Here is a 56,251-nt window from a genome sequence, read left to right on the forward strand (position 1 = left end):
TCCATGAACTTGCTTTCAACGATCATAACATCGGCTGATGAGGAGTCCTGTACCCAAGGTTTTGGCGGGGAGGACTTGAGAAATTTTAAAGTCATTACATAGAATAGGGGTCTACGCAGAATATAGCTTCCATCGTAAAGATAGAGCCATTCAGGAAAATATTTTTGAACGATATACAGCTTGTAACCGGTAATTTTAAGTCTTTCTGCTAGTATACGTGCAGGGGCGATGGGGGAAATGAACGTATATGGTATCAGGATGCTTTTTATATTCAGTTCGCGGGCGCAACGAATTGCTAGTTCACCGAGGGTGCCTCCATTAACGTTATTGATTAGTAATGCATTAGGTGACTCTTTACTCAGAATTTTTTTCAAAAGCGATTTGATTATGAATGGGTGAAAAATGTAGTTAGGTGTGCGGATTTTATCAAAACGCAGTCTGACCAAATTAGAGGCGACTATATAGGAAAGCATAGGAATGGTTATTATGCTACTTTTCAATAATATTCCTAGTATATTGATTCTTCGGGCGGTATTCATTTTATGGGAGAGGTCATAGCACTTGCATCCGAGCGCCTCAGCTTCTTTCTTCAAATAACCATAACCATGTTTCTCCGCAGAAGTTTCGTTGATTATCACGATACGGTAATCATCCACGAGCAATTTAGCGGTAGTTAGAAAATCGGCGTATTCGCCGGGGCCGCGTACATATAGTGCTAGTGTTTTCTTTTTCATCTAATAGTCTATTTGTTCAGATAATCAAGTATGTGCATGCTCATACGCCTTGCTGCACTTCCATCGCCATAGGGGTTTTCAGCTGTAGATGGGGGGAGCGCTTGTATCTTGCGCACTTGAAAGAGCATTGCTTCACATTCTATTGGCGTGTTGAAGATATTATTGGTGACAAATCTTCCTGTCTGTCTGTCGCCAATATTGATGACATACTTGGGGAAATATGCAGCCTCGACAAAACCGCTTGAGGTGTTTCCTAGCATCATGGCGCAGTGTTTCATGCAGCTTAGATAACCAATGGTGCCAAAGTTCTCTACCGCAATGACATGGGCATGCGTCTCTGAAAGGTCACGTATGCCTCGTCGTATCATATCGCCCATAGTATCGGCATTAGGCATGGTCGTAACGATTTGGTAGTCGGTGAGTTGCTGGAGGCATTGGATAAGTTGTTGTAGATAATGTGAATTGTTTTTTAAGTTCACTGTTTCAGGATGAAATGTTACCAATATAGTAGGTTTTAGTAGGTCAATATCAAATTTCTGTTTGAACTCCTGTACTGTTAATAGTTCAAGTTTGCTCAGATTGTCGATGCTAAGGGATCCGGTATTGTAGACCCCTGAGTTGCTCCCGATTATTCCTGCTACTTTGTTTTTATAAACCTCGGCACTGGTGAAGTGAAGCTGTGAAAAAATGCTTAGGCTGTGGCGGAATTTTTCATCAATGGCCCCCATAGTAGTTTCGCCGCCTGCAATATGTGCTACCGGAAGATTGTAAGGTACCGATGCCAAGACAGCAGCATACATCTCGTAGCGGTCGCCAAGGCATATAATCAGATCATAAGTTTGTTGGGCCCAGAAGGACGAAAATATCCTAACTGTGCTACCGATGTTGCGTGAAATGACCGTTGGTTCTCCGCCAAGAATGGGGGTTTCGACACAAACTGGAGATAGCCCGTCTTTGCGGATGAGTTCGAGAGTATAACCATACTTTTTCGAGAGGTGTGAGCCGAAAGCGATAACATCCAATGTGACGTCCGATGACTGACTCAGTTCTTTAATCAGCGGGCAATAAAGGCTATAGTCGGCCCTAGAACTAGTAAGTAATGCAATCCTTTTCATGCCCCCTCCACGTCTTGGAGTTGCAGTTTTGTTCCTTCTGAAACAGGATGAGCGGCTCGTTTGCCGAGTATGCTTCCGATTTGCATCGGACTAATTCCATCGCCTGGTCGTTTCATAATCAGGCTGTCTTCGGTTATGATTTCACCTTCTTTCAATGGCTTAGCAGTGTGAATGCTGCGGCGAGCAGCAATAATATTTTGCATTTCGCTATTACTTGGGGCCTTGTTGCTGTTGCCGAGGGCTTTTTCGATATTGCGGACGCAGCTGATCATTTGGGCGAGCTCATCAGGTTCAAGAGAAGCCGAATGGTCGGGGCCCTCCATGTTGCGATCAAGGGTGAAGTGTTTTTCGATCACTGTTGCTCCCAGGGCTACCGCAGCAATGGGAACTTCTATGCCCAGAGTATGGTCAGAATAGCCTACACGTACACCAAATTTCTCTTGTATTGATTTCATGGCATTGAGATTTACTTCATCCAGCGGAGTTGGGTAGGCCGTAGTGCAATGTAGAATCACGAGCTTGTCTTTGTTTAGGCCTGCTGCAAGCATTACATCTATTGCTTCGTTGATTTCGTCAAGATCGGCCATACCAGTCGAGAGAATGGTTTCGGCATCGTAGGACGCTATTTTTTGCAGGTACGGTAAGTTGGTGATTTCCCCTGAAGGTACTTTAAAGCTTTTTTGTCCCAACTTCACGAGTAAATCCAGTGATGGCATGTCGAACGCTGTGGACATGAACATAATGCCAAGATCGTCGCAATAATTTTTCAATATCTGAAAATCATCTAGCGGTAGCAGAAGTTTCTTCAGCATAGTAAGTTGGCTTTCAGTAGCACCGGTGGTGTGTTTTTGATAGTCTGCCTTCGGGGCTTCTCCTGAAACAATCAACTCAGCAATGCCGGTCTGGAACTTGACAATATCCGCGCCCGCCTTTTTGGCAGCCATTACCATTTTTTTTGCAAGAGACAGGCTGCCATTATGGTTGACGCCAGCCTCTGCAATTATCAAAACGTTTTCCATTGGTATTTCCTCAGATGGTTGATGAATGAAGCAAGCTATCCACGTCGATGTAACTTGTGGTAAAATGAATAAGTAGTTTAGTTGTATTGAGTGGGCGGCTAGAGGCAGTGTTGTGGCGATATTGCGCAGAGGAGCAATATTACTCAAAGCGACGACGTTCCGTGCTGAGGGGCATCTACAGATGCTACCTTGGGAACTCTTCGTCAGTTGGGCAATTATAGTAAATCTTTCTGGTCGGGGAAAACTTTTCTGTTAAATTCATCTGAAAGTTGCAGGGCCATAGATCAACGGTATGGTTACAGCTTCGTTATATATTTCTGCTACTTTTCTTAAAGTTTGAGATGCTCTATTTGAGAGATAATTTACGAAAAGGCTTATGTACTGCATCTTTAGCTATATTTTCAATCACAACACTTCCAGCTCCTACAAAGGCGCCGTCGCCAATAGTAACGCCTGGGGTAACAATGCTACCCGCACCAATGAATGCATGCGCGCCGATGATCACATCGCCGCATAATACGCAACCTGGTGCAATCATTGCTCCGTTACCTATCTGACAATCATGATCAATACGGGCGCCAGTGTTTATGATGGCAGCGTCCCCGATTTGGACATTGGCTTGGACCACTGCGCCTGCTGCTACTAGCGTGCCACGACCGATAGAGGCCGAAGAGGAAATATGTGTGAACGGGTGAATGATATTCGGCACAGGTAAACCCGCCGCAGTGAGAGTGTTGAATTCCCGCCAACGGATGCTGCCATTACCGATACCCACAAAAAATGCATGACCCGTAAAATCTGAAAATGGTTCGGTGTTCTTTCCGTCGCCTAGTACTTCTATACCATTTAGTTGTGTGCCTTTGATGAGCGAGAGGTCTAAGAAACCTGATACATTCCAACCTGATTCGCAGGCTGTATCAGCTGCAACTCTGCCATGGCCGCCTGCCCCTATGATGATCAATGGTGCTGTGTTATCCATAATGAAGTTTGTTTTCCTCGGCCTTGGCGAATGAAGTGCCAATTATCCTATGTATTTTCTAACTTAATGACAAAATGCTTTTACTCGAAGCTTGATTGAAATTGCAGCGATTAGTTTGCCTTCGGCAATACTTTTCGAGTTTTAAGGTTCAATAACACCAATTGCCTGTCATCTGAGAGGGATATGGGACAGCTTTGTGGTGTTCGAGACTAGGAGAAATGGAGCAATGTTTGTGATTGACCTGTGACTTCTGGCACGATGCTTGATGGTGTTTTTTCTTTTAAGATATTGTTTGTAAGGGATTATAATCAAGTTTGGAGAGGGTATGATCCCATGGGGTGCCCCCTTGCTAAATTGCTTGGATAACCTAGATGATCGCGGTTATGTTGCCTTGAGTGATGTCTTTCTCAATTTTGTCGATTAAGAAAATTGAAGACAAGTCGATTTGACATTGCTGAGATATTTTTAATTTTGTTCTTAGCTTCCATCGGAAGAAATCCACAGTGATGATAAATTCCACACTCAAGCGTGTTCTCCTCATAGGCTGCGGTAATATTGGTATGCGCCACCTGCAAGCGGTGACATCTTTGGATAAGCCGCTTGATATTATGGTGATTGAGCCTGACGACGATAATCGGGCCAAGGCAGAAGCAAGCGTCGAGAAATTATCTTCGCACGTAAATTTGCGATTTTTCGCGGACTGGCGAAACGTACCTAAACAGGCTGATCTTGCTATTGTCGCGACACCTGCTCAACCTCGCCGCAAAGTTTTGGAGGTGCTGCTAACGCATACCGCACCCAAATGGCTGTTTTTAGAGAAGGTTGTATTTGTGACGCGCCGAGATTTTGATGAGATGATTGGTGTTTTTGCAGACCGTGACATTCGCACTGTGATTAATTGCTCTCGGCGAGGATGGCCAAGCTATGATGCTCTGCGTGAAAAGTTGAAAGGAAAGGCAAACCTCTCCCTTAAGGTGATAGGCTCTAACTGGAACCTGGCCTCGAACAGCATCCATTTCATCGATTTGGCTGTGCACTTGTTTGGTGGTTTACCGTTTAGTCTCAACGCGGATGCTCTTATTCCCGAAGATAGCAAACATCGGGGGTGCGTGGAATTCACCGGCAGTTTAATCGGCGCTTGTGCTGGAGGAGGCAACCTCACCATCACTAATCTTAAGGAGCCGGGGGTTCCACTGACGGTTGAAGTCGGGAATGCCGATGAACGATGGATTGTAGAGGAGGGCAACCATCGTCTCACCCATTTTAGAGGAAATAAAGCGATTGCGTCGGAAGAATTCTATACCCCGTTTGTCAGTCAAATGGGGTACCTGTATCAGGAAATGCTTTATGACAATGTCTCACGTATGACGCCCTTTAATCTCTCTGCGCAAGAGCATCGCCCGTTCATCGATGCTTTACGTAATCGTCTCGGTCAATCATTAGAAGAGGATGCTCCATGTCCGATCACTTAACCGCCCCTGTTTTGATTTTAGGTGTCGGTGCAATGGCTGATGCTTATGCTGCAGCATTACGTGACATGGGGCGACCTTTCATAGCGGCCGGGCGCGGCAGGGAGCGTGCCGAGGCTTTTGCTGCCAAATGGCAGGTGCAGGCAGGACATGGGGAGCTTGTCGATCAATGGCAAGCACTGGTACAAAAGCCTGTCACCGCTATTGTAGCTGTGAATGCCAACACGCTGGCGAGAACCAGTGCTTTTTTGATCGACCATGGGGTGAAACGTTTGCTAATCGAAAAACCCGCAGGTCTTGAACTTGCTGAAGTGCAAGAGTTGCAGGCTATAGCCAAAAAAAAAGACGTAGACGCCTATGTTGGTTATAATCGCCGTTTTTATGGTTCAGTGGAGATTGCGCGACGTATGATTGCCGAGGACGGTGGTGCACTCTCGGTAAAATTTGACTTCACCGAGGCCAGTAAGCGGCTGGAAGCTTTGGATAAGCCTGCTGACGAATTGGCAGGTTGGTTCTACGCCAACTCTACCCATGTGATCGACCTTGCATTCTTTCTGGGAGGAGAGCCAACTGAACTGAACGCATTGAGCATTGGTAAATTACCATGGCATCCTGAAGGTGCCATTTTCACGGGGATGGGGCGGCTGCAGAGTGGTGCAAGTTTTTGTTATCACGCAAACTGGATTTCTGCCGGGCGTTGGGGGGTGGAGGTAATGACTGCCAAGCGCCGATTGGTGCTGCAACCTATGGAGCAACTATCCTATCAGGATCATTTCAGCTTTACTCTCAAAGGGGTAGAGCTACCTGACGACAAAGATATCGTTTTCAAGCCCGGTATTTATCGTCAAACGGAGGCGTTTGTTGGAGCAAAGCCCGACTCCCGTTTGTTGGGGTTGAATGACCATGCACGCCTTTTTGGCATTTATGCCTGTATTCGTACTGGTGATAGTTATCGTCGTGACGTGTAGCGGATATGACGTGCTAGTATTCCGCAGACGATGGTCTACGAGGTGCTACCATTTTGGGTAGAAAATCTATGAACTTAAAATTTAAATTTTATATCGGGCTCAGTCAAGTCTATCTTTTCGTATGACGATCAAATACTAGTCTAGTTTTGGAGCCTAAATAACTTTCGCTTCGCCTTTTTTGTTTGGAAGTGTTCCTGCTGCTTGGTGAGAGTGGTTATTCGTCTGCTGTTCGTTTTCTTCCAAAATTTCCCGTTCAAGAGGCAGAGCTTTCGTCCAGTTCTCGATATTTTATTCATGGTTGTATATGTTTATCTTCGCCCTCCTAGGTCTGTTTAGTATGCATTCCGGTATCCTCAAGGGCGGTCTTTGCTGGCTCATGATGTGACTTAGTAATGTCAGGGGCTGCTTTCCCTCCCTGTTCTCTGGTTTCATTGTCATTCATTTCTAAAAATGTACTGGCAAGAATGTATTCAACCCCAAGGTATAGCTCCCTTGCTGCCTCCATATTGGTTACACGAAGTCAATAGAAAGTGGCGCACGGCGACGATAATAGTATGTATCCAAGCGATTATAGAGGCGAGTAGGGATACGTACAACTATGACCCTTATTGTGTCACAACTCAGAAAAGTTGACAGTGATTTATAAGGAAAACAATTGCCATAGGAAATGGCGGAGAGGGTGGGATTCGAACCCACGGTACTATTGCTAGTACAACGGTTTTCGAGACCGCCCCGTTCGACCACTCCGGCACCTCTCCGCATGTGTGGTCTGGCGTTCGAGGCGCTGTTTAACGATCCTTAAGCCAGAATGCAAGAGGGAAAACGTATTTTCCACGAACTCTTTTATCAATGTTCCCGGTTCCGTCGGCGGCCCTGGTTTGCGAGGGACGCGATCAAGCTTTGCCAATTTGGGATGCGCCCTGTTGCCGTTCCGGTCTGCGCCAAACCTCTGCCATGCGTCCCTACCATGGCCAAAGCCCGGAAACGGTGCGCTTTGCGGTTGACTCTGGCGGGCGAAAAAGGTATTTCACCCGTCTCTCGCAGCGGTTCGGTTTCAGTTAGCAGCGACACCGAAGCGCGCGTGTGCGTTTCCAGAATGATTTTTCAGGAACTATATCGATGTATGCAATCATCAAAACTGGCGGCAAACAGTATAAAGTTGCTGCCAACGACGTTATCAAAGTCGAAAAGATCGCTGCCCAGGCCGGTGACACCGTGAAACTTGAAGAAGTTCTCATGGTTGCTGGCGACGGTGCGCCGAAGGTTGGTGCTCCGTTGGTCAAAGGGGCTTTTGTGAATGCAGAAGTTCTCGAACAGACCAAGGGCGACAAGGTGATCGTTTTCAAGAAAAAGCGCCGGCACAACTACCGTCGTAAAAATGGTCATCGCCAGAACCTGACTGTTCTGCGCATCACGGACATCACGGCCTAATCGGCCGGGATGCAGTTTTAGGAGAGTTTCATGGCTCATAAGAAAGCTGGTGGTAGCTCCCGTAACGGTCGCGACTCCGAAGGTCGGCGCCTCGGCGTCAAGAAATTCGGCGGCCAGACGGTTGTTGCAGGTAACATTCTCGTTCGTCAGCGTGGCACCAAGTTCCATGCAGGCGACAATGTTGGCCTGGCCAAAGACCACACCCTGTTTGCGACGGCTGGCGGCAACGTCCAGTTCAAGTCGGGCTTCAAGGGTCGTACCTATGTATGTGTCGTTCCGGCCGAGGCGTAAGCCTCCCGTCGGCTGCGCTCATCCGTAGCAAAGATTTCGAGGGAGGAATGAGCAATCATTCCTCCCTTGTTTTATGTGTTATATGAAAATTTCCCGTGCCGTCGATGCGAGGCGATCTGTTTCGAAATCGCGATCCGGCCGGGCGGAATGATTGACGGGCATCGCCCAAAGGACCGGTTATGAAGTTTCTCGACGAAGCAAAAATCCACGTACGCAGTGGCCGCGGCGGTGCCGGTGCGGTCAGCTTCCGGCGCGAAAAATTCATCGAATATGGCGGGCCCGATGGCGGAGATGGCGGGCGAGGTGGTGACGTGATTGTCGAGGCGGTCGAAAACCTGAACACCCTGATCGATTTCCGTTATCAGCAGCATTTCAAGGCCGAAATCGGCATGCATGGCATGGGCCGCAACCGGACCGGTCGTTCGGGCAACTCGATCACGATCAAGGTCCCGGTCGGAACCCAGATCCTTGAGGAAGACCGGGAAACCCTGATTGTCGATATGCTTGAACCGGGTCAGACCTTTGTCCTGTGCCGGGGCGGTGACGGCGGTCGGGGCAACACCCATTTCAAATCCTCGACCAACCAGGCCCCGCGCCGCGCCGAAGAAGGCTGGCCGAACGAGGAAATGTCGGTCTGGCTGCGCCTTAAACTGATTGCCGATGCTGGTCTGGTTGGTCTGCCCAATGCGGGCAAGTCCACCTTTCTTGCCGCGTCATCCAGCGCACGTCCGAAAATCGCCGATTATCCCTTCACCACCCTGCATCCGCAGCTGGGCGTGGTTGAAATCGATGATCATGAATTCGTTCTGGCCGATATTCCGGGCCTGATCGAAGGTGCATCCGAGGGCAAGGGCATCGGGACCCGGTTCCTGGGGCATATCGAACGCTGCGAAGTCCTGCTGCATCTGATCGATTGCGCGGACGAAGACCCGGTCGGAACCTACCGCACGGTGCGCGAGGAGCTCGAAGGTTATGCCGATATCCTGATCGACAAACCCGAAGTCGTCGCCCTGTCGAAGGCCGATCAGCTTCTGCCGGAAATGGTCGAGGAACAGCGCGAAATCCTTGAAAAGGGGATCTGCAAAAAGGTGTTCATCGTATCGGGGGCCACCCAGCAGGGGGTCAAGGAAGTCCATCGCGAATTGCGTCGCCACATCACCGGTGAACGCGAACGCCGCGCGATGGAGGGCCGCGAAGACGAGGGCTTCCAACCGTGAGCCTTGCAGATGCAAAACGCCTGATCATCAAGGTCGGATCGGCCCTTCTGGTCGATGAAAATACCGGCAAGCTTCGCCGTGCCTGGCTCGAGGCCCTTGCCGATGACGTCGCCCTTCTGCGCGAACGCGGGGTCGAGGTCATTGTGGTTTCAAGTGGCGCGATCGCCATGGGGCGGCGTTTGCTGGGGCTTGATCATCGGACCATCAGTCTGGCCGATAAGCAGGCCGCCGCTGCCACCGGCCAGATCAGCCTGTCGCAGGTCTGGCAGGAAGCATTGGGCCGTAACGGCCTGATCATGGCGCAGGTTCTGGTGACGCTTGAGGATATGGAAAGCCGTCGCCGTTATCTTAACGCACGCGGGACGCTGAATGCACTTCTTGCACGCGGTGCGGTGCCGCTGATCAATGAAAACGATACGGTTGCGACCGAAGAAATCCGCTTTGGTGATAATGATCGCCTTGGTGCCAAGGTTGCCCACATGATTTCGGCCGATACGCTGGTACTGCTGTCGGATATTGATGGCCTGTATACCGCCGATCCGCGCAAGAACCCGGATGCCACCCTGATCCCGGTCGTGCGTGAACTGACACCTGAAATCATGGACATGGCCGGTGCCGCCCCGACGATGTACAGCTCCGGCGGTATGGTGACCAAGTTGCAGGCGGCCGAAATTGCGATGAAGGCCGGATGCCGCATGATGATCGCACGTGGCACCATTTATCATCCGCTGAAAGCTCAGCTTGAAGGCGGGCCGCATACCCTGTTTCTGCCAAGCGAAAGCCCGCTTGCTGCACGCCGCCACTGGATCGCGACGTCGCTTTCGGCACGCGGGGCCATCATCGTTGATGGCGGTGCGGCAAAGGCATTGCGGGCGGGTAAAAATCTGCTGGCGGCCGGGATTGCCAATGTCGAAGGCAGCTTCAAGCATGGTGACGCGGTACGCATTCTTGACGCCGATGGTGGTGAAATCGGGCGCGGCATCACGTCCTATTCGGCCGAGGAAACCCGCATGATCAAAGGTCATTCCTCGCAGGAAATCGAAACCGCATTGGGGTATAGCCGCGGTAACGCGGTCATTCATTCCGATGATCTGGTGATTGCCGATCAATAGAGTTCGCTTACAGGATTTGCGACAAAGGGGTAGCCATCGGCTGCCCCTATTTTTTTGCATCCGGATGATAGAAAGACTGCATGCGGACATTTTCCGGGGTGAGGGTCCCGTTTCCAGCAATCACCTGACCCGTTTCAAGGATAATCCCGCTTCCCTGTCCAACCCCCTTTAAAACCGCACCACGTTCATCGGCAATCGGGTGGCGAAATGATCCGCCGGCACCAAGCTGCACATCGCGGACGATGATATTACCAAGGATCTGGCTGCCATCACCCAGAGCGGATAAGCCGGAAATCTGGACGGATCCGTGATAACGGCCGTCTGAGCCGATAATGATCGCTGCACCGGGCTGGTTGGTGGAAACATGAACGCAACCCTCGCCAAATAGATTGCCATTGCCGATCGTGATCGGCCCTGTTTGGGCATCAATCACCGTGTTGCCGTAAAAAGTGTTTCGGCTGCCAATTTCAAGGATCGCAGGGGATGCCGCATCAAGCCGGACGGCAGGATAGAAAATATTGTCGCGCCCGATAGCGGCATGGATGCTGATCAGGGTTGAAAACGGATCAAGGATGACATTCCCAGCCTTTGTCATGGCCATAAGGGCCGATATCGACAGATAGCCAAGTTTGCTGCGTTGCTGGTCGATCAGATTGATCAGGCCGGATTGCGTGATATCGCCCGTCATGCGGTTTGCCCCTGTCTTGGTCTTGCCGCGACGCTATCACAAAAATCGTGCCTGTGATCAGCCACAAAAAAGGCTGCCATAGAAGGCAGCCTGATTTTTGCAGCAATGCTGAAGATCGCAGTGATCAGGCTTAGGCAGCCTGATCGGCCAGTGCGCGTGCCATCTGGCTCAGCGCTTCCTGGTGTTTTTCGTGCTTGATGCTCGCAAAGTTGCGCGCCAGTTCAAGGCACATGCGCTGACGCGCATTAAGTTCGGTTTCCTGGTTGCCGTCGAGACCTTCATAGAAGTAGCTGACAGGAACGCCCAGGACCTGGGAGATTTCGTAAAGGCGACCGGCAGAAATGCGGTTGATGCCGCGCTCGTATTTGTGAGCCTGCTGGTAGGTAACACCGATCAGATCGGCCATCTGCTGCTGGGACAGACCCAGCATGATGCGACGTTCGCGAATACGCTGACCGACATAACGGTCCGTATCTGTTGCGCGATTAGCGCGTTTCGGTTCTTCGTTTGATACAATCTCAGTCATTGCATATTTTTCCGTTATCAACCGCCAGTTATTGATTCCCACTCGGGACGCTGTCAGGCTTGTTAATTTCGCCTATTTATCACAAGCAAGTTGACCCGGTTTGAAGGCCGTCTGCTTGCAAGAAATATCTGAACTTTGGTCAGATAGAGGTCTCAGCGATCCGCCAGAAGCTAGCTATATAGGTCAATTCGCCTGTCGTTGTCTAGTGCGTTAGGCGAAAAAAAGACATGGCTTTCTGAGCCGTAAGGTGTGGAATGACGTGCATAGCTGGCATGCAATTCCTGAATGACCGCAGGTTGCAAAAGGTTTTCCTGAGGTAGGAGCTGCCCCAAAAGCTGCGCCCAAAATGCTGCACTGCCCCCAGGATCATGGGGCTCAAGCCATGCGCCACCGTTCTGCGCGATTTCCCGTACAGGCGAAACCAGTGCAGTGACATCCATCCCGATCCCGGCAGGGCCGTCTGTTCCACTACTCGCAGCGTCGGGCCTGCGGGCCGGGTGCAAGGGGATCGGCGTTATCGCTGTCATGTCATTTTGCGGTTTTGTGCGTTCAACCGGGGTATTTAACTGGCCTTATGCAAGGGACTCCGTTCAAAGGGGCGTAAACCCGGCAAAAATTGCCGCCTGCGACAGGTGCCGGGCGGTTAAAAATGGTTAATGAAAAATTTATGCAGGAATGATGCCGCGACACATGCGGGCAAAAACAAAAAAGCCCCGGAAAATCCGGAGCTTTCTGCGTGATGCTTTGAAATGAACGGGTTTGGGGCCGTTTACTTGCTAGCCTTATTGTTGACCAGACTGTTGAGCTGCGCCTGCATGGCTTCAAGCTGACTTTTCAGATCATCAAGGGATGCGTCATTTTTTGCCGGTTTGCCGTTTTTGGCTGCCTCGGCACTCGCATTGGCCTTGTCTGCCTCTTCCTGAAGGAAGGGCGAAAACATCTTCATGGTCTGTTCAAACAGCGCCATGTTCTGCTTGTTCATTTCCTCGAACTGGCCGAACGGGAAAATGCCCTGCATCGTGCCCTGCATATATTCGCGCATCTGTTCCTGATTATGCGCAAACGAACGCATCGCCTGTTCCAGATAGCTTGGCACCAGACCCTGAAGGCTGTCGCCATAGAATCCGATCAATTGGCGCAGGAAGCTGATCGGCAGCAGGTTCTGCCCCTTGTTCTCTTCCTCGACAATAATCTGTGTCAGGACCGGACGGGTGATATCCTCGCCGGTCTTGGCGTCATAAACGACGAAATCGGTATTGTCCTTGACCATCTGCGACAGGTGGTCGAGCGTCACATACGAACTGGTCGCAGTGTTATAAAGGCGGCGGTTCGCGTATTTCTTGATAACGACGCGATCCTGATCATCTGATTTTTTCGTGGTCATGACGTTATTCCCTGCTTCCCTGTTTCCCGGACGTTTGGCTTGGGCAGTGCGGTATGAAATACCTTGTTTGCGTTTGCACAAATTTGAATGTTGCGCAGCATTTTGAATTTTGCGCCTGCTCAAGCGTGCATAAGAGTGCCGTGTAAATTCCAATGTGTCCAGTGTTCAACGCGATGTGCGCTGCGAAAAACAACCTCCGGTGCCTGTTGTTGCCGCGCAGCAATGGATTTCGTTTTCGCACACGCCCGAACCGCCTATAGTGTTTGCCAGCGACAAGGCGCATGTCATCTGCGTGATCCGAACCAGAACCGGGGGAAGCAACATTGTCCGACACAGGGGCGAAAAAGGATCAGGATCCCGACGATCTGCCTAATGACAACCTCGATGATGAACTTGATGATCGCCTTGATCATCTGGCCCGGCAGTTTATGGATCTTTGGCGCGAACAGGTTGCCGCAACGGCCGATGGTGCCGACGCAGCAAGCGCCATCGGTCGGCTTTATGCCTCCCTTGGGGCCGATACTTCGCGCATCGGCGAGGGGTTCGAGGCATGGGGCAAGCTGATCGGGCAACTGGCAACGGGGCAGAAACCCGGTGCCTTTCCCGGTACTGTTCCGGGCGGTTTTCCCGGTATGGCGGCGGGCATGATGCCCGAAATGATCCCGGAAATGATGAAGGGCACGCCGATGGATCCGGCAGCCAACCCCATGGCCGCTATGTTCAATCAGATGTCAAAAATGGCAACGTCCGGTTTTCCACCCGGTGGGCCTTTCCCGCCGAATATGGCGACGATGGCCGGAATGACGGGCGCAGCCAGCGCGGATGGAAAGGCCCATCCGGATACAGCCGCCAAAGATGCCGATACGGCCCAGGCCGCCGCAGGCAAGACGAACAAGACAGGCCAAAGCAATGAAACGGGGCAGGGAAAAAATGAGCGCGCAAAACCGACAGCAGACAAACCCGCCGAAAAGGGCAAGCAATCGTCGCGCCGGGCCAAGGCCGCTGGCGATGCATCTGGCGGTCGAGATGACGAGCTGGTTGAGCTCGCGCGCCGCATTGCCGATCTTCAGGAAACAATTTCTGCCCTGGAGGCCGGAACTGCAGGAACAGGCAAAAAAGCTCCTGAGCGAGATGGAAAACCATCATCCTGACGATATCGCCCAGGCTCTCGATCGTGTCGCCTTTGCCAGCCAGTCGGCCTTTCATGATGGTGTGCGTGCCTATCAGAAACATGCCTATAAGCGTGGTGCCGATGATGCGCCCGTAATCTGGGAAGACGGTGCAACGCGCATCCGTGACTACGGTGCGGTCAGCGAGGCTAAACCCAAAAGCCCGCTTGGCATTGTCGTGCTGGTGCCGTCGCTGGTGAACCGCGGCTATATCCTTGATCTGAACAAAAAACGCAGCTTTGCCCGTTTTCTGGCCAAGGCAGGATACCGCCCGCTTCTGGTCGATTGGGGCTATCCCGGCGAAGAAGAAGCCAATTACGGCCTTGATGATTATATCGCCGGTCGTCTGGTCACCGCCCTTCAGGACATCGCCGATATGAATGGCGGGCCGGTGCCAATGATCGGTTATTGCATGGGGGGCGTGCTGGCACTGGCCGCGACCCTGCTTGACCCGGCGCAGGTATCGCGTCTGGTGCTGCTGGCGACACCTTGGGATTTCATGGCGGCTGGCCCGACACAGGGGCGCATTGCAGCGGCCTTCGCGCCGTCCTTGCCCCATATGCTGTCGATCCATGACAGCCTGCCGGTCGATGTGCTGCAAAGCCTGTTTGCAAGCCTCGATCCGTTCATGATCGGCGAAAAGTTCCGCCGCTTTGCCTCCATCCCTGCCAATTCGGCCAAGGCCGATGATTTTGTCGCTCTTGAAGACTGGCTTAATGACGGTGTGCCACTGACCCGCCGGGTGGCGATTGATTGCCTGATTGGCTGGTATGTCGAAAACAAACCGGCCAAGGGTGAATGGCAGATCGACGGCATTGATATCAACCCGGCCGATATCAGCTGCCCGACACTTGCCGTCATCCCGGAAAATGACCGGATCGTCCCACCTGAAAGTGCGCAGGCCCTTTTCGCATCTCTGCCCGAAGATGTGCGCACAGAACTGCATCCATCTGCGGGTCATATCGGCATGATGGTCGGCTCGCGCGCGGAAAAATCAACCTGGGTGCCTATGCTCGATTGGCTGGCGGAAACGAAGTAATCAGGAACCGGTTTCGGTCGCGGCCACGGGGGCGGTTTGCCAGCGCAGCGTCAGGCGCGCAAGGGCGGCAATGATCAGCAATGTCAGGATCACCCGCCCGACCAGAACGACCCAGATATCCGCACCAAGGGCCAGCATGATCGCCGTATCCTCGATCAGGGAATGCGATAGCGACAGCCAGCTTAGCGACAGGAAAAGGGTGCGCGGCGGGAAGTTCTTTTTGCGTGCCTCGTCAATGATCAGTGCCCCGCCATAAGTCAGGCCCAGTAAAACGCCGATGGTCGTGACGGGGGCAACCTCGCGTGACAGACCCGAAACCCTCAGGATCGGCATCATGCCGCGCGTGATGCGGTCGGTAATGCCGGTTTTTTCAAGGATATCAAGCAGCACCAGCAAGCCGACAATCACGGCAAAGCTAACGACAAGCGATTTGATGGTCTGAATGGTCCAGTCGATCCAGCCTTCAAGGCCGGTGGCAGCCACAACTGTTTCACCCCCGGCCATCCATGAAAAATCAACCGGTTCGGAAAGCCATCCGGTGGTGTTGCTGATCCAGGTCACCAGTGCGGCGTAGAACACGGCTGTGCCAAGCCGAAGGGCCGTGGTCGCGATCAGGCTGGCCCCGGCGCGTTTGACAATCGCCTGTTCGACCGGAAGCCCATGGGCAAACAGCATCATCGCGCAAAGGGCGCTAAGCTGTGCGGCGGTCATATCCAGATGGGCCGATAACCCGATAAACGCCCCGACCGCACCATACATGCTGACCAGCGCACAGGTCGCCCAGATCAGGCCAGCCTCGGGCGGCAACCCGATCAGGCTCATGACGGGGGACAGCATGTCGGATGCAAAGGCGACCATGCCGAACTCATCGGCGATGCGCACAACGATCATCACCGGCAACATGACCTTGATCAGGGTGATGAACAAACGCTGGCTGCGGTTTAGCAAATTCAGGAAATAGCGATGCATGGGGCGCGAGGTTCCGGGCTGCTTGGGTGGTACGCGGGTCATATGTGGGGCATTCGTTTAACGATGCGCATCCTCGCATAACCACCATATTATTGCGCGGCGAAATCACGTGCTTTTGTGCAATAATACGGCGTAGTTTTATCACTTGGCGCTTCGGAGTTGCATATATTGGCCGACCTTGACCGTATCGATACCAAAATCCTTCGGATATTGCAGGAAAACGCGGATATCGCGAATGCAACTCTCGCCGATCATGTTGGCCTGTCACCCTCGGCCTGTTTGCGCCGTGTCGCCAAACTGCGCGAGTCTGGAGTCATTCGCAAAACTGTCGCCGTGATTGACCCGGATCTGGTCGGGCGGCCTTTGACCGCGGTGATCAATCTGGAATTCCATCGCCACGGAAACCGCTATCGGCAGGACTTCATCAAAAAAGTCCGTACCCTTGATGCGGTTCGGCAATGCTATCTGGTAACCGGCGAAGTCACCGGCGTTCTGGTTTTGCATATGCGTGACATGGCGGAATATACCGCCCTTTGCGAAACCCTTTTTGACGCGGACGATAATATTGTCTGGTATCGTACCTATATCGTAACCGAAGTCCTGAAGGACGAAGTAACCATCGCGCTTTGATCAAAGTCATGGACGTGCGGAGATCAGACGGCTACAGCTTGATCACCATGAAAAACATTTTGCGCATCGTGATGACCCTGTCGCTGCTGGTATTTGCCAGCAGCGCGGTCTTGCGTGTGGGCGATATGGTGGGGGAGGGTTCCGGCACCTATCGCAGCGTTTATGTCGTCTTGAACAATAGCGCCCCCCTGCACGATGCCGAGATGCACGATACCCAGATGCGCGATGCCATTCGCTGCGATGATTGTACGGATATGACGACGGCGGTCGCGTCCTGTCATTTCCTGTGCGCAATCGTTGTCATGCCCGACGTTGCCGGGTTTGAAAATATGGTGATGCCATCTGGCTCCCGGATGATTTTACCGGCTATTGATCGGGCAACCGGCCTGTCGCATGTGCCCGACCCGTCGCCTCCCAGATATTTTTCCTGATTTCCCCTTGGGGTCCTGACGGGCCGCTAGGGATGTTGTGTTGTCGTGCCATGCCCGATATCCGGGCAGGTCGGCAGTCAATAAACCAACTCAGGAAAGATTGTCGGATGACTTTCAAATCTTCCTTTTGTTCCGGTCGGCGGGGTTTCCTGCTGGGCGGGGCGACGGTCATCGGGGCCGCCGCAACAGGCGGTCTGCCTCTTTGGTCCTCTATTGCCCGTGCGGGCGAAACGCCTGCACCCGATATCGTCGATATGCTTTTGCGTCCCGGTGCGTCGCGCGCTAGCCTTGTTTCGAACCCGGCCATTCAGACCGATGTCTGGGCCTATAACGGCACGGTTCCCGGCCCGGAAATTCGCATCCGGCAGGGGCAGCGTCTGCGTGCCCGGCTTGAAAATACCCTGCCACAGGAAACAACCATTCACTGGCACGGGCTTCGCATTCCCAATGCCATGGATGGTGTGCCCGGTGTGACGCAGGATGCGGTCAAACCGGGGGGCAGTTTTGATTATGTTTTTGATCTGCCCGATGCGGGAACCTACTGGTATCACCCGCACGCAAACACGACCGAACAGCTCGGCCGGGGCCTTTACGGTCCCCTGATCGTCGAGGAAACCGACCCGTTGCGTGTGGATCGTGAACTGGTCTGGATACTTGATGACTGGCGGCTTGACGATGCTGCCATGATCGATAGCGGTTTCAATGCCATGCATGATGTCAGTCATGCCGGGCGGATCGGCAATGTGGTGACGGTCAATGGTCTGCCACCCGGGGAGTTGGTCGTAAGACCGGGCGAGCGTATCCGTCTACGCCTGTTGAATGCGGCGAATGGGCGTATCTTTGCGCTCGACTTTGATGAACTTGCCCCGACGGTGATTGCCATGGACGGACATCCGGTCACGCCGCATCGCGATGACGCGCCGCTGCTTTTGCTGGGACCGGGCATGCGATTTGATCTGGTGATCGATATCCCGGTGAAAGGCAAAACGTCGTTTGCCGTGATGGATCGCTTCTATGACGGTATGGAAAACAGGATCGCCAGTCTCGCTGTTTCCGGCGAAGCCGTACGTGACGGGGTGCCTGACTGGGATATGGCGTTAAAACCCAATCCTGTGCCGGAACCTGATCTGGATCAGTCAACAAGGCATGATCTCGTCTATAGCGGCGGAATGATGGGCGGCATGGTCCTGCAGCAGATGACGCAATCGGGCCATATCACACCGGAAATGCTGAATCGGATGGGGATAGAGGACATGGCGGGCATGGGCAACATGATGCGTTCGATGTCTGGTTCCGGCAATGTCTGGGCCGTTAACGGGCGTGATCCCGACCGCGACGGGGACGGGCCGCTTGTCACACTTGAACGCGGGCAAAGCTGCCGTTTGACGCTGATGAATGCAACGGCATGGCTTCATCCGATCCATTTGCATGGTCATGCTTTCCGTTTGCTTGCCCGCAACGATGCACCCGTCAATCATCAGCCGTGGCTTGATACCGTTCTGATCAAGCCGGGCGAACGGGTCGAGATTGCCTTTGTCGCCGATAATCCCGGTGACTGGCTGATCCATTGTCACATTCTCGAACACAGGGTCGGCGGCATGTCCGGCATCATCCGTGTTCTTTGACTCCCTTTGAGGATAATCAGGATGCTTAAAACCATGAAAAGCCAGATCGCCCGTACCCTCCGTGCGGTTGCCTTTGCCGTCGCGGCGACTGTTATCCTGCCGTCATTTGCGGCCAATGCGGCGGGTATCGAAGCCAGAATCATCAAAAACCCGAATTGCGGTTGCTGCACAATGCATGGCGATTATCTGCGTCAGCACGGGTTTGACGTTACAATCACCGAAGACGAAAATGTAGCTTCGCTGGCGCTAATGGCTGGCATTCCCGAAGACCTACAGGGATGTCACCTGACCATGATTGATGGCTATGCCGTCAGCGGTCATGTGCCGGTAGAAACCATTTTAAGGATGCTTGAAGAACGTCCGGCGATTTCTGCAATCACCTTGCCGGGAATGCCAATGGGCTCGCCTGGTATGGGCGGGATCAAGGAAGCCCCGTTCGAAATTTTCAGTCTCACGGACGGCAAAGTCGAAATCTATGAGCTGAGATAACAGGCTAGTCGATACAGGGCCGGGGCGTTATGGCGTGCCCGGCCTTTTCAAATTATCACAATTACTGCCATGCCCTTGCGAACTTGCGGCAATAAGCACACACTCTTACACAAAGGATAAGCAACAGCATCGAATATACCCGCATTTGATCATGGTCGGAATAGCTGATGGTGACTGTCCGAAAGTGGTGTGTATCAATGCTTGGCTTTTTGTTGCGTCGCGATAAGATCGTAGTCGGATTGCAGGTCCGATCAGCAGGATCGTCAGGGTCCGGGGAAAAACGTATTCAAGATATAATCGGAGGGTTTCATGACAGACGTCGTAATTGTGGGTGCAGCACGCACACCGATCGGCGCTTTTAGCGGTTCGCTGGCCAATACCCCAGCACACGAGCTTGGCGCTGTTGCCATCAAGGCGGCTCTGGAACGTTCCGGTGTCGAGGCGGATGCCGTAAACGAGGTTATTTTCGGTCAGGTCCTGACCGGCGGGGCCGGGCAGAACCCGGCACGTCAGGCGGCCATCGCCGCCGGCATCCCCGATAGCGCAACTGCCTTTGTGATCAACCAGGTTTGTGGTTCTGGCCTTCGCACCGTTGCCCTTGCCGCCCAGCAGATCATGGCTGGTGATGCCAAAATCGTGGTTGCCGGTGGTCAGGAAAACATGTCCATGTCGCCGCATGTTGCCAATCTGCGTGCCGGTCACAAGATGGGCGATGTCAAATTCATCGACAGCATGATCAAGGATGGCCTGTGGTGTGCCTTCAACGGCTATCACATGGGCAATACCGCGGAAAACATCGCCAATAAATGGCAGATCACCCGCGAAGATCAGGATGCCTTCGCGACCGCATCGCAGAACAAGGCAGAAGCTGCCCAGAAATCCGGTCGCTTCAATGATGAAATCGCCCCTGTCACCCTTTCCTCGCGCAAGGGCGATGTAATCTTCGACGCCGATGAATATCCGCGCCACGGTGCATCCATCGAAGGTATGGCAAAACTCCGCCCGGCGTTCGATAAGGAAGGCACGGTAACCGCCGGGAACGCATCGGGCATCAATGACGGTGCTGCCGCCCTGATCGTCATGTCGGCCGATGAAGCCGCCAAACGCGGCCTGACCCCGCTTGCGACGATCAAAAGCTGGGCGACTGCCGGTGTTGATCCGGCTGTAATGGGTTCCGGCCCGATCCCGGCATCGCGCAAGGCTCTTGAAAAGGCTGGCTGGTCGGTCGGTGATCTTGATCTGATCGAAGCCAACGAGGCCTTTGCCGCACAGGCGATTGCGGTTAACCGCGACATGGGCTGGGATACCGACAAGGTCAACGTCAATGGCGGGGCGATTGCCCTTGGCCATCCGATTGGCGCATCGGGCGCACGCGTCTTTACCACGCTGCTTTACGAAATGCAGAAACGCGATGCCAAAAAGGGCCTTGCGACATTGTGCATTGGTGGCGGCATGGGGGTCGCGCTGTGCGTCGAACGCTGATTGCTTCGAACCATCTGAATTGATGAAATGTGCAGGGCGGCCTCCTTTGGGGGCTGCCCTGTTTGTTTATCCGTTGGGCGAAGATGAAATTCGACCAAAGTTCACGCATTTCACGTGACATGGATGATGGAGAGGAAATAAAGTTACGTTTATAGTTCGTTTTGTGGACTAAAATTTCGCATGTCGTAGAAGGGCAAACTACGGGATACCGATACATGAATTCGATGACTGAAGTTTAGGGAGGCGACCATGACAAAAACTGCACTGGTAACCGGTGGCACACGCGGAATTGGCAAGGCAATCAGCCTGGCGCTTAAGGAAGCGGGCTATACTGTTGCGGCAAACTATGCGGGTAATGACGACGCCGCGCGCGCCTTCACCGACGAAACCGGCATTGCGACCTTTAAATGGAGCGTCGCGGATGCCGATGCCTGTGCCGATGGCATCCGGCAAGTCGAATCCGAAGTCGGCCCTGTCGATTTCCTGATCAATAATGCCGGTATCACGCGCGATGGTTTCATGCACAAGATGTCCGTCGATCATTGGCAGTCGGTGATCGAAACGAACCTGAGCTCGCTGTTCTATATGACCAAGCCGGTGCTTGAGGGCATGCGCGAACGCGGTTTTGGCCGGGTGGTGAATATCTCGTCGATCAACGGTCAGGCCGGCCAGCTTGGTCAGACCAACTATTCCGCGGCCAAGGCCGGGGTGCATGGTTTTACCAAGGCACTGGCACAGGAAGTCGCGCGCAAGGGGGTGACGGTCAATACCATCGCGCCGGGTTACATCAACACCGACATGGTTGCTGCGGTTCCCGAAAAGGTTCTTGAAGGCATCATCGCCAAAATCCCGGTCGGCCGTCTGGGCGAGGCCGAGGAAATCGCACAGGCCGTCCTGTTCCTGTGTGGCCCGAATTCCGGCTTCATCACCGGTTCCTGCCTGTCGCTCAATGGCGGGCAGCATATGTTCTGACCGCATCTGCTTGCGTTCAATTTAACCAAAACACCCCGCAACAAATCTGCGGGGTGTTTTGCATTCGTGATCATGCCCGAATAATGTCCTCGGTCGTCACAACCTTGGCAAACGCATCGGCCAGAATGGCCAGTTCGGCGCGGTTCAATTCCGCAGCCGGGATGGCGGCTTGATCGGTTGTCGAGGGTAGGTCGCGTGTGGTGACCGCATCCCCGGCAATGGTGACTTGCAATCCCTGTTCGTTGGCGGAACGCGCGGTGGTCGAAACGCAGACATGGGTCATGAAACCGCTCAGCACCACATGTTTCAAACCGGCCTGCTCAATCAGGTCGCGCAAGTTGGTGCCGCCAAAGGCATTGGGTACATTCTTTGTCAGAATCGGCTCGCCGTCGCGCGGGGCGACTTCGCCCATGATCTTGGCATACGGACCTTCGGGATCAAACAGACCCTGTCCGTGATGCTGGATATGGATCAAGGTGCCGTTCTGCACGCGCCAATGGGCGATCAGCCGGGCCACATTGTCCAATGCAGGTTCAAGCCCTGATAGCTTCAACCTGCCACTGCGATATTCTTCCTGGGCATCGATCACGATCAGTGCCGCGTCGCGGACCGATCCGGTCGGAAGTTCAACGCCAAGAATTTCAAAAATGGATTGAGCACTCATGGTGGCTGTCCTTTCAAAGTCATTTGAATGGCCTGATCATGCATCTGCATGTTTGCAGTTTAAATCCGTCAATTTGCAGATATGATCTGCGTATATGCAGAAATTATAACTGGGTGATGATTCATGGATTGGGAAGCCTTGAGGACATTCGCCGTCGTTTGCCGCGCAAATACCATGAGTGCCGCCGCGCGTGAGCTTGGCGTAAATCAGACGACGATTGCGCGCCGTATTGCTCGCCTTGAAGAAGCGACCGGTTTTCCTGTCCTGCTGCGTCGGGACGGGCAGATGAGCCCGACACTGCGTGCGCAAAGCCTTCTGAAAACCGCAAGGGCGATGGAGGCCGAAGTCAGTACCTTGCTCGAAGCAAATGGCGGTTTCTCCGAAAAGATCGCCCGTCCGGAAATATCGGGTGTTGTTCGCGTTGCCGGGGTGGATGTGATTTTTGAAAACTGCATTGCTCCGCGCTTGGGCGAACTGATATCAAACCATCCGTCCCTTTGCGTCGAACTGATTGGCGGCAACCGCAATCTAAGCCTGCCGCAACGTGAAACCGATATCGCGCTGCGTCTTGCCCGGCCGCAAACCGGGGCATTCCACATCCGGAAAATCGGGGTGATGGAATATGGTATTTACGGTCCGGCCGGGATGGACGACCCGACCACTGAACCATGGGTCGATCTTGACGATGCGTTTGCCGACAAACCCGAACAGATATGGCTCAATCGCCATTTCCCCAATCGCCACACCATCAGTCGATCCAATCGCGGATCCATCATGGCGACGATGGCGTGTGCTGCCAATGCCTTTGCCCTGCTGCCACGATGCCTGGGGGATCGTATCTCGGGCCTCACTCGCAAACCCGATATCGATCCGGAGGGACGCGAAATCTGGCTCCTGATCCATCAGGACATGCGCCACGTGCCGCGTGTGCGGGTTGTCGCCGAATGGGTGTCTGATGTGCTGATTGGCAGTGCGGCAATTAAATCCGTGTGATCCTGCATTGTTCGTTTGACAGTGCGCTGCCTTGGTTGTGATTATTCAAGTATTGCAACTTATGATATGAGCAGGGCAGGCCATGGACGAGCACAAAAAATACACATCGGCCAACCGTGCTGCATGGGATGCCTCCGCACCATTGCATGAAGCTGGTGAAACCTGGCAAAGACTTTTGGCCGAGGTTGCAAAGGCCGATTTCTCGACATTCGACGAAGCTTTGCGTGAGACGCTGGAAGGTGTCGGGGTCGCAGGAAAACGCGTCGTACAGGTTTGCTGCAATAACGGTCGCGAAGTATTGTCTTTGTCGGCCATGGGCGCAAAAACTGTACTTGGGATTGATCAATCCGATGCATTTCTCGCGCAAGCCCGGAAGCTGGCGCATCTATCGGGACGGAAATGTGATTTCCTCTGTGCGGTCATCTACGAATTGCCGGAAGACACACCGGGCGATTTTGACCTTGGTTTGATTACCATCGGCGTTCTGAACTGGATGCCGGACCTGAAATGTTTCTTCGATGCCGTATCAGCACTGCTGGCTCGGGATGGGATGCTCGTTATCTATGAAACCCACCCGTTTCTTGAAATGTTTGACCCGTCTGCTGCCGATCCGTTTTCACCGTCGCAATCATATTTTGACCGTGGACCACACGCAAACGAAGATACCATAACCTATGACGGATCTGACGGCGGGCAGGGACCTGTTTCATGGTGGTTTTCCTACACGATGGGCGAAATCGTGTCTGCGGCTGTTGCAGCCGGATTAAAGCTGGAATGTCTTAAAGAGCATCCGCATTCAAATCGGGAAACTGAATTTGATATCTATGAAGACAGGAAAGCCCAAATCCCGATGTGCTACACGCTGGTGTTACGAAAAGAACGGTAATTCTTGTTGATGGAGCGATGATCACGCCGCGGTAATCGTGACATCGGCCAGGATGCTGCTTTTTTGAACGGTATGGGCGTTGGGAATGTCATTATCCGATGCTTTTCGCCGTGCCGATGGCTCGTCATGTCCGTGATCAAGCCAGCGTTGCACAAGGCGCCTTTCCAGAACCGGAAGCGGAATGTCGATGAACAGGGTCAGGTCGAAAAGGCTTGCCAACTGGTTCCATGGCGATCGGCTAAGTAACAGATAATTGCCTTCGACAAGCACGATCCGATGGCTTTGTGAAACGCATCGTGCCGATCCGCGTGACAGTTCCAGATGGCGGTCAAACACCGGCACATAAACATCGTCATCATCGGCACGAATGGCATCAAGGGTGCGTTTGAACCCGCCGGTATCGAAGGTTTCCGGTGCTCCTTTGCGCGGGAGGAGGCCGCGTGCGGAAAGGATGGCATCATCGAAATGATACCCATCCATCGGCACGACAACAGCCCCGACCTCATCACCCCCCAGATGGTGATGAAGCCGTTCGGACAAGGTTGACTTGCCCGAGGCTGGTGCCCCGGCGATCGCGACAAGGAGGCGTCGATCGCCAATCTGTTTGTCCCTGATCAGCGCGATCAGGGTATCGATATCCGGTGTCATTCAATCATGCCGCCGCCGATATTTCTGGTGGCTCCTTCGCACCGGTCATGAAAGCGACCGCGTCCGACATGCTGTAATCATCGGGATTGATTGTACACAGGCGTTTACCCAAACGATGAACATGGATGCGATCCGCCACCTCGAACACATGCGGCATATTGTGCGAAATCAGCACAATCGGCATGCCGCGCGATTTGACATCGGCAATCAGTTCCAGCACCCGGCGGCTTTCCTTGACGCCAAGGGCCGCGGTCGGTTCATCCATGATCACGACGCGCGATCCAAAGGCTGCCGCACGGGCAACCGCAACCCCCTGGCGCTGCCCGCCCGAAAGCGTTTCCACCGCCTGATTGATGTTCTGGATCGTCATCAGGCCAAGCTCGGAGAGCTTTTCGCGTGCGATGCGTTGCATGCCCTTGTGGTCCAGTGCGCCGAAATACTTGCCCATAAAGCCCGGTTTGCGAAGCTCGCGCCCCATGAACATATTGTCTGCAATCGAAAGGGCGGGCGAAAGCGCAAGGTTCTGATAAACCGTTTCGATCCCCGCTTCGCGGGCTTCCATCGGCGATGAAAAATGCACCGGTTTGCCATCAAGCTCGATCACGCCTTCATCAACCGTGATCGCCCCCGAAAGCGCCTTGATCAGGGATGATTTTCCTGCACCGTTATCGCCGATCACCGCAAGGACTTCACCGGGATAAAGATCGAAATCCGCCTGATCCAGTGCGGTGACACGGCCATAGCGTTTAACGATACCGCGTGCGCTTAAGACCGGTTTTTTATCCGTGCTCATGACGATACCTTTCTGATCCACTGGTCGATTGCAACGGCGATAATCGTCAGCCAGCCGATTGCAAACACCTGCCAAAGAACATCAACGCCGACAAGCCGCAGCCCGGAATTGAACACGCCAACGATCAATGCCCCGATCAGCGGGCCGATGATCGACCCGCGTCCGCCAAACAGCGAAATGCCACCAATCACAACTGCGGTAATCGATTGCAGGTTTGCTTCCTGAAAACTTTGCGGCGAAACCGAGCCAACGCGCCCGATCGATGCCCACGCACCAATGCCACATACTAGCCCGGCCAGACCATAAACCATGATAAGCGTGCGGTTGGTGCGAATGCCCGAAAGCTCGGCGGCTTCCTTGTCATCGCCAATCGCATAAACATGCCGGCCCCAGCTTGTGTGGTTCAGGATGTACCAAAGTACGGCAAAAATGACGAGCATCAGGACCGAGCCATAGGTGATCCTTGCCCCGCCAATCGCGATGCTTTCGCCAAAGAATTTCAAAAGCGGTGCGATTTCATCGAGTGTCTGGCTGCGGATCGACTGCGCGCCCGAAAGCCAAAGGTTCAGCGCAAAGAAAATGTTCCACGTACCCAGCGTCACGATAAAAGGCGGCAATTTGATCCGGGTGACCAGAAACCCGTTCAGCATCCCGGCCAGAATCCCGCCGACAAACCCGATCAGGATCGCAAGCGGTGCGGGAACGCCAAGCGTAATCGCAAGCTGCCCCATAATGACCGACATCAGCACCATGATCGCGCCGACCGAAAGATCAATCCCGGCGGTCAGGATCACAAGGCTTTGGGCCGCGGCAAGAATGCCGATGATCGAAACCTGCTGCACAATCAGCGACAGGTTGAACGGCGAAAAGAACTTCGATCCCGCCAGTGCACCAAAAATGATAATCGAAATGACAAGGACAATCACCGGTACCATTGTCGGATTGCCATGCAGGAAATGCTGCGTGGCATCCAGAAAGTTCCGGTTTTTATGTTCGAACTGCGCAACCGCCTTGTCGCTGGCGTCAAGCGTCTGTTCGTATTCCTGTTTTGTGCGAGATGTGCGAGCAGTTTCGCTCATCGCTTCCTCCCGGCCTGGTCGTGAATATTGGTTGCGAAAAGGCATGCGCAACGGCTCATCACATGCCCCCGCCGGTTCTGATGACCGGTTTGCATCGGGTAGGGGGCTGACCAAGTGTAACCTTTTTGTGGGACAAGAGGGCGGCGTTTATAACCGCCCTCCTCGAATATCGGAACGTTGCGTCGGGGCCTAGCCCCAGCAGCGTTTCATGCCTTCTTCGATATCAATCGACGGAACGCCTTCTGCCGGATCACCGGTCACAAGGTTAACCCCGGTGTCATAGAAGTTAAGACCTTCGGAATTGGCCGGTTTTTCACCGCTTTCGGCCCAGGACTTGATCGCCTCAATACCTTTGTAGGCCATATCAAGCGGATATTGCTGCGATGTCGCGCCAATCACGCCATCCTTGACGTTCAAAACGCCCGGGCAACCACCATCGACCGATACGATCAGAACGCCTTCTTCCATGCCAAACGATTTCAGCGCCTCATAGGCACCGGCTGCTGCCGGTTCGTTGATGGTATAGACGACATTGATTTCGGAATCCTGCTGCAACAGGTTTTCCATCGCCTTGCGGCCGCCTTCCTCGTTGCCGTTGGTGATGTCATGGCCGACAATGCGGGGATCATCTTCATCACCGATCTTGTTCGGGTCCTTGATGTCGATGCCAAAACCTTTCATGAAGCCTTGATCGCGCAGCACATCAACCGATGGTGCACTTGGCGTCAGGTCAAGAAACGCGATTTTCGCATCCGAGGCCTCATCGCCAAGCTTGGCTGCCGCCCACTGGCCGATCAGCTCACCGGCCTTGAAGTTATCGGTGGCAAAGGTTGCATCGGCCGAGTCAATCGGTTCAAGCGGTGTATCAAGGGCAATCACCAGCAATCCGGCATCGCGCGCCTTTTTGACAACCGGTACAATCGCCTTGGTATCCGATGCGGTCAGAAGGATCCCTTTGGCACCCGATGCAATGCAGGATTCAATCGCCTGCACCTGGGTTTCATGGTCACCATCGATTTTACCGGCAAAAGTCGAAAGGTTGACGCCATTTGCCACAGACGCGGCCTGTGCGCCTTCTTTCATTTTCACGAAGAACGGATTGATATCGGTTTTGGTGATAAGGCAGGCACCGATTTCATCGGCTTTGGCTCCGTTGGGTGCAACGGCAAGGCCAAGCGCAAGCGCCCCAAGGGTGGCGCCAACAAGAGTCTTCTTCATCTGTTTCCTCCCAGGAATAACCTGATGTTCGGCCATTTTGGCCGGATTTGTTCATTTTGCGACAGGTGGAACGCATCGTTACGTGCGTCTTTTGCGCCTGTCTGTTGCCTACGACACACCAAATGCTCGAAGCTGTCAATTAATAAATCCGATTGATTTATTAATTAATCCTGTCACTCTTTTATCCATTCGGGCAATAAAGAACCCGAGTGGGAGGATAAAAATGACAGCTTCGCTGCAGACCAACCCTGACGGGATCGGGGATGAAAGCCAGTCCGCGCGTCCGCTTCATCCGGGCGGGGGGGCTAATCAGTTGCGCGTGCGCGCCTATAATGAACGGCTGGTGCTGTCGCTGGTCCGCCGTAATATCGGATTGTCAAAGGCCGATATCGCCCGCCTCTCTGGCCTTTCTGCTCAAACCGTCTCCGTGATCATGCGCGCCCTTGAAAAGGATGGGTTGCTTAAACGCGGTGATCCGGTGCGCGGCAAGGTTGGCAAACCATCGATCCCGATGGCGCTCAACCCGGATGGTGTTTTTTCCTTCGGACTTAAAATCGGCCGACGCAGTGCCGAACTGATCCTGATGGATTTTGTCGGTACAGTACGCGCCAGCCTGAACGAAGCCTATAAATATCCGACTCCCGATGGCATCCGCAAATTCGTCCGGACCTCGGTCGAACAATTGTCCGGCGGGCTATCCCCCGCCCAGCGCCAACGCATCGCCGGGATCGGCATTGCCGCCCCGTTCGAATTATGGAACTGGGTCGAAGAAGTCGGCGCACCACCCGAAGACATGAGCGCCTGGCGCGAAGTCGATCTGATCGACACCATCGGCGAAATCGTACCATTCCCGGTCTTTCAGCAGAACGATGCAACGGCGGCCTGCGGGGCGGAACTGGTCTTTGGGGCGGGGCCGAATTATTCCGATTTCGCCTATTTCTTTATCGGTTCTTTCATTGGCGGCGGCGTCGTGCTCAATCAGGCACTTTATGCCGGTAAAACCGGCAATGCCGGGGCTTTTGGCTCGATGCCTGTGCCCTCGCGTTCTGGCCATCCCAGCCAGTTGATCGATCAGGCATCCATCTTCGTGCTCGAAGAAATGCTGACCCGCGAAGGCCGCGATCCCGCCTTGTTGTGGAAGGATCCCGACTACTGGCATCAGCTTGGCGCAACCCTTGATCTCTGGATTGACCATACCGCACGGGGCCTTGCGATTGCCATTACCTCGGTCTGCTCGGTGATTGATTTCGAAGCCGTCATTGTCGATGGCGGCTTCCCCAAAGATGTCTGTGCCAGAATTGTCGATGCCACGCGCAAGGCAATGCTCAAACTCGACCTGCAGGGCATCGCCACCCCGCATATCGAACAGGGCATGGTCGGCAGTGCCGCCCGCGCCATCGGTGCCGCCAGCCTGCCACTGTTTTCCCGATATCTTCTCGATCAGAACGTCCTGTTCAAACAGATGGCCTGATCAGGAACGGATCGTCAGAACCGATCCTTCCGCCCGCGGATTTCGGCAAAAATCTCGGTGGCAGTTGCGCCTTCCATACCAAGGTCGCTGGCAATCGATGCATGATCGGCGCGTAGGAACGGGTTGGTTGCCAGTTCCTTGTCCATGCGTGATGGGATGGTCGGGATACCGCGTGCGCGCAGGTCATCAATTTCCGCGCAGCGCGCCTTAAGCGCCACATTGCCGGTTTCAATCGTTGCCGCAAACCGGGCATTGGACTGGGTATATTCATGCCCGCAATACACCAGTGTATCACCCGGCAAATTGCGAAATTTTTGCAGGGATTGCCACATCTGATCAGGCGTTCCTTCAAACAACCGCCCGCAACCCAACGCAAACAGGCTGTCGCCCGAAAACAGGGCAGATACCGCCGGAAAATAAAACGCAATATGGCCGCTGGTATGGCCCGGCACGTCAAAGACCTGCCCGGAAAGGGCACCGATCATTACCGTATCCCCCTCGGCCACTTTCTGATCCATGCCGGGAATGCGCATGGTTTCGGCCTTGGGGCCAATCAGTTTCGCGCCATATCTGGTGATCAGTTCCGCATTGCCGCCGATATGATCATTGTGATGATGGGTATTGATCACAAGATCAAGCGACCAGTCGCGATCTTCAAGCTCGGCTACCACCGGGCCTGCCTCGCCCGGATCGACAATCGCCGTCATGCCGGTTTCGTGGCAGCGCACCAGATAGGTGTAATTATCGGAAAGGCACGGAATGACAAAAACATCGCCTGCGGACATGGCCGACCTCGCGTGTGTGAAAAAATATGGGTTAAGCCTATCAGCTTGCGGCTTCTTAAAACAATCACGCATCGTGCAAAGTTTTTGCGCTTCTATGAGGTCACGGGTGCGTAAATGAGTTCCCGCCCGTATCACTCGATGCTAGGCTGCTTTCATGCGTCAGGATGTAGTTGATCTTCACCGTTTTTATGCCGGAAGCCTCGGGCAGGCCGCCCGCCGCCTGATCCGGCGCCGTTTGCGCGTCATGTGGTCGGATGTGCGCGGCATGCGGGTTCTGGGTTTTGGTTACGCCACGCCCTATCTGCGCCCCTTCATGGGCGAGGCAGAGCGCGTACTGGCCTTCATGCCCGCCCAGCAGGGCTGCGTGCCGTGGCCTGCGGGTGACCCGAACCATGTCGCCCTTACCGAAGAAACCATGCTGCCGCTGCCCGATAGCTCGGTCGACCGCATTCTGCTGGTGCATCTGGTCGAACATTCCGATTCCATGCGCCGACTGATGCGCGAATGCTGGCGGGTCCTGACCCCCAATGGCCGGATCGTGGTGGTAACACCCAACCGAAGCTCGCTTTGGTCCTGGTCGGAAAATACACCATTTGGCTTTGGTCATCCCTATAGCGTGTCGCAGCTTCAAAACCTGATGCGCGAAAACATGTTCCTGCCTGTGCAGCACAGCCGTGCATTGTTCCTGCCCCCGACCCAGCGACGGTTTCTGCTGCGCTGGTCGCAGGTATTTGAAAATGTAGGATCGCGTCTGTTCAAGGCGTTTGCGGGTGTCTCGATTGTCGAAGCCGGCAAACAGCTTTACGCCAGCACCGGCACTCCGGCGCGCAAGCGCCGCCTTGTGCATATCCCGGTTTCCGTGCCCCCCCTGCGCCCGGCCGATGGCAATCAAAGCCATCAGGGCAAGCTTCTGACATGTGAAAAACGCGCCGATGATCCAACCGGGAAATCAGATTGCTCTGCTTCCGGGGATTGACCTTTGTTGCTGCAATCGCGAAATAACAGTCTTGGCGTTTGCTGGGAAAACAAGAAAAAATGCATAACGGGATTGGCAAAAGGGCAACGTGGCTTCGGGCTGCGCTGATATCGCTGTTATTGTGCGGTACTGCATCGGCGAAGGAACCGATACGGATCGAACTGTTTGGCGAGGAAAACAATATCCCCTACGCCTATCTCGAAGATGGCGTTCAGCCCGCCGGAATTTATGTCCGCATCCTGCGCGAGGCATTCCGCAAACTGCCCGACTATCATGTAAGCTTTGCCGCCATGCCGTTCAAACGGGGTATGGATTTGTTGCAATCCGGGCAGATATTCGGATATTTCCCGCCCTATTATCGTGAAAGCCGCGACTGGATTGAACGCTATTCCGTGCCGATCCTTCAGGAAACGGTGGTTGCGATCTGTAATGACGACTATGTCCGAAGCCATCGGCTCGACCATTTCCCGCGCGATTTCAAAGGTGCCAGATTTGCTAATAATGCCGGCTATCGTATGGCCGGAACCCCCTTTTTCGAGATGGTCGAGAAGGGCGATATCGAACTTGAAGAAGGCAACACCACCGAGAGCAATCTGCGCTTTCTGATGGCCGGGCGGGTGGATTGTTATGTCAATGAACGGATGGCCATCCTGGCGGGCCTGCGTGAATTGCGCACGGACCCGGACATTGCGCGCAAATTCAACGAGGTTGCGATCATCGCGCGCGAATTCGGTTATGTCGCATTCGGCCCGGATCCCGAAGGCAAATGGCCCTATCGTGATAAGTTCGCCAATGATCTTGACCGTGTATTGCTCGATATGAAGCAAAGCGGCGAAATCGACCGGTTGGTCACGGAATATTTCGCGTATTAGGCCTCTTGCCCCTACACAAAAAAAGCCGCCGGGGAACCGGCGGCTTTTAACGTCTTAGCAGATATTCGAACGCTTAATGTTCGACATCACGCCAGATTTTGCGTTTCACCGCATACAGCATCGCGGTCAAAACGATCAGGAACAGGATAACTTTCAGGCCCATGGATTTGCGGGCTTCAAGTTCCGGCTGTGCTGTCCAGTTCAGGAACGCAACAACATCACGCGCATGCTGTTCCATCGTCATTGGCGTGCCATCGGTATATTCAACAGCCTCGTCATAAAGCGGCGGTGCCATTGAAATCTGATGACCCGGGAAGTAGTGGTTGTAATGCTTCCCTTCCGAAAGGTCGAAGCCTTCGGGGGCTTCTTCCTCGTAACCGGTCAGCAGACCGAAAACATAATCCGGGCCTGCTACGCGGGCTTTGTTCATCAGCGACAGATCCGGCGGAATTGCCCCGCCGTTTGAAGCAGCCGCAGCCTTTTCATTGGCAAAGGGCGACGGGAAATAATCGGACGGCTTGCCCGGACGGGTGAACATGTCACCATCATCGTTCGGGCCGTCTTCTATTTCATAGTCCGCGGCAATTGCCTTGATCTGGTCTTCGTTGAAGCCGATGCCCTGAAGGTTACGGAACGCAATGAAGCGAAGGCTGTGACAGCCTGCGCAGACGTTTTTGTAAACCTGGAAGCCACGCTGCAACTGGGCGCGGTCATAAGTGCCAAACAACCCGTCCCAGCTCCAGTCCTGCGACGGCGGAACCGGCGCGTCACCGGCGGCTTTTGCGCCCGTGCCGGCAAGGGCAGTCAGGGCAAATGCGGCTGCCATGGCGGTAAGTGCAAATTTACGCATTTGCCCCCTCCTTGAGAACGGATTCGCTGATACTCGCCGGAAGCGGTTTGGGTCGTTCCAGTTTGCCCACAAGCGGCATGACCACAAGGAAATGCACAAAGTAGTACAGCGTTGAAAGCTGGCCCATGACGATGACCTTAAGGCCCTCGATCCCCATAAAGTAATCATCGGGTGCCTTTGCACCGCAATATCCGAGCACGAAAGTGTCGATGACAAACAGCCAGAAGAACCATTTGTAAACCGGACGGAATTTCGAGCTGCGAACCTTCGAGGTGTCAAGCCACGGAATAACGAACAGGATCACGATCGACGCAAACATTGCCAGCACGCCCAGCAGCTTTGCCGGAATACCAAAGATCGTGAAATCGATTGACCGCAGGATCGCGTAGAACGGCAGGAAGTACCATTCCGGCACGATATGCGGCGGGGTTACCAGTGGATTGGCCGGGATGTAGTTATCCGGGTGGCCTAGGAAATCCGGGGCAAAGAACACAAACGCACTAAAGAAGATCAGGAACACGCCCAGACCGAACAGGTCCTTGATCGTATAGTACGGATGGAACGGAATGCTGTCCTGCGGGGTTTTGATTTCAACCCCGGTCGGGTTGTTCGACCGCACGGAATGCAATGCCCAGACATGCAGGACGACAAGGCCCAGAATGACGAATGGCATCAGATAATGCAGCGAGAAGAACCGGTTCAGCGTCGGGTTATCAACCGAGAAACCGCCCCACAGCCAGGTCACCAGCGGATCACCGATGACAGGGAAGGCCGAGAACAGGTTGGTAATAACCGTGGCACCCCAGAAGGACATCTGGCCCCACGGCAGGACATAGCCCATGAAGGCGGTCGCCATCATCGCCAGCAGGATCAGAATCCCGATCCACCACAGCATTTCGCGCGGAGCTTTATATGACCCGTAATACAGGCCACGGAAAATATGGATAAACACGGCAATGAAGAACATCGACGCGCCGTTCATATGGATATAGCGGATCAGCCAGCCATAATTCACATCACGCATGATGCGTTCGACCGATTCAAACGCCATACTCGTATGCGGCGTATAATTCATCACCAGGAAAATCCCGGAGAGGATCATCGTCACCAGAACAAAACCGGCAAGGGAACCAAAGTTCCACATATAGGACAGGTTCTTCGGGGTCGGATATTCATATGCGGAATGGTGCAACATGGAAATGATCGGAAGACGATCATCGACCCATTTCACCACTTTGTTATTCCAGACGGGTGCACTCATCTTACAGCTCCTTAGCCGATCCGGACGGATGTGTCGGTGAGGAAGGTGTAGGTCGGCACCTCTAGGTTCTTCGGCGCAGGACCCCGGCGAATACGGCCAGACGTATCATAGTGCGAGCCGTGGCAAGGACAGTACCAGCCGTCATAATCACCGCGGGCCTCGCCTGTGGCGGTGCCCATCGGAATGCAGCCCAGATGGGTACAGACACCGACAACGATCAGCCATTCCTTTTTCTCGACGCGTGCGTCATCGGCCTGCGGATCGACCAGCTCGTTCAGTGCGACCTCTTCGGCCTCGTTGATTTCACGTTCGGTACGGTGGCGGATGAATACGGGTTTACCGCGCCACATGACCTTGATGGCCTGACCGACCGGAATATTTGACAGGTTAACTTCGACCGAGGCCAGCGCAAGAACGTCCTTGGACGGGTTCATGCTGTCCACGAACGGCCACAGCGCCATGCCGGTGCCAACAACACCGACTGCCGTGGTCGCCAGGGTCAGGAAATCCCTGCGGTTCTCGTCCGGGTTATGATCCCCGGATGATTGCACCGTTTGCGACATAATGTATTCCTCTTTCTGCCCCCAAAACAGGCATGCGGAATGCCCAACTGCACACTTAGGGCAAACACCTTTAATTTCCATTGACGGAAATCAAACAATGCTTTTGCCCCAAAGCCTTCAGGCCTGAAACCGGGTTCGTATACTAACAAAAAAGAGGTTTGTTAAGGGGAACTTGGAGTTGCAAATTGTTCGCATTCGATTTGCCTATTTGGTTTTGCGCTGCACAATGGAAGCGAACGTAGCGTTTTCTAACAGGCTGGCGTATTCACAACCAAGTGGTTATATCCTTGTCTCGCCTTATTCCAAATAAGTCTAATGGCGATATATCGGCGTAATTTTGTAAGGTTTTGCGCCCGGATTTCAGGTCGAAAATATTACGAGTCTATAGGGCGTTATGAGAATCTGTCTATTCGAACCCGACATTCCCCAGAACACCGGTACAATCCTGCGCATGGCGGCATGTCTTGGCGTTCCCGTTGATATTATCGAGCCCTGTGGTTTTCTTCTGACCTCGGCGGCACTCAAGCGTGCGGGGATGGATTATCTGGGGGCGGCGGATTATACACGCCATGCCGATTGGCGCGGCTTTGTGCAGGCGCGTAATGATGGAACCGTTCCGGGGCGTCTGGTATTGCTGACGACCAAGGGGGCGGTGCCCTATTGCGATTTTGACTATAGACCGGATGATATTCTGATGCTGGGCTCCGAAAGCAGTGGTGTGCCCGATCAGGTGCATGATTATGTCGATGCCCGCGTCGTTATTCCGTTAAAACCCGGAATGCGGTCACTTAACGTTGCTATGGCAACCGCCATGACATTGGGTGAGGCCCTTCGACAAACCAGCAGCTTTCCGGAGAAGGCCTGATGACCAGTACTGATAACGATCTGATCGCCCAAAAGATCGAAGAGCACAAGGAAACAGCGCGAAACTGGTTCCGCCAGTTGCGCGATGAAATCTGTGCCAGTTTCGAGGTACTCGAAGATAGCTATACCGGACCACTTGCCGATCGTCCTGCCGGGCGGTTTGAACGCAAAAGCTGGGAACGCGGCGAAGGTCAGGGCGGCGGTGAAATGTCGGTCATGAAGGGCCGTGTGTTTGAAAAGGTCGGGGTCAATATCTCGACCGTGTATGGCGAGTTTTCCGAAAAATTCCGCGCTGAAATCCCGGGTGCTGCCGAAAACCCTAATTTCTGGGCGGCGGGCATTTCACTGGTGGCGCATCCCTGTTCGCCGCATGTCCCGGCTGTTCACATGAATACCCGCCATATCGTGACCACCAAGGCATGGTTTGGCGGTGGGGCCGACCTCACCCCGGTTTTCCCCAAGGATGCCGACACGGCCGATTTTCACGGTGCCTTAAAGGCCGCCTGTGATGCGCATGGCGATGATTATTACGACCGGTTCAAAAAATGGTGCGATGAATATTTCTTCCTGCCACACCGGAACGAGCCGCGCGGGGTTGGCGGAATTTTCTATGATTATCTGGATGCCGACTGGGATGCGGATTTTGCCTTCACGCAGGATGTCGGCCGTGCCTTTCGCGATATCTATCCCGAACTGGTCAAACGCCATTACAACAAGCCATGGACCGACGACGAACGTCGCGCCCAATTGATCAAGCGCGGACGCTATGTCGAGTTTAACCTGCTCCATGATCGCGGCACACGCTTTGGCCTGATGACCGGTGGCAATACCGAGGCGATCCTGATGTCGCTGCCGCCCGAAGCCAACTGGCCGTAAATAAATTGTATGAGGAATAGCGAGGGCCGCCTGTTATCCGGGCGGCCTTTGCATATCTGTGTCGGATTTCAGGTTTCGGGCTAGTCGTGAGTCTGGCCGCTAAAGCCGGTTTGCGTCATCGATGGCCGGTCACAGAAATCCTCATACCATTGGCTCAGTCTTGGGCGGCCGGTTCTGAAATCGGCCAGTTCGCGAAATGCGATCCAGTCAAGCCCGGTCGCCAGCGCAATATGGCCGCCATTGATCGGTGTTTTGGGATCAAGTTCGCTTTCCAGATAATCGAAGGCCTCGATCAGCTTGGTTTTCTGCCCTTCTGCTAGCGGCGGATAACGCAGATTTTCCGGGCGACGGTTGGTTTCCCAGCGATACAGCACACCGGCATCGCACATGCCCTGCGCCAATGCCTGCAAACGCAGGGCTTTCCAGCGTTCCGTTCCCGTGACCGGGATCAGTTTTCGGCCCGTATGCAGGCTATCGAGATACTCGCAGATCACATCCGAATCAAACAATGCCATGCCATCAGGCAGGATCAGAACCGGTACCTTGCCGAGCGGGTTGGCTGCAAAAACCCGGTCATTGCGATTGGTCGGGCTGGTTTCCTGATGGATCACCTCGATCCGGTCGCCCAATCCGCATTCAAGGGCAAAGACCAATGCCTTGCGGGCAAAGGGCGAATGGGTCTGATAGAGCAGGGTGTGATCGCTGCTTTGTATATCATCAGACTTTTGTGAAAATGGCGTCGTCATGATGCATTCTTGTCCCTGGATCAAAAAATAGCCCGGCAAACGGGTGCCGGGCTATTTTTCATTAAAAGTGAATAATCGGGTTGATTATTCATTTTCCCTATTCGGCGGCGACGGCTTCTTTTTCACCGCGTACCAGCGCCATATAGTCTTCCATCAGGGTTTTGCAAACATGGGCGGGGGTGAAGGTGTAATCGGCGATCGAGGCCACCGGGGTGACTTCGGCAGCCGTTCCGGTCAGGAAGCATTCCTCGAATTCTGCCATTTCTTCAGGCATGATCGCGCGCTCGATGACCTCGAAACCGCGTGCTTTCGCAAGCCCGATCACGGTGCGGCGCGTAATACCGTCCAGGAAGCAATCCGGGGTTGGTGTATGGATTTTGCCATCCTTGACAAAGAACACGTTTGCCCCGGTCGCCTCGGCAATCTGACCGCGATAATCAAGCATCAGCGCATCGGCAAAACCGTTACGTTCCGCTTCGTGTTTCGACAGGGTGCAGATCATGTAAAGACCGGCTGCCTTGGCCGAAGTCGGGGCGGTATTCGGGGCCGGACGGGCCCATTTCGAAAGTGCCAGGCGAATGCCTTTCAGGCGTTCTTCGGGCTTGAAATAGCTTGGCCATTCCCAGGTGGCAATCGCGACATTTATGCGTGTGGTCTGGGCCGAAACACCCATCATTTCGCTGCCGCGCCATGCAATGCGGCGGATATAGCCATCGGTGATATTGTTGGCTGCCAGCGTTTCAATGACCGCATCATCAAGTTCGGCCGCGCTGTAGGGCACTTTCATATCGAGAATTTCACCCGATTTGATCAGACGCTGACCATGTTCGGCAAGTTTGAACACTTTACCGTTATAAGCCCGTTCCCCTTCGAAGACGGCACTGCCATAATGGACCGCATGGCTCAGCACATGGAGGGTGCTTTCACGCCAGGGTTTAAGTTCGCCATTATACCAGATAAAACCATCACGGTTGTCGAAGGTCGGAGTGATCATTTGCCAGATTCCAATTCAAAAGGGCACTTGGACGTAACTTTATGTCCTTAATTGTCTGGCCGGAGTAACATTCATCGATTAATATGTCAATATAACTGACATAACGGAAAAGCATGGCTGATATCTCAACACGCAAGGTAAACCCGCTTTTTCTGCGGGAAGAAGAGCTTAGGCAAGGTATTGAACTGCTGTTCTATGCCTATCGCGATTTCACGGCAGTGGCAGATCAGATTCTTGAGCAATATAATTTCGGTCGCGCCCATCACCGGGTCATCTATTTCGTAAGTCGGAACCCCGGTATTACGGTAAGCGAGCTTCTGTCGATTCTAAAAATCACCAAGCAGTCCCTGTCGCGTGTTTTGGGCCAGCTCGTGCGCGAAGGATTTATTGATCAGAAAACCGGTGTGCAGGATCGCCGCCAGCGGCTTTTGACCCTGACGGAAAAGGGTGATGCGCTGGAACGTGAGCTGACCGAAAATCAGCGCGGCCTGATTGCGGCCGCCTATCGCGAAGCCGGGGCCGAGGCGGTTGAAGGGTTCCGCAAGGTGATGCTGGGCATGCTCGAAGAACCGGACCGTGCCCGTTTCACCGACGACAGCCCGCCGGGTATGCGCCGCCGGGCCAGCTAGTGTAAAGCCGGTCTTGATTTCAATCGTGCGACATCAAGCGGATCAGGATGATGGCCTGATCCGCTGTCTTTTGGACAGATACAATTTTGAAACTTTTTTTTGCCTAACTCGCATAGGATAAAGCGTTTCAAATGTTCAGCTTTCAGGAGAGCCGCGTATGACAAATCAGGATCAACCGCATATCCTTGTGGTCGATGATGATGACCGTCTGCGTGATCTGCTGACCCGCTATCTTGGCGAAAACGGGTTTGTCGTCTCGGCGTCGCGAAATGCCGCCGAAGCAAGGTCTAGCCTTGGCGGATTGCAGTTTGACCTTCTGGTGCTGGATGTTCTGATGCCCGGTGAAAAAGGTGTCGATCTTGCGCGCAGTCTGCGGGACGAAGGGTCCAAGGTGCCTATCCTTCTGCTGACGGCACTTTCGGAAACCGAAGACCGCATTTCCGGGCTTGAGGCGGGGGCCGATGATTACCTTGCCAAGCCGTTTGAGCCGCGTGAGCTCGTCCTTAGGATCGAAGCCATTTTACGGCGTTACGCCGAGGCGCCGGTACCAGTTACTGACGAGATGCGCGGCGAGACATCGACCATGGCGCAGTTTGGTGGCTTCACCTTTGATGTCAGCCGGATGACCTTGCAGCGCGGATCGGAACATATCTATCTGACAAGTGCAGAGCAGGCGCTTCTGGCGGCCCTTGTCCGGCGGCGCGGTGAAGCGACAACCCGCGAAGAACTTCACCAGATGATGGGGGGCAACTCCGTTGATCCGGGGGCATCGCGCAGTATTGATGTGCAGGTGACGCGCCTTCGGCGCAAGTTTGAGGAAGACCCAAAACAACCAAGATACTTGCAGACTGTACGCGGACGGGGCTATGTGCTGTATGTGGATTAAAGACAGAACGCCGAACCGTCGGCGCGATGAACACGAATAAGGATAAGGGTATTGGGCAGCGGAAAAACAGGATGGATCAAATCGCTGATGCCGTCAGGTCTTCTGGGGCGGTCGCTGTTGATCCTGATGACGCCGATGCTGCTGTTGCAGATCGTCACCGTGCTGATCTTTTTCGAACGGCACTGGGATACGGTTGCGCGCCAACTGAGCCGTGGTCTTGCGGGTGATGTTGTTTTCGTTATCGACTATCTTGGCGAATATCCGGATGCGGAGCATTTTGAATGGCTGCAGCATTCCGCACGTACGCGTTTGCAGCTTGATATCCTGTTTGAACCAGATGAAATCCTTGAGCAGCAGATTACCCAACCGCCGTTCGGACTGGTGTCCCAGGAGCTGTTCACCGCATTGGATGAACGTCTGGAACGTCCATTCTTCTTTGATCTTGATATAGACAATCGGCAGCTTGAAATCCGGGTGCAGTTGAAGGACGGCGTTCTTTCGATAATTGCGCCGCGCAAGCGTCTTTATTCCTCGACCACGTATATCTTCTTCATGTGGATCGCCGGTTCCGCGTTGATCCTGTACGGTGTTGCCGTGATGTTCATGCGCAATCAGGTGCGTCCGATCCGCCGTCTTGCCAAGGCTGCCGACCAGTTTGGTCGTGGGGTTGAAGTTGATACCTTCAAACCCGAAGGGGCGGCAGAGGTGCGACTGGCAGCATCGTCCTTCATTTCGATGCGCGACCGTATTGCACGCCATTTATCGCAACGGACCGCCTTGCTGGCGGGGGTGTCGCATGATCTGCGCACGCCACTAACGCGCATGAAGCTGGAACTGGCGATGCAGGGTTCGCTGCCCGGTGTCGATGCGCTAAAACAGGACGTCGTCGATATGGAGCGCATGGTCGATGCCTATCTTGCCTTTGCGCGTGGTGAAGAGGGCGAGAAGGCCGTTCCGACCGATATCGGCAAGCTGATTACCGATCAGGTCGGCGAATCTCTTCGGGACGGCCAGCAGATCGACCTGCATATTGCCGATAGTCTGGAAATGGATTTGCGTCCGCAATCCGTACGGCGCTGCCTTGCCAATATCATGTCCAATGCCGGGCGCTATGCCAACAACCTGTCCGTGCGTGCCGGACGTCGCGGGCAGGATTATGAAATCGTGTTTGACGATGACGGTCCCGGCATCCCCGCCGACAAGCGCGAAGAAGTCTTCAAACCGTTCTATCGTCTTGAGGAGTCCCGCAATCAGGCGACGGGCGGGGTTGGGCTCGGTATGACAATTGCCCGCGACTCAGCGCGCGGTCATGGCGGCGATGTATTCCTTGAAGATGCACCGGGCGGTGGTCTTCGCGTGCGTCTTGTTCTGCCGCTCGGGCATTAAGTGTCTGGTTCTGCCAAACGAAAAAGCCCCCGCAATATGTGAGGGGCTTTTGTTTTGAAAGCTGCCGAACCTTAGAAGAAGGTCGCGATTTCCGAGAGGTCTTTTTTCTCCGTCGCGTGTTTCGGGATCGTCGCATCCAGTGCCGGATATCCGGTGACCAGCAGGATATAGGGCTTGTTGTGCTCCGGGCGTTGGCAAATCTCGGTCAGGAAGCTCATCGGGTTCGGCGTGTGCGTTAATGTTGCAAGCCCTGCGCGATGCAGGGCGGCAATCAGAAAGCCGGTGGCGATGGAAACGGATTCCGGCACGTAATAGTTTTTGCGGAGCTTCCCGTCAGCCGAGGCACTTCTGCGTTCACCGAAAATGCAAATCAGCCAGGGCGCGATTTCCAGAAACGGTTTGCTGTCATCCGTGCCAAGCGGGCGCAGGGCCTCTATCCATTCTTCACCGGCGCGACCGGCATAAAAGGCACGTTCTTCTTCCTCGGCCGCCGTGCGGATTTTCTTTTTCATTGCCGCATCACCGATAACGGAAAAATGCCATGGCTGATGATTGGCCCCATTGGGGGCCGTACCCGCCGCACGAATACAGGTTTCGATGATATCGCGTGGTACTGGACGATCCGAAAATTCGCGCACGGTGTGGCGCGTTCGGATTTCATCGTAAAATGCCTGGGCCCCGCGGCGCATCTCGTCAATCGGGCGTTCCTGATAATTGGGCAACGGGATCGGTAAAAAATCGGTGGTCGGCGCGGGGCGGGTTGTCATGGGGTTCACTAATTTTGTTTGTTTAAATTGTCAGACAATATTAATGAAGGAAATTCAGGGATGCAAGTCTCGTGTGCTTCGTCACCCCTTCTCTGTCCGGGGATGGGTAAGTAATCCGGTTCGGGTGCGTATTCTCGTGGGTGGCGATGTCTTTTCCGCTCGCCCGTTTGGAAAGTGAGTAGGCAGGGGCTGGGAGGGCCGTCAGTCTTCCGGGCTTTCGGCAAAATGAGTGTCGGGCAGCGCTTGCACCAGCTGGCGCGAGTGATCGACATGGTCGATCATGATGGCTTCGGCCTTGTCGGCGTCACCGGCAAGGACGGCATCGACAATGTCGCGATGCTGGGGATTGGTTTGCAGCACCTTGTCATCTGCGACCAGAACGCGGAATTGCAGCCAATAGACGCTGTTGGAAATGCGGCGTAGTTGTTCAGACAGAAGCGCATTTCCGGTGACATCGGCAAATAGCATATGGAAGGCAAGGTTGTGGCGTGACATGGCCGCAAGGTCATTGCGGGCCTCGGCACTATCGAGTTCGGCCTGAATGGATTGCAATTGCACCGCATCGACCTGGAGGATCGGGGTTGCAAGCCGTACGGCGAGACCTTCAAGCGCGCCGCGCACGACAAACAGATCATCCACTTCGCGCCGCGTCATGTGACGGACACTAACCCCGCGATAGGGCTGACTGAGCAGAAGGCCGTCTGCCGTCAGTTGCCGAAAAGCTTCGCGAACGGATGGCCGGCTGACCCCAAGACGTTTGGCGAAGTCGATTTCGGTCAGACGTTGGCCGGGTACGAGGCGACCGTCACGAATTGCATTGGTGATGGTATCGGAAACGTGCTGAACAGTCAGGGCCTCGGTGGCGGAAGCATCGGTTTCTGTCATTTATCACCGGATTGCGATGGATCATTGCTGCTGGGCACATCCTGTCCTATCTAGGAGGGACTTCGCGGTTGCGATATATGCCTGATGCGATTATCGTGCACTATTGTCAGACAATATTCTACACTTAATTTATATGTTTCTTCGTGGTTCCACATAAAAACACACAACGAGTGAATGTTTTCTTGCGATATACCTTTGATTGATGTTAAATCGCGTCAACTTGGCATGGATACGGTGCCGTGAAAGTGTGTCCGTCGTTCCCGCCACGGTCCAGTAGAAAGCTCTAGACGAAACGGATTGATGCAGCGTTATGGCCAGCAATTTAAACGAAGAAACAGTCACTTACGTCCATCACTGGACTGACACCCTCTTCACCTTCAAAACCACCCGTGATCCGGGTTTCCGGTTCATCAACGGTCAGTTTGCCATGATCGGACTCGAAGTCGAAGGCAAGCCGCTTTTGCGCGCCTATTCAATGGTCAGTGCCAATTACGACGAGGAACTTGAATTCTTCTCGATCAAGGTGCCGAACGGTCCGCTGACATCGCGTTTGCAGCATATCAAAGTAGGTGACAAGATTCTCGTCGGGCGCAAGCCGACCGGAACCCTGATCCATGACAATCTGCTTCCGGGTAAAAACCTTTGGCTGCTGTCGACCGGTACCGGTCTGGCACCGTTCATGAGCGTCATTCGTGATTACGAGACCTATGAGCGTTACGACAAGGTCATCCTTGTTCATGGCTGCCGCGAAGTTCGTGAACTAGCCTATCAGGAATTCATCCACAGCGAGCTGCCCAACAATGAATTCTTTGGCGAAGATGTCCAGAACAAGCTTCTGTATTATCCGACCGTGACCCGTGAGGAATTCAAACATCAGGGCCGCATTACCGATCTGATGAAGTCCGGCAAGCTTTATGACGATCTGGGGATGGACAAGCCGACCCTTGAAAATGATCGTTTCATGCTGTGCGGTAATCCGGAAATGATTGCCGAAACCCGCCAAATGCTGGTCGAGTGGGGCGGTAAGGAAGGTAATATGAACGAGCCCGGTCACTTCGTGATCGAGAAGGCGTTCGTCGAGAAATAACGCATTTCAGGGCAATCAGTGATTTGACAAAAGCGCACCTCCGGGGGCGCTTTTGTCATTTTGTACTCCTCATATGGGGATATGGGTGCCTATACATATGTATTAATTATGGCGTCACCAAAAGCCAGATCGCAGCAACAGCATTGACGTTCTGGTACTCCTTTCATGAGGTATGTGATGTCTGTGTTGAGTTTCTTTTCGTCTAAGAAGAATGGTCTGGCTTCTGAAACGCTTGTTGCACTTGAAAAATCGCTGGCTGCAATCGAGTTTGAAACGGATGGTACGATCATTCGTGCAAACGATAATTTCCTGAGTTTGATGGGCTACAGCCTTTCGGAAATCACGGGAAAGCATCATCGTATCTTTGTGCCGACCCAAATTCGTAACGCACCGGAATATGATTTGTTCTGGAAAGACCTGACAGCGGGCCAATTCAAAAGCCAAGCGTTCCCGCGTATCACCAAAAGCGGAAAGCAGGTTTGGATCGAGGCAACCTATAACCCCGTGTTTGACCGGAAGGGGAAGGTGGCAAAGATTGTCAAGTTCGCATCTGATATTACCGCCCGTCAGGAAAAGCTTGCCGAGCTTGATGGCAAGGTGGATGCAATCGGCCGCAGTCAGGCGGTGATCGAATTTGACCTGGATGGAACAATTCGGGACGCGAACGACAATTTTCTGTCGGTGATGGGATATGAGCTTTCGGAAATTCAGGGCCGACATCACAGGATGTTTGTGGAGCCAGAATATGCAAGGGGTGCCGATTACGCGGATTTCTGGAGAGATTTGCGCGCAGGCAATTTCACCGCACAACAGTTCAAACGCATTGCAAAGGGCGGACGCGTGGTGTGGATCGAGGCATCCTATAACCCGATCTTTGATGCCAATGGTGTGCCTTACAAGGTTGTCAAATTCGCAACCGATGTGACCGAACAGGTCAATCTTCTGATTGATCTGAAAGCGATGATCGATAACAACTTTTCCGAAATTGATCAAAGTCTGTACCAATTGGACGAGAAGTCGGTCTTTGCGGTTTCGGTTTCCAGTGAAACATCGGCAAATGTTCAGGCCGTTGCAGCAGGGTCCGAAGAATTGGCGGCATCGATTGCGGAAATTTCGCGCAGCATGTCCGAGGCCAGAACATCCACCGATCGGGTTTTCGAAAAAACGGTTCTTGCTGGTCGATCAACCGACAAAATGACCGAAGTTGTTGCGGCAATGGGCAATATCGTCGAAGTGATCCAGAATATTGCCAGCCAGATCAATCTGCTTGCGCTTAATGCGACAATAGAGTCCGCGCGTGCAGGTGAGGCCGGAAAAGGTTTTGCTGTTGTTGCGACCGAGGTCAAAAACCTTGCCAACCAGGCCGCGCGGGCAACCGAACAGATCTCCGGCGAGATCGGCGGGATTCAGGGTATTGCAGCCGAGGTTGTCGATGTACTGGGATCTATCCGTACCGATGTAGAAACTGTTCTGAACAACGTGACGACAATTTCTTCGGCGGTGGAAGAACAGAGCGCCGTGACGCAGGAAGTTTCAGGGAACATGCAAAGCATGGCGACATCGGTTGAAAGTTTTGCAGCGACCATTGACGCGATCAAATCGTCAGCAACCAGTGTCGCTGGAACGGTCGGACGTACGCGCGAAGCAGCGATGGTGCTGGCACGCTAAGAAAAACCGGAAGACGGGGTGGGGGAAGGGCGCGGCCATATGGCTGCGCCCTTTTTGTCAGTTTATGGCTTGCGTGTCAGAAAAGGCGTCCGCCATTGGGAACGTTGCGTTCCGGGGCGATCAGGACAATGCCTTTGTCGTCCTGGCCGTCGGGAAAGCCCAGGCAGAGAAATTCGGACATGAAGGGGCCAACCTGTTTTTTGGGGAAATTGACCACACCGGCGACCTGACGCCCGATCAGACTTTCGGGCGTGTAATATTTGGTGATCTGGGCCGATGTTTTGCGGGTACCGATTTCCGGTCCGAAATCCACCCAGAGCTTGAGAGCCGGGCGGCGGGCTTCAGGGAATTCCTGTGCGTCGACGACGGTCCCGACACGGATGTCCACTTTCAGGAAGTCATCAAAACTGATCTCGCTCATAAATTTTTCTCCGATGGATTTGAGCCAGATTAGCGGGATCACAGTTTGCCGTTAAGGGCTTATCGATGCGTTTGGGCAGATCAGGAGTTTGGGCAAAAGCACAAATAAAAACGGCAGAGCCAGAAGGCTCTGCCGGAAGGTGATAACGGGAAAAGTTATCAGCTAGATTATTTTGCAGTGGCGGTCTTTTCGATCGCCGACTTGAACTCGTCGAGAGATTCGGTAAAGCGGGTCTGCAGAAGAGCAAGAGCTTCTTCCTGAGACTTGCTTACCAGGCCGGACAGTTCCTTGGCATTGGCGAGGGCTTCTTCGTAAGCGGCTTTTGCAGCTTCGGTCTGCTTTGCAGCAGCAGCCATCGGGTTGTCAGCAGGAGTAGCAGCGAAATCTTTGCCCTGGGTCTGAACTTTATCCAGCAGCGTTTTGAAAATTTCGCTCTGACGCTGAGCAACAGCCTGGAAACCGTCGAAGGCAACCTTGTTGGCTTTGGTCAGGGCTTCAACGTTTTTACGCTGAAACGCCATCATCTCGTTCACGTCGACACCCGGAATTTTGAAATCCGCAGTGTATTTGGTGAAGTCGAGATCGAAGAACGGGTTGGTAGCCTTTTTAGCGGCAGTCATGGTGTGCGCTCCATCAGCAATTTGCAACAGGTGTGGAATGAGGCGCTATTGTGCGCCGCACAAATTCAACTGCAATATGAAGGAATGAACCGTTTCCGTCAAGGTTTATTTTGCAGTGCACAAAAACTTCATGGTTTGGTTTTTGTTTAATGAAATAACCTTGGGTTATGGTTTCCTGTCCCTGTTTCAGATCAGATAGTTAGGGCGCGGTGCTGCGGTTTTCAGCAGACGGGGATGTCTGTTCGGTGTGGTCGGCCCGACGACATCTTTGTGCAAACCGGTCACATTTTTTCTGAATTTTTCCGCAAACCCGGCTTAGCCGGGAAATACCGGTGCCAATCCGTTTGTCCCATTCGCTGCCGCGTGACAGAGCGCGATCAAGGGCGGCCATGGTCGGTCCGAAATCGGCTGTCTCATCCTCAAGCCATTGCTTGAAGCACCGGGCATAAATCGTGCCCATCCCAGCCACGCGCAGGCTGCCATGCAGACCCCCGGTGGTAAAGCCGCTGGCATCAAGCATCCAGCGCATCGAGCCGAAATGTGTCTTGATCGCACGTAGTGTGTCCGCCGGGCCAAGATCACCGCCGCTGGCGACGATGGAACGAAGGGCGGGGCGATAGGGTGCCAGCGCATCAAACCGCGCCATCATCACCGCGATCAGGCGATCATGACCGGGCTCGTTGAAGTCGGCGGGATCAAGATCGGCAAGAACGATCCGGTCGATCCTGCGCACGAACTGGCGCAGGATATCGGCCTTGCTTTTGAAATGATCAAACGCAACCCCGATATCGACACCTGCCGATTGCGCGATGTCGATCATGGTGACGTCATGCCAGCGTCCGGCTGCGGCCACATCCATGGCAGCATCAATCAGTCTGGTTTGCGGGTCTTTCTTTGCCGGCATGATCGTCTCCTTGATTGTTTATGCTTATCCCGCCAGTTCGACGGAACGTTTCCGGGCGGCTTCAACTGCGCGGGTCATCAGGTCGGGCAGGCCGTTCTGCGCATCCATCAGTACCGAAAGAGCGGCGGCCGTGGTGCCGCCGGGGCTTGTGACATTTTCGCGCAGGGTGGATGCGGTTTCCTCGCTGGCATCCAGAAGGAAGCCTGCCCCGACAACCGTCTGGCGCGCCAGAATCATCGCCTGATCAGCCGGAAGACCAGCAGCCTCACCAGCTTGGGCCATGGCTTCGACCAGATGGAAGATATAGGCAGGCCCACTACCCGAAAGGGCTGTGACCGCATCCATCAGGCTTTCATCGCTTACCCACGAAACCATGCCGACGGTGGCCAGAAGCGTTTCGCACATGTCGCGTTGTGCCTGGCTGACATTGTCGGTCGGGCACATTACGGTCATGCCACGCGATACGGCAGCCGGGGTATTGGGCATGGCGCGAACGATGCGCGCAGTCTCGCCCAGGTGACCGGCAAAGAAGTCGATGGTTTTGCCAGCGGCAACCGACAGGAAGACCGTTTCGGCACGAACCAGCGGTTTGTAACTGTCGATCACATCGGGCAGGACCTGCGGCTTGACCGCAAACAGGATCACCTGCGGGATGAAATCCTGCGGGACTTCGGTGACATCGGTAATGCCATGAACGCCATAGCGGGTTGACAGTTTTTCGGCGGCTTCGGCCTGTTCTACGATATAGACATTGTCCGATTTAAGCCCTTTGGCCAGCCAGCCTTCCAGCATGGCACTGCCCATTTTGCCACAGCCGACCAGCAATAGACGCGTATTCATCAAATCTGCTCCGATTTTTCCATCCCTGACTGCCGAACATGTGTGGATCAGCAATCGCAATGCAATGCCGTAGCGATGTTCTCAAGGTGGGTCAAGTCGGTCACAGGGGCAAGGGGAGTGACAAAATTCACAGAATCTGGCCGTCAAATATCGTGACGCGGGGTGTTTTTCCAAGAGAAGTAACCGACACGGGATTTTGTGTTGTTCAGGGGATTATTCCGTCACTACCGCCGGGATTTATATCGAATCAGACATTGGGTGGGATGCGCAAAAAAAATTAACGCCAGCAGCAAAAAGGGCCGACGCGATGCCGACCCTTTTAGAAATTCGTGGCGGATAAACAAGTCTATGCCTGTCCAACAGGTTCCAGCATCGAATGGGTCAATGCTTCGTCCGGGGTTTTACCCTGACCCAGAACGAAGTTGAAGGCCGGGAAAAAGCGTTCGCATTCGGAAACAGCGATATCAATCAGTTCTTCGAACTGTTCAACCATCGGTGGTACATCGCCGCCGAACAAAAGCGTATGGCGGAACAGCGGCATGTTTTCATCCAGCCACAATCCGAAATGGCCGAGCCAAAGCTGTTCATTGCACTTTGCCAGCAATTCATAGATGCGCGGACGGAGGGGTTCGGGCACGAACAGATCATAGCAGCAGGCAATGTGAAGCGCTTCGGCATCTTCGCGCCAGGTGAAATAGACCAGATACGTGCACCAATGCGCCGGGATTTCTACAACGACTTCATCTTCGCTGCGACGTTCCACGTGCCAGTCATTCGTGCGGGCGATATCTTCGACAAGAAGCAACGGGTTTTCGTCGCCAAGGTCGCCGATATCTTCCAGATGGTCGTTCATATAAATTTGCCAGTCTCTGCATATGCGAAAGGGCGCGCACTATATGCCGGTGCCCGCCGCGTTTCAACCGCCCCGCGACGCAGGACAGAAATGAATTTCATGTGATCGGCAATCCGCGGTTCCCGGCCGACCTTTCCGCGACCCTGTTATGAACGGCGTTCCTTGCCTGTATGTGGGGATGATTTCCCGGTTATGCGTCTTTTTTTGCAGCCGGTTTGCTGCTGGTGCGTTTGGGGGCCGTTTTTGTTGCTGGTTTCTCGGTCTTTGCCAGACGTTCTTCAAGTTCGGCAATTCTGGCTTCGAGACCGTCAATACGTTCGGCGGCACGGATGGCGACATCATGTACGACGTCGAATTCTTCGCGCGTTACCATGTCCATCCCGGCCAGAATTTTTTCAAACTGCTGGCGGACAAGTGCATCAATCTCGCCCTTCATGCCGGTCATGGTGCCCAGTGCGGAATTGGTGACACGGGTCAGGTCGTCCAGAATACGGTTGTTGATCTGCATCTTTGTCTCCGGCTTTTGGGCAATATCGACTGTTACGGCGTATCCGCAAAACATGCGCATAATATGGGCCTTGCGCCCCGCAAGGCAAGTTGATCGTCAATCGGGCTTATATCAAGGAAAAACAAACGGCTTTGCTTGCCCCAGACCGGGGCGGGGCCTATAAAGTTGTCAGTTTCAATATTCGACTGCCCAGAGGGCTGCAAAAGGCCACAAAGAAGGCCAACGTGCCGCGAGGAGAATGCAATGCTGATCGTAACCGGTGGCGCCGGATTTATCGGGTCCAATATCGTGGCTGCCCTTGAAGAACGGGGCGAAACCGAAATTGTGGTTGTTGATCGCCTGCGCGACGGGATCAAATGGAAAAACATCGCAAAGCGTAACCTGCGCGATATCGTGCATCCCGATGATCTTCCGGCTTTCCTTGAAGCGCATAATAACGACGTTGACGCCATTTTCCACATGGGCGCGATTTCGGCTACGACCGAACGTGACGCCGACAAGATCGTGCAGAACAATTACAAGCTCACGACTTGGCTTTGGGAATGGTGCGCACGGCATTCATCACGTTTGATCTATGCGTCGTCGGCGGCGACCTATGGCGATGGCAAGCAGGGCTTTGACGACAGTTTCGATCAGGCCGATCTGGCAAAACTGGCACCGCTTAATGCCTATGGCTGGTCAAAACATGCAACCGATCGCCGGTTCCGGACCATCCTTGATCAGAACGGTTTCCGCCCGAAACAGTGGGCCGGGCTTAAGTTCTTTAATGTCTATGGCCCGAACGAATATCACAAGGGCGGCATGCGGTCAGTCGTATCGCAGATGTTTGACAAGCTTTCGGCGGGTGAAACCGCAACCCTGTTCAAGTCACACCATCCCGATTACGAGGATGGCGGACAGCTTCGTGATTTTGTCTGGATCGGTGATGTTGTCGACATTATCATGTGGCTTTACGACAATCCGCAGGTCAGCGACCTGTTTAACGTTGGCACCGGCAAGGCACGCAGTTTCAAGGATCTGGCCCTTTCGGTGTTTGGCGCGATCGGCAAGGAACCCGATATCCAGTACGTGCCGACACCCGAAAGCATCCGAGACAAATACCAGTACTTCACCGAAGCCAATATGACCAAGCTGCGCGCGTGTGGGTATGGCGCGAACATGACCCCGCTTGAAGAAGGGGTGCGGCAATATATTCAGGATTACCTTGCGACCGAGGACCCGTTCCGTTGATCCGATGCGGGGCGGGGACTGTTTGCCATGTTCCTGCCCTGATCGTTTGCCACCAGTCGGTAAATTAACAAACATACGTCACGGAGTTTCCCCTGATGCTGAGCCTAGCCTTTCCGGCGATTGACCCGATCGCGATCTCTATCGGTCCGATTGCAATCCGCTGGTATGCCCTTGCCTATATTGCCGGGTTGCTGCTTGGCTGGCGTTACGTCGTCTATTACTGCACCAAGACGCCCAATATCATGAGCAAACGTGATATCGATGATTTGCTTTTCTGGGCGACGCTTGGTGTCATTCTTGGCGGGCGGCTGGGATATATCCTGTTTTACAATCTGGAATATTACATTGAGAACCCGGCCAATATCCTGAAGGTATGGCAGGGCGGCATGGCATTCCATGGCGGGTTCATGGGCGTGATCGTGGCGATCATCCTGTTCGCGCGCAAACGCGGTATTTCCATTCTGGCGGTGTTGGATGCTGCGGCGGTGGCAACACCGATCGGGCTGTTTTTCGGGCGGATTGCCAATTTCATCAACGGCGAACTGTTTGGCCGGGTTACGGATTCCCCGCTTGGTATGGTGTTTCCGCATGGCGGGCCGGAACCACGCCACCCCAGCCAGCTCTATGAAGCAGCCCTTGAGGGGCTGGTCCTGTTTATCGTCCTGTTCGCCCTGTCGCGTAGCGCCTATGTCCGCCATCGTCCGGGGATACTTGGCGGAACGTTCGTCGCCGGTTATGGCATTTCGCGCATCATCGTCGAGTTTTTCCGCCAGCCAGATGCTCAGCTTGGTTTCCTGACGTTTGGGGCAACCATGGGGCAGTTGCTGTCGATCCCGATGGTTCTTGTCGGGGTGGGTGGCATTATCTATGGGATGAAAGCCGCACAGATTGAAACGCGCAAGCTTCCAAAAGACGACCAGGCAAAAGACGGACAGAAGGCGTGACTGGGACTCCCGACAAAACATTGCTCGACCATTTGAAGCGGCGCATCGCGCTTGACGGGCCGATCACGATTGCCGACTTCATGAACGAGGCGCTTGCCCATCCCGAGCATGGCTATTATCGCAAACAGGATCCGTTCGGACGCAAGGGCGATTTCATTACCGCACCCGAAATCAGCCAGATGTTTGGCGAACTTATAGGGCTTTGGGCGGCGGTAACGTGGCAGCAGATGGGAAGCCCGCGCAAGGTCAACCTTGTGGAACTGGGACCGGGGCGTGGAACTTTGATGGCTGATGCCCTGCGCGCGGTGCGCAATGTGCCGGGGCTTTCCGATGCGCTGACAGTGCGGTTTGTTGAAACCAGCCCGGTTTTGCGCACCCATCAGCAAACCGCGATCATGCCTTACGGCATTCCTGCGACCTGGCACGAGGCATTTGACGAAATTCCGGCGGGCGGCAACTCTCCGATGATCGTGATCGGGAACGAGTTTTTCGATGCCCTGCCAATCCGCCAGTTTGAACGGGCATCTCATGGTTGGTCCGAACGGCTGGTTGGTGTGGATGCCAATACGGGCGAGCTTGGTTTTGTCCGCGGGGCCGAAACCCCGGTTACTGATGCATTGGTTCCGGCAACCTTGCGCGGAACCGCAAAGTCCGGCGATATTTTCGAAAGCTGCCCGGCGGCGATTGCGATTGCAGATCAGGTCGCACGCCGTCTGAACGAAGTTGGCGGGGCTGCATTGTTTATCGATTACGGCCACCCGCATAGCGCGTTTGGCGATACGTTGCAGGCGCTTAAAGATCACAAATATCATCCGATACTGGAACAGCCGGGTGATGCGGACCTGACGGCACATGTTGATTTTGCTGCTATCGGACGGGCGATGCTGGAAGCGGATGCAAGGATCGGGGCGGTTCTGACGCAGGGTACGTTCCTCAGGATGCTGGGGATTGAGCAGCGTGCTGAACTTTTGAAAGAAAATGCCGACGACGCGCAGGCCGGGTCGATTGACGCGGCCCTCGCGCGCCTGATCGATGCCGATCAGATGGGAACACTTTTTAAAGTGCTGATCGGATATGGTCGCGAAACTGCACCGCCGCCCTGTGTCAGCGGTGCCGAGGGATAACGGAGTTCTCGATGTCCAGCCAGACGACCCGTGGAATTGAACGCAGTGCTGATGGCTTGAGGTGGATTGAGGCCGAAAGCCTGCAAAATACCGAAGGCCTGCGACATGGTTTCCTGACTCGCAAGGGCGGGGTGAGTGACGGTATCCATAGCGGACTGAATGTCGGCTTCGGATCCGATGACAGCCGCGAACGGGTTGCGGAAAACCGTGCACGCGCAGCAAAGGCATTTGGTGTGCGGAGCGACCGTTTGACCACGGTTTATCAGGTGCACGGGGTTGATGTCGCGGTGCTGAAACGCCCGCTTGACCGTGAAGAAGCGCCCAAGGCAGACGCGATGGTTACGGACCGGCCCGATGTGATGCTGGGCATCCTCACAGCCGACTGCACACCCGTTTTGTTTCATGATGCAAAGGCCGGCGTGATCGGGGCGTGCCATTCGGGATGGCGCGGATCGTTTGCCGGGATATCCGAGGCAACCGTAAGTGCCATGGAAAAGCTTGGCGCGTCGCGTGACAATATATCGGCTGCCGTAGGGCCGTGCATTGCGCGTCCGTCATATGAAGTCGATGCCGGGTTCCGCGATACGATCCTGTCGGGCCCATCCGGGGACGAGGACCTTTTTGATCGATCCGTCCGCGATGGTCACTTCATGTTCGATCTGCCGGAATATGTCCGCCGCCGGACCATGGCGACCGGTATTGCCGCGGTCGAGCTGGTGGCGCGCGATACCTTGGCCGAAGAAGAATTGTTTTACAGCTATCGCCGGACGACCCTTCGCGGCGAACCTGATTACGGACGGCAGTTATCGGCGATCATGCTGACCGGTTCCTGATCCCGGGATTGCGAGGAAACATGCTATGCCCCATTTGATCATGCTGTTCTTCTTTATGATCATTGCAGCCATGGTTGGCTGCGTTTTTATGTGACGCGGTGAATTTGAATAGATGATTTCTCGATTACGGTTTCTGGTTCTTTTTGCGTCCTGTGTTTTGCCGCTTGCGGCATGCGGTGATTTGCCGCGCCCGTTTGAAGGTGCCGGGCGGGAAGGCGATCCAGCCCTGCTTGAGCTGCGCGATACAAATACGGTCCGGGTCGAGATTGGCGAAGACCTGCCTGAAGGGGCATCTGTTCATTTGACGCGTGCCATGGCGCGCGCGCTTCGCAATCTTGATATCCCGGCCTATAGCGACAGCCAGATCGGCGGCGATTTCATTCTGCGGCCCAATGTCGAATCCCGCCTTGCCGAAGGGGATGCGGCCTATATTGATGTCACGTGGGTTTTGATGAATCCGGAAGGACTGGCGATTGATACCGCGCGCGGTGCCGGTGAATTGCAGTCCGACTACTGGTTTGCACAAGTTCCGAACGGACCCGAAGAAACCAACCTTGCCGTGCCCAAGGAGCTTGTCGACAAGGTCCGCGACCTTAAGGGGGAAAAGGTTGATCCGGCAGAAAAAGCCTATGATGAATTGGTGGCCAAACCGGCCGAGCGGATCGCGTTTCTGATTTCAGGCGATCGTTCCCAGCTTGCCGGGGCGCCGGTGGTCAAGATCGCGCTTGTTGATTTTGCCGGGGCACCGGGCGACGGTAACGAGGCACTGGCAAGATCGGCGGGGGCCCTGTTGCGGGCCAAGGGGATCGAGGTTGACGATGCGATTGACGACAGATCAATCATATTATCGGCGACCATTTCGGTGAAACCGGTGGAACGCAAAACCACCACACCGCTTGATCAGGTTCAGATCGACTGGGTGATCATGGATCCAGATGGCACCGAATTGGGTCAGATGGCGCAAAACAACGTTGTGCCGCGTGGCCGGCTGGATGAACGCTGGGGATCGGTGGCATCAATTGCGGCACAGGCCGCGGTCGATGCGCTTGAAGGTGCGCTTAATCAGGTGGCCCGCAAAAAGGGCATGATGCTTAAATCCGATAAAAAGACGGTATCGTCGCGCTGATCGGCGGGTTTATCGTTCTGTATTGCGTCAATCTGCATGACTGCCTTGTCGATATTCGGTACCGCGACCATTTACAGACTGTTAACGGCTGGTTATAACACCGCCGCGGTTCACTGATATGTGGACTTGCTCATTATTGGTCTTTGAGTGTCGTGGATATGTCGTTGGACCGGAAGGCGAAAGCGCCGAATTTTTCGGTCAGGTGGACGACAGGAAAGACGTGACGGGATCTGTTACCGGCAAGTTTGCATCCGGCCTGTACCGTACAGGACATTAGATTTATTCACTTTCCCGGCACCCATTAACCGAGGCCCCGCCATGAAGATCCTCGCTTGTAACAGCAACCGCCCGCTGTCTGAGGCCATTGCTGATCACTTGAATCTGCCGCTGACCCGTGCAGATCTCAAGCGATTCTCCGATCAGGAAATCTGGTGTGAAATACAGGAAAACGTCCGCGGTGAGGACGTTTTTGTCATTCAGAGCACCTCTTTCCCTGCAAACGACCATCTAATGGAACTTCTGGTGGTTCTTGATGCACTGCGCCGTGGTTCGGCCCGCCGCATTACCGCTGTTCTTCCGTATTTCGGTTATGCGCGCCAGGATCGTAAATCGGGTCCCCGTACCCCGATTTCGGCCAAACTGGTCGCCAACCTGATCACGGTTGCCGGTGCAGACCGCGTTCTGACCATGGACCTTCATGCCGGTCAGATTCAGGGCTTCTTCGATATTCCGCTCGATAACCTGTTTGCGTCGCCGGTGTTGACCAGCGACATCCGCAACAAGTTCGAAGGCCAGAAACTGGTGATCGTCAGCCCTGACGTCGGTGGTGTGGCACGTGCGCGTTCCGTTGCAAAACGTCTGGATGCGGAACTGGCCATCATCGACAAACGTCGCCCGCAGGCCGGCGTGTCGGAAGTCATGCATGTTATCGGTGACGTCAAGGATGCTGCCTGCATTCTGGTTGACGACATCGTTGATTCGGCAGGCACCCTTTGCAATGCAGCGACCGCCCTTAAAGAGCGCGGTGCGGCATCGGTTGCGGCCTATGTTTCGCATGGCGTTCTGTCGGGCCCGGCTGTTGAACGTATCGCCAATTCGCCGATGACCGAGGTTGTGACGACGGACTCGATCAAGGCGTCGGAAGCGGTGCGTGGCTGCTCGAAAATTCGTCAGCTTCCGATTGCGCCTTTGATGGCTGAAGCCATTCGTCGAATTTCGGAAGAAAAATCTGTTTCCGTTCTTTTCGATTGAGGGTATAAGGC

At 54.1% G+C, this 56,251-nt stretch carries 60 protein-coding genes and 1 tRNA gene (1 of these 61 running past the window's edge); 32 read left to right on the forward strand and 29 right to left on the reverse strand.

Annotation, left to right across the window (positions count from 1 at the left end; all coding sequences use genetic code 11):
- The 4 genes from TH5_RS02930 to TH5_RS02945 form a co-directional block, all read right to left on the reverse strand.
- Positions 1-734, reverse strand: the 5' portion of a protein-coding gene (locus TH5_RS02930; RefSeq protein ID WP_114120596.1) for a hypothetical protein. Its footprint begins 691 nt before the window's first position; the window shows 734 of its 1,425 coding nt (coding positions 1-734); its start codon is at positions 732-734; its stop codon lies off the left edge, out of view.
- 8 nt (positions 735-742) lie between these two features.
- On the reverse strand, positions 743-1,849 hold the full coding sequence (gene neuC, locus TH5_RS02935) for a UDP-N-acetylglucosamine 2-epimerase (RefSeq protein WP_114120597.1): 1,107 nt from the start codon (positions 1,847-1,849) through the stop codon (positions 743-745).
- Positions 1,846-2,868, reverse strand: a complete 1,023-nt coding sequence (neuB, locus tag TH5_RS02940) for an N-acetylneuraminate synthase (RefSeq protein WP_114120598.1) — start codon at positions 2,866-2,868, stop codon at positions 1,846-1,848. Before neuB ends, neuC begins: the two co-directional genes overlap by 4 nt.
- A 346-nt stretch (positions 2,869-3,214) precedes the next feature.
- On the reverse strand, positions 3,215-3,847 hold the full coding sequence (locus TH5_RS02945) for an acetyltransferase (protein WP_114120599.1): 633 nt from the start codon (positions 3,845-3,847) through the stop codon (positions 3,215-3,217).
- 506 nt (positions 3,848-4,353) lie between these two features.
- On the opposite strand from TH5_RS02945, the gene TH5_RS02950 reads away from it, so the two are divergent.
- Entirely contained in the window at positions 4,354-5,319 is a 966-nt protein-coding gene (locus TH5_RS02950; protein ID WP_114120600.1) for a Gfo/Idh/MocA family oxidoreductase, read from the forward strand.
- Positions 5,304-6,284 carry a Gfo/Idh/MocA family protein gene (locus TH5_RS02955; RefSeq protein WP_114120601.1) on the forward strand — a complete coding sequence of 327 codons (981 nt, stop codon included), beginning with the start codon at positions 5,304-5,306 and terminating at the stop codon, positions 6,282-6,284. Before TH5_RS02950 ends, TH5_RS02955 begins: the two co-directional genes overlap by 16 nt.
- Positions 6,285-6,952: 668 nt before the next feature.
- On the opposite strand, the gene TH5_RS02965 is transcribed toward TH5_RS02955, so the two are convergent.
- A tRNA-Ser gene (locus TH5_RS02965) sits at positions 6,953-7,042 on the reverse strand.
- 361 nt (positions 7,043-7,403) lie between these two features.
- Between TH5_RS02965 and rplU the strand changes: the two genes are divergently transcribed.
- From rplU to proB, 4 genes are all read left to right on the forward strand, one after another.
- Positions 7,404-7,715, forward strand: coding sequence for a 50S ribosomal protein L21 (rplU, locus tag TH5_RS02970; RefSeq protein ID WP_007090142.1), 312 nt, complete (start codon positions 7,404-7,406; stop codon positions 7,713-7,715).
- A gap of 30 nt (positions 7,716-7,745) precedes the next feature.
- Complete coding sequence (gene rpmA / locus TH5_RS02975; protein ID WP_007090141.1) at positions 7,746-8,006, forward strand: 50S ribosomal protein L27; 261 nt, start codon at positions 7,746-7,748, stop codon at positions 8,004-8,006.
- Positions 8,007-8,185: 179 nt separating this feature from the next.
- Positions 8,186-9,223 carry a GTPase ObgE gene (gene obgE / locus TH5_RS02980; RefSeq protein ID WP_114120603.1) on the forward strand — a complete coding sequence of 346 codons (1,038 nt, stop codon included), beginning with the start codon at positions 8,186-8,188 and terminating at the stop codon, positions 9,221-9,223.
- Entirely contained in the window at positions 9,220-10,335 is a 1,116-nt protein-coding gene (gene proB / locus TH5_RS02985; RefSeq protein WP_114120604.1) for a glutamate 5-kinase, read from the forward strand. Before obgE ends, proB begins: the two co-directional genes overlap by 4 nt.
- 46 nt (positions 10,336-10,381) lie before the next feature.
- Here proB and TH5_RS02990 read toward each other — a convergent pair whose 3' ends face one another.
- The 4 genes from TH5_RS02990 to phaR form a co-directional block, all read right to left on the reverse strand.
- On the reverse strand, positions 10,382-11,023 hold the full coding sequence (locus TH5_RS02990; RefSeq protein ID WP_114120605.1) for a hypothetical protein: 642 nt from the start codon (positions 11,021-11,023) through the stop codon (positions 10,382-10,384).
- Between the two features lie 130 nt (positions 11,024-11,153).
- On the reverse strand, positions 11,154-11,549 hold the full coding sequence (locus TH5_RS02995; RefSeq protein ID WP_007090137.1) for a helix-turn-helix domain-containing protein: 396 nt from the start codon (positions 11,547-11,549) through the stop codon (positions 11,154-11,156).
- A 170-nt stretch (positions 11,550-11,719) separates the two neighbouring features.
- Positions 11,720-12,076, reverse strand: coding sequence for a hypothetical protein (locus tag TH5_RS03000; protein ID WP_114120606.1), 357 nt, complete (start codon positions 12,074-12,076; stop codon positions 11,720-11,722).
- Between the two features lie 242 nt (positions 12,077-12,318).
- On the reverse strand, positions 12,319-12,933 hold the full coding sequence (gene phaR / locus TH5_RS03005; protein WP_007090134.1) for a polyhydroxyalkanoate synthesis repressor PhaR: 615 nt from the start codon (positions 12,931-12,933) through the stop codon (positions 12,319-12,321).
- 323 nt (positions 12,934-13,256) lie between these two features.
- On the opposite strand from phaR, the gene TH5_RS25960 reads away from it, so the two are divergent.
- Together TH5_RS25960 and TH5_RS03010 are read left to right on the forward strand one after the other, a co-directional pair.
- A complete protein-coding gene (locus TH5_RS25960) occupies positions 13,257-14,084 on the forward strand; it encodes a hypothetical protein (protein ID WP_244204803.1) in 828 nt (275 codons plus the stop codon).
- Positions 14,065-15,141, forward strand: a complete 1,077-nt coding sequence (locus TH5_RS03010) for an alpha/beta fold hydrolase (protein ID WP_244204804.1) — start codon at positions 14,065-14,067, stop codon at positions 15,139-15,141. Before TH5_RS25960 ends, TH5_RS03010 begins: the two co-directional genes overlap by 20 nt.
- On the opposite strand, the gene TH5_RS03015 is transcribed toward TH5_RS03010, so the two are convergent.
- Positions 15,142-16,152, reverse strand: a complete 1,011-nt coding sequence (locus tag TH5_RS03015) for a nucleoside recognition domain-containing protein (protein WP_244204805.1) — start codon at positions 16,150-16,152, stop codon at positions 15,142-15,144. It lies immediately after the preceding gene.
- Between the two features lie 126 nt (positions 16,153-16,278).
- On the opposite strand from TH5_RS03015, the gene TH5_RS03020 reads away from it, so the two are divergent.
- From TH5_RS03020 to phbB, 6 genes are all read left to right on the forward strand, one after another.
- The gene (locus TH5_RS03020) at positions 16,279-16,740 is read left to right on the forward strand and encodes an Lrp/AsnC family transcriptional regulator (RefSeq protein ID WP_114120608.1); all 462 of its coding nucleotides are present in this window, start codon (positions 16,279-16,281) and stop codon (positions 16,738-16,740) included.
- Between the two features lie 47 nt (positions 16,741-16,787).
- Positions 16,788-17,171, forward strand: coding sequence for a hypothetical protein (locus TH5_RS03025; RefSeq protein ID WP_114120609.1), 384 nt, complete (start codon positions 16,788-16,790; stop codon positions 17,169-17,171).
- Between the two features lie 107 nt (positions 17,172-17,278).
- On the forward strand, positions 17,279-18,796 hold the full coding sequence (locus tag TH5_RS03030) for a multicopper oxidase family protein (RefSeq protein ID WP_114120610.1): 1,518 nt from the start codon (positions 17,279-17,281) through the stop codon (positions 18,794-18,796).
- A 21-nt stretch (positions 18,797-18,817) separates the two neighbouring features.
- A complete protein-coding gene (locus tag TH5_RS03035) occupies positions 18,818-19,285 on the forward strand; it encodes a DUF411 domain-containing protein (protein WP_114120611.1) in 468 nt (155 codons plus the stop codon).
- Positions 19,286-19,594: 309 nt separating this feature from the next.
- Entirely contained in the window at positions 19,595-20,767 is a 1,173-nt protein-coding gene (locus tag TH5_RS03040; RefSeq protein ID WP_062960838.1) for an acetyl-CoA C-acetyltransferase, read from the forward strand.
- 249 nt (positions 20,768-21,016) lie between these two features.
- Positions 21,017-21,739 carry an acetoacetyl-CoA reductase gene (gene phbB / locus TH5_RS03045; protein ID WP_114120612.1) on the forward strand — a complete coding sequence of 241 codons (723 nt, stop codon included), beginning with the start codon at positions 21,017-21,019 and terminating at the stop codon, positions 21,737-21,739.
- Between the two features lie 70 nt (positions 21,740-21,809).
- Here phbB and TH5_RS03050 read toward each other — a convergent pair whose 3' ends face one another.
- Positions 21,810-22,403, reverse strand: coding sequence for a cysteine hydrolase family protein (locus tag TH5_RS03050; RefSeq protein ID WP_114120613.1), 594 nt, complete (start codon positions 22,401-22,403; stop codon positions 21,810-21,812).
- 123 nt (positions 22,404-22,526) lie between these two features.
- On the opposite strand from TH5_RS03050, the gene TH5_RS03055 reads away from it, so the two are divergent.
- Positions 22,527-23,396, forward strand: coding sequence for a LysR family transcriptional regulator (locus tag TH5_RS03055; RefSeq protein WP_114120614.1), 870 nt, complete (start codon positions 22,527-22,529; stop codon positions 23,394-23,396).
- 82 nt (positions 23,397-23,478) lie between these two features.
- Positions 23,479-24,282, forward strand: coding sequence for a class I SAM-dependent methyltransferase (locus tag TH5_RS03060; RefSeq protein WP_114120615.1), 804 nt, complete (start codon positions 23,479-23,481; stop codon positions 24,280-24,282).
- Between the two features lie 21 nt (positions 24,283-24,303).
- Here the strand turns inward: TH5_RS03060 and TH5_RS03065 are convergent, their stop codons facing one another.
- The 4 genes from TH5_RS03065 to TH5_RS03080 all read right to left on the reverse strand — a co-directional run bounded on the left by TH5_RS03065 (position 24,304) and on the right by TH5_RS03080 (position 28,020).
- The gene (locus tag TH5_RS03065; protein WP_114120616.1) at positions 24,304-24,930 is read right to left on the reverse strand and encodes a nucleoside triphosphate hydrolase; all 627 of its coding nucleotides are present in this window, start codon (positions 24,928-24,930) and stop codon (positions 24,304-24,306) included.
- 4 nt (positions 24,931-24,934) lie between these two features.
- On the reverse strand, positions 24,935-25,723 hold the full coding sequence (locus TH5_RS03070; protein ID WP_114120617.1) for an ATP-binding cassette domain-containing protein: 789 nt from the start codon (positions 25,721-25,723) through the stop codon (positions 24,935-24,937).
- Complete coding sequence (locus TH5_RS03075; protein ID WP_114120618.1) at positions 25,720-26,802, reverse strand: ABC transporter permease; 1,083 nt, start codon at positions 26,800-26,802, stop codon at positions 25,720-25,722. Before TH5_RS03075 ends, TH5_RS03070 begins: the two co-directional genes overlap by 4 nt.
- A 189-nt stretch (positions 26,803-26,991) precedes the next feature.
- Positions 26,992-28,020: a sugar ABC transporter substrate-binding protein gene (locus tag TH5_RS03080; protein WP_062960830.1), complete on the reverse strand. Its 1,029-nt coding sequence runs from the start codon at positions 28,018-28,020 to the stop codon at positions 26,992-26,994.
- 223 nt (positions 28,021-28,243) lie between these two features.
- Between TH5_RS03080 and TH5_RS03085 the strand changes: the two genes are divergently transcribed.
- Positions 28,244-29,491: an ROK family transcriptional regulator gene (locus tag TH5_RS03085; RefSeq protein ID WP_114120619.1), complete on the forward strand. Its 1,248-nt coding sequence runs from the start codon at positions 28,244-28,246 to the stop codon at positions 29,489-29,491.
- 14 nt (positions 29,492-29,505) lie between these two features.
- On the opposite strand, the gene gloB is transcribed toward TH5_RS03085, so the two are convergent.
- Positions 29,506-30,276, reverse strand: a complete 771-nt coding sequence (gloB, locus tag TH5_RS03090; protein ID WP_114120620.1) for a hydroxyacylglutathione hydrolase — start codon at positions 30,274-30,276, stop codon at positions 29,506-29,508.
- A gap of 154 nt (positions 30,277-30,430) precedes the next feature.
- Here gloB and TH5_RS03095 point away from each other — a divergent pair, with 154 nt between their 5' ends.
- Positions 30,431-31,252: a methyltransferase domain-containing protein gene (locus tag TH5_RS03095; RefSeq protein WP_244204806.1), complete on the forward strand. Its 822-nt coding sequence runs from the start codon at positions 30,431-30,433 to the stop codon at positions 31,250-31,252.
- Between the two features lie 59 nt (positions 31,253-31,311).
- Positions 31,312-32,124 (forward strand): substrate-binding periplasmic protein, encoded by an 813-nt coding sequence (locus TH5_RS03100; RefSeq protein WP_114120621.1) that lies wholly within the window; start codon positions 31,312-31,314, stop codon positions 32,122-32,124.
- Between the two features lie 73 nt (positions 32,125-32,197).
- Here TH5_RS03100 and TH5_RS03105 read toward each other — a convergent pair whose 3' ends face one another.
- The 3 genes from TH5_RS03105 to petA are packed head-to-tail and all read right to left on the reverse strand — an operon-like array spanning position 32,198 to position 34,798.
- Positions 32,198-32,974: a cytochrome c1 gene (locus TH5_RS03105; RefSeq protein WP_114120622.1), complete on the reverse strand. Its 777-nt coding sequence runs from the start codon at positions 32,972-32,974 to the stop codon at positions 32,198-32,200.
- Positions 32,967-34,235 (reverse strand): cytochrome b, encoded by a 1,269-nt coding sequence (locus TH5_RS03110; RefSeq protein ID WP_114120623.1) that lies wholly within the window; start codon positions 34,233-34,235, stop codon positions 32,967-32,969. Before TH5_RS03110 ends, TH5_RS03105 begins: the two co-directional genes overlap by 8 nt.
- Positions 34,236-34,246: 11 nt before the next feature.
- Complete coding sequence (gene petA, locus TH5_RS03115; RefSeq protein ID WP_114120624.1) at positions 34,247-34,798, reverse strand: ubiquinol-cytochrome c reductase iron-sulfur subunit; 552 nt, start codon at positions 34,796-34,798, stop codon at positions 34,247-34,249.
- Positions 34,799-35,192: 394 nt separating this feature from the next.
- Here petA and TH5_RS03120 point away from each other — a divergent pair, with 394 nt between their 5' ends.
- A complete protein-coding gene (locus TH5_RS03120) occupies positions 35,193-35,663 on the forward strand; it encodes a tRNA (cytidine(34)-2'-O)-methyltransferase (protein WP_062948072.1) in 471 nt (156 codons plus the stop codon).
- Entirely contained in the window at positions 35,663-36,538 is an 876-nt protein-coding gene (gene hemF / locus TH5_RS03125; protein ID WP_114120625.1) for an oxygen-dependent coproporphyrinogen oxidase, read from the forward strand. The genes TH5_RS03120 and hemF overlap by 1 nt, the downstream gene beginning before the upstream one ends.
- An 80-nt stretch (positions 36,539-36,618) precedes the next feature.
- Here hemF and TH5_RS03130 read toward each other — a convergent pair whose 3' ends face one another.
- Together TH5_RS03130 and TH5_RS03135 are read right to left on the reverse strand one after the other, a co-directional pair.
- A complete protein-coding gene (locus TH5_RS03130; protein WP_114120715.1) occupies positions 36,619-37,284 on the reverse strand; it encodes a glutathione S-transferase family protein in 666 nt (221 codons plus the stop codon).
- A gap of 97 nt (positions 37,285-37,381) precedes the next feature.
- Positions 37,382-38,278, reverse strand: coding sequence for a branched-chain amino acid aminotransferase (locus TH5_RS03135; protein ID WP_007090104.1), 897 nt, complete (start codon positions 38,276-38,278; stop codon positions 37,382-37,384).
- Positions 38,279-38,391: 113 nt separating this feature from the next.
- On the opposite strand from TH5_RS03135, the gene TH5_RS03140 reads away from it, so the two are divergent.
- The 3 genes from TH5_RS03140 to TH5_RS03150 all read left to right on the forward strand — a co-directional run bounded on the left by TH5_RS03140 (position 38,392) and on the right by TH5_RS03150 (position 41,179).
- Complete coding sequence (locus tag TH5_RS03140; protein ID WP_062948064.1) at positions 38,392-38,907, forward strand: MarR family winged helix-turn-helix transcriptional regulator; 516 nt, start codon at positions 38,392-38,394, stop codon at positions 38,905-38,907.
- Positions 38,908-39,064: 157 nt separating this feature from the next.
- A complete protein-coding gene (locus tag TH5_RS03145) occupies positions 39,065-39,793 on the forward strand; it encodes a response regulator (RefSeq protein ID WP_114120626.1) in 729 nt (242 codons plus the stop codon).
- A gap of 51 nt (positions 39,794-39,844) precedes the next feature.
- Positions 39,845-41,179: an ATP-binding protein gene (locus TH5_RS03150; protein WP_244204807.1), complete on the forward strand. Its 1,335-nt coding sequence runs from the start codon at positions 39,845-39,847 to the stop codon at positions 41,177-41,179.
- A 71-nt stretch (positions 41,180-41,250) separates the two neighbouring features.
- Here the strand turns inward: TH5_RS03150 and TH5_RS03155 are convergent, their stop codons facing one another.
- Together TH5_RS03155 and TH5_RS03160 are read right to left on the reverse strand one after the other, a co-directional pair.
- Positions 41,251-41,946, reverse strand: a complete 696-nt coding sequence (locus TH5_RS03155) for a nitroreductase family protein (protein WP_114120627.1) — start codon at positions 41,944-41,946, stop codon at positions 41,251-41,253.
- 201 nt (positions 41,947-42,147) lie between these two features.
- Positions 42,148-42,831, reverse strand: coding sequence for a GntR family transcriptional regulator (locus TH5_RS03160; protein WP_114120628.1), 684 nt, complete (start codon positions 42,829-42,831; stop codon positions 42,148-42,150).
- 310 nt (positions 42,832-43,141) lie between these two features.
- On the opposite strand from TH5_RS03160, the gene TH5_RS03165 reads away from it, so the two are divergent.
- Entirely contained in the window at positions 43,142-43,918 is a 777-nt protein-coding gene (locus tag TH5_RS03165; protein ID WP_114120629.1) for a ferredoxin--NADP reductase, read from the forward strand.
- 177 nt (positions 43,919-44,095) lie between these two features.
- Positions 44,096-45,586, forward strand: coding sequence for a methyl-accepting chemotaxis protein (locus TH5_RS03170; protein ID WP_114120630.1), 1,491 nt, complete (start codon positions 44,096-44,098; stop codon positions 45,584-45,586).
- A 76-nt stretch (positions 45,587-45,662) separates the two neighbouring features.
- On the opposite strand, the gene TH5_RS03175 is transcribed toward TH5_RS03170, so the two are convergent.
- From TH5_RS03175 to TH5_RS03200, 6 genes are all read right to left on the reverse strand, one after another.
- Positions 45,663-46,007: a tRNA-binding protein gene (locus TH5_RS03175; protein ID WP_114120631.1), complete on the reverse strand. Its 345-nt coding sequence runs from the start codon at positions 46,005-46,007 to the stop codon at positions 45,663-45,665.
- A gap of 167 nt (positions 46,008-46,174) precedes the next feature.
- Positions 46,175-46,627: a phasin family protein gene (locus TH5_RS03180; protein WP_062948051.1), complete on the reverse strand. Its 453-nt coding sequence runs from the start codon at positions 46,625-46,627 to the stop codon at positions 46,175-46,177.
- A gap of 199 nt (positions 46,628-46,826) precedes the next feature.
- Entirely contained in the window at positions 46,827-47,531 is a 705-nt protein-coding gene (locus tag TH5_RS03185; protein ID WP_114120632.1) for a TetR/AcrR family transcriptional regulator, read from the reverse strand.
- 24 nt (positions 47,532-47,555) lie between these two features.
- Positions 47,556-48,371 (reverse strand): pyrroline-5-carboxylate reductase, encoded by an 816-nt coding sequence (gene proC, locus TH5_RS03190; protein WP_114120633.1) that lies wholly within the window; start codon positions 48,369-48,371, stop codon positions 47,556-47,558.
- 346 nt (positions 48,372-48,717) lie between these two features.
- Positions 48,718-49,224: a type III secretion system chaperone family protein gene (locus TH5_RS03195; protein WP_114120634.1), complete on the reverse strand. Its 507-nt coding sequence runs from the start codon at positions 49,222-49,224 to the stop codon at positions 48,718-48,720.
- A 190-nt stretch (positions 49,225-49,414) separates the two neighbouring features.
- Positions 49,415-49,732 (reverse strand): accessory factor UbiK family protein, encoded by a 318-nt coding sequence (locus TH5_RS03200; protein ID WP_114120717.1) that lies wholly within the window; start codon positions 49,730-49,732, stop codon positions 49,415-49,417.
- A 243-nt stretch (positions 49,733-49,975) separates the two neighbouring features.
- On the opposite strand from TH5_RS03200, the gene rfaD reads away from it, so the two are divergent.
- From rfaD to TH5_RS03230, 6 genes are all read left to right on the forward strand, one after another.
- Positions 49,976-50,962, forward strand: a complete 987-nt coding sequence (gene rfaD / locus TH5_RS03205) for an ADP-glyceromanno-heptose 6-epimerase (protein ID WP_114120635.1) — start codon at positions 49,976-49,978, stop codon at positions 50,960-50,962.
- 92 nt (positions 50,963-51,054) lie between these two features.
- Entirely contained in the window at positions 51,055-51,906 is an 852-nt protein-coding gene (gene lgt / locus TH5_RS03210) for a prolipoprotein diacylglyceryl transferase (protein ID WP_208638395.1), read from the forward strand.
- Positions 51,903-53,030, forward strand: coding sequence for a class I SAM-dependent methyltransferase (locus TH5_RS03215; protein ID WP_114120637.1), 1,128 nt, complete (start codon positions 51,903-51,905; stop codon positions 53,028-53,030). Before lgt ends, TH5_RS03215 begins: the two co-directional genes overlap by 4 nt.
- 11 nt (positions 53,031-53,041) lie before the next feature.
- Complete coding sequence (pgeF, locus tag TH5_RS03220) at positions 53,042-53,863, forward strand: peptidoglycan editing factor PgeF (protein WP_208638387.1); 822 nt, start codon at positions 53,042-53,044, stop codon at positions 53,861-53,863.
- 112 nt (positions 53,864-53,975) lie between these two features.
- Positions 53,976-54,989 (forward strand): hypothetical protein, encoded by a 1,014-nt coding sequence (locus TH5_RS03225; protein ID WP_114120638.1) that lies wholly within the window; start codon positions 53,976-53,978, stop codon positions 54,987-54,989.
- A 318-nt stretch (positions 54,990-55,307) separates the two neighbouring features.
- Positions 55,308-56,240, forward strand: a complete 933-nt coding sequence (locus TH5_RS03230) for a ribose-phosphate pyrophosphokinase (protein ID WP_062948033.1) — start codon at positions 55,308-55,310, stop codon at positions 56,238-56,240.
- Positions 56,241-56,251: the final 11 nt, after the last annotated feature.

This window comes from Thalassospira xianhensis MCCC 1A02616, assembly GCF_003326475.1.
Taxonomy (GTDB): Bacteria; Pseudomonadota; Alphaproteobacteria; order Rhodospirillales; family Thalassospiraceae; genus Thalassospira; species Thalassospira xianhensis.

Coding starts and splice junctions, on each gene's coding strand:
- neuC (WP_114120597.1), bottom strand. CDS start 1,849: ATGAAAAGGATTGCATTACTTACTAGTTCTAGGGCCGACTATAGCCTT.
- neuB (WP_114120598.1), bottom strand. CDS start 2,868: ATGGAAAACGTTTTGATAATTGCAGAGGCTGGCGTCAACCATAATGGC.
- TH5_RS02945 (WP_114120599.1), bottom strand. CDS start 3,847: ATGGATAACACAGCACCATTGATCATCATAGGGGCAGGCGGCCATGGC.
- TH5_RS02950 (WP_114120600.1), top strand. CDS start 4,354: ATGATAAATTCCACACTCAAGCGTGTTCTCCTCATAGGCTGCGGTAAT.
- TH5_RS02955 (WP_114120601.1), top strand. CDS start 5,304: ATGTCCGATCACTTAACCGCCCCTGTTTTGATTTTAGGTGTCGGTGCA.
- rplU (WP_007090142.1), top strand. CDS start 7,404: ATGTATGCAATCATCAAAACTGGCGGCAAACAGTATAAAGTTGCTGCC.
- rpmA (WP_007090141.1), top strand. CDS start 7,746: ATGGCTCATAAGAAAGCTGGTGGTAGCTCCCGTAACGGTCGCGACTCC.
- obgE (WP_114120603.1), top strand. CDS start 8,186: ATGAAGTTTCTCGACGAAGCAAAAATCCACGTACGCAGTGGCCGCGGC.
- TH5_RS02990 (WP_114120605.1), bottom strand. CDS start 11,023: ATGACGGGCGATATCACGCAATCCGGCCTGATCAATCTGATCGACCAG.
- TH5_RS02995 (WP_007090137.1), bottom strand. CDS start 11,549: ATGACTGAGATTGTATCAAACGAAGAACCGAAACGCGCTAATCGCGCA.
- TH5_RS03000 (WP_114120606.1), bottom strand. CDS start 12,076: ATGACAGCGATAACGCCGATCCCCTTGCACCCGGCCCGCAGGCCCGAC.
- phaR (WP_007090134.1), bottom strand. CDS start 12,933: ATGACCACGAAAAAATCAGATGATCAGGATCGCGTCGTTATCAAGAAA.
- TH5_RS03010 (WP_244204804.1), top strand. CDS start 14,065: ATGGAAAACCATCATCCTGACGATATCGCCCAGGCTCTCGATCGTGTC.
- TH5_RS03015 (WP_244204805.1), bottom strand. CDS start 16,152: ATGACCCGCGTACCACCCAAGCAGCCCGGAACCTCGCGCCCCATGCAT.
- TH5_RS03025 (WP_114120609.1), top strand. CDS start 16,788: ATGAAAAACATTTTGCGCATCGTGATGACCCTGTCGCTGCTGGTATTT.
- TH5_RS03030 (WP_114120610.1), top strand. CDS start 17,279: ATGACTTTCAAATCTTCCTTTTGTTCCGGTCGGCGGGGTTTCCTGCTG.
- TH5_RS03035 (WP_114120611.1), top strand. CDS start 18,818: ATGCTTAAAACCATGAAAAGCCAGATCGCCCGTACCCTCCGTGCGGTT.
- TH5_RS03040 (WP_062960838.1), top strand. CDS start 19,595: ATGACAGACGTCGTAATTGTGGGTGCAGCACGCACACCGATCGGCGCT.
- phbB (WP_114120612.1), top strand. CDS start 21,017: ATGACAAAAACTGCACTGGTAACCGGTGGCACACGCGGAATTGGCAAG.
- TH5_RS03050 (WP_114120613.1), bottom strand. CDS start 22,403: ATGAGTGCTCAATCCATTTTTGAAATTCTTGGCGTTGAACTTCCGACC.
- TH5_RS03055 (WP_114120614.1), top strand. CDS start 22,527: ATGGATTGGGAAGCCTTGAGGACATTCGCCGTCGTTTGCCGCGCAAAT.
- TH5_RS03060 (WP_114120615.1), top strand. CDS start 23,479: ATGGACGAGCACAAAAAATACACATCGGCCAACCGTGCTGCATGGGAT.
- TH5_RS03065 (WP_114120616.1), bottom strand. CDS start 24,930: ATGACACCGGATATCGATACCCTGATCGCGCTGATCAGGGACAAACAG.
- TH5_RS03070 (WP_114120617.1), bottom strand. CDS start 25,723: ATGAGCACGGATAAAAAACCGGTCTTAAGCGCACGCGGTATCGTTAAA.
- TH5_RS03075 (WP_114120618.1), bottom strand. CDS start 26,802: ATGAGCGAAACTGCTCGCACATCTCGCACAAAACAGGAATACGAACAG.
- TH5_RS03080 (WP_062960830.1), bottom strand. CDS start 28,020: ATGAAGAAGACTCTTGTTGGCGCCACCCTTGGGGCGCTTGCGCTTGGC.
- TH5_RS03085 (WP_114120619.1), top strand. CDS start 28,244: ATGACAGCTTCGCTGCAGACCAACCCTGACGGGATCGGGGATGAAAGC.
- gloB (WP_114120620.1), bottom strand. CDS start 30,276: ATGTCCGCAGGCGATGTTTTTGTCATTCCGTGCCTTTCCGATAATTAC.
- TH5_RS03095 (WP_244204806.1), top strand. CDS start 30,431: ATGCGTCAGGATGTAGTTGATCTTCACCGTTTTTATGCCGGAAGCCTC.
- TH5_RS03100 (WP_114120621.1), top strand. CDS start 31,312: ATGCATAACGGGATTGGCAAAAGGGCAACGTGGCTTCGGGCTGCGCTG.
- TH5_RS03105 (WP_114120622.1), bottom strand. CDS start 32,974: ATGCGTAAATTTGCACTTACCGCCATGGCAGCCGCATTTGCCCTGACT.
- TH5_RS03110 (WP_114120623.1), bottom strand. CDS start 34,235: ATGAGTGCACCCGTCTGGAATAACAAAGTGGTGAAATGGGTCGATGAT.
- petA (WP_114120624.1), bottom strand. CDS start 34,798: ATGTCGCAAACGGTGCAATCATCCGGGGATCATAACCCGGACGAGAAC.
- TH5_RS03120 (WP_062948072.1), top strand. CDS start 35,193: ATGAGAATCTGTCTATTCGAACCCGACATTCCCCAGAACACCGGTACA.
- hemF (WP_114120625.1), top strand. CDS start 35,663: ATGACCAGTACTGATAACGATCTGATCGCCCAAAAGATCGAAGAGCAC.
- TH5_RS03130 (WP_114120715.1), bottom strand. CDS start 37,284: ATGACGACGCCATTTTCACAAAAGTCTGATGATATACAAAGCAGCGAT.
- TH5_RS03135 (WP_007090104.1), bottom strand. CDS start 38,278: ATGATCACTCCGACCTTCGACAACCGTGATGGTTTTATCTGGTATAAT.
- TH5_RS03140 (WP_062948064.1), top strand. CDS start 38,392: ATGGCTGATATCTCAACACGCAAGGTAAACCCGCTTTTTCTGCGGGAA.
- TH5_RS03145 (WP_114120626.1), top strand. CDS start 39,065: ATGACAAATCAGGATCAACCGCATATCCTTGTGGTCGATGATGATGAC.
- TH5_RS03155 (WP_114120627.1), bottom strand. CDS start 41,946: ATGACAACCCGCCCCGCGCCGACCACCGATTTTTTACCGATCCCGTTG.
- TH5_RS03160 (WP_114120628.1), bottom strand. CDS start 42,831: ATGACAGAAACCGATGCTTCCGCCACCGAGGCCCTGACTGTTCAGCAC.
- TH5_RS03165 (WP_114120629.1), top strand. CDS start 43,142: ATGGCCAGCAATTTAAACGAAGAAACAGTCACTTACGTCCATCACTGG.
- TH5_RS03170 (WP_114120630.1), top strand. CDS start 44,096: ATGTCTGTGTTGAGTTTCTTTTCGTCTAAGAAGAATGGTCTGGCTTCT.
- TH5_RS03175 (WP_114120631.1), bottom strand. CDS start 46,007: ATGAGCGAGATCAGTTTTGATGACTTCCTGAAAGTGGACATCCGTGTC.
- TH5_RS03180 (WP_062948051.1), bottom strand. CDS start 46,627: ATGACTGCCGCTAAAAAGGCTACCAACCCGTTCTTCGATCTCGACTTC.
- TH5_RS03185 (WP_114120632.1), bottom strand. CDS start 47,531: ATGCCGGCAAAGAAAGACCCGCAAACCAGACTGATTGATGCTGCCATG.
- proC (WP_114120633.1), bottom strand. CDS start 48,371: ATGAATACGCGTCTATTGCTGGTCGGCTGTGGCAAAATGGGCAGTGCC.
- TH5_RS03195 (WP_114120634.1), bottom strand. CDS start 49,224: ATGAACGACCATCTGGAAGATATCGGCGACCTTGGCGACGAAAACCCG.
- TH5_RS03200 (WP_114120717.1), bottom strand. CDS start 49,732: ATGCAGATCAACAACCGTATTCTGGACGACCTGACCCGTGTCACCAAT.
- rfaD (WP_114120635.1), top strand. CDS start 49,976: ATGCTGATCGTAACCGGTGGCGCCGGATTTATCGGGTCCAATATCGTG.
- pgeF (WP_208638387.1), top strand. CDS start 53,042: ATGTCCAGCCAGACGACCCGTGGAATTGAACGCAGTGCTGATGGCTTG.
- TH5_RS03225 (WP_114120638.1), top strand. CDS start 53,976: ATGATTTCTCGATTACGGTTTCTGGTTCTTTTTGCGTCCTGTGTTTTG.
- TH5_RS03230 (WP_062948033.1), top strand. CDS start 55,308: ATGAAGATCCTCGCTTGTAACAGCAACCGCCCGCTGTCTGAGGCCATT.